The sequence below is a fragment of the Bacillus cereus group sp. MYBK108-1 genome (assembly GCF_051917185.1).
In the GTDB taxonomy this organism is placed as follows: Bacteria; Bacillota; Bacilli; order Bacillales; family Bacillaceae_G; genus Bacillus_A; species Bacillus_A cereus.
In genome coordinates this window covers 1-57,671 of the sequence record NZ_JBQAHZ010000003.1, presented here as the reverse complement: position 1 = coordinate 57,671, position 57,671 = coordinate 1, and the positions used below count along the sequence as shown (strand labels likewise).

Genomic DNA, 57,671 nt, shown 5'->3' with positions numbered 1-57,671 from the left:
CGGCTGGAGGCGTTGTTTCAGTAGAGTTAGCGGAAGATAAATATAATGCTTATATAAAAGTATCGGATACTGGAATTGGTATTAGTAAAGAGGAAATTCCGCGTATTTTTGAACGTTTCTACCGGGTGGATAAAGCAAGAAGTAGAAATACTGGTGGTACCGGCCTTGGATTGTCGATCGTAAAGCATTTAGTTGAGGCGCATCAAGGTACGATTACAGTAGATAGTGAAGTTGGAGAAGGGACAACGTTTACAGTTGTTTTACCGAAATCAGCAACTGAAAAATAGGATGAAGGATGTTTACAATATATTAACAATGGCTTAATTAAATATTAATAAAGCTCTGTTAATATAATACATGAAAACCCCTTCATCCAAGGAGTAATTTTGGACGAGAATAGTTAAGCTGTTCTCGTCACTTCCCTTTATGCCAATATAAGTCTGTTTTATATATGAAAGAAAATAGCCGTTATTTTTCTTCTCTCTATTAGTCATGTTAATATAGAGAGAGGAAAGGAACGGTTTTTTTCTGTGAAAAAAATCATTTCAAATTTGTATGGGGAGGTTTCAATTTTGGAAAAAAAGGTCGTATTAGTAGATGGTAATAATATCGCGTATCGTGCTTTCTTTGCACTACCGCTTTTAAATAACGACAAAGGTATACATACGAACGCAATTTACGGTTTTACAATGATGTTAATGAGAATATTAGAGGAAGAAAAGCCAACTCATATGTTAGTGGCGTTTGATGCAGGCAAAACAACGTTCCGTCATAAAACGTATAGTGAGTATAAAGGAGGACGTCAAAAGACTCCACCTGAATTATCAGAGCAGTTCCCGTTTATTCGTGAGATGCTGGATGCGTTCAATGTACCGCGTTATGAATTAGAAAATTATGAAGCGGATGACATCATGGGAACGTTAGCGAAAGAAGCGAGTGAGCAAGGGGCGAGTGTAAAAGTTATTTCAGGAGATAAAGATTTACTTCAACTTGTTTCTGATAACACGCTTGTATGTATTCCGCGAAAAGGGATTACAGAAGTGGATGAATATACGAAAGAAGCTTTATTTGAAAAATACAGCTTATCACCAAAGCAAATTATCGATATGAAAGGTTTAATGGGAGACCAGTCAGATAATATACCGGGTGTACCAGGAGTTGGTGAAAAAACGGCAATTAAATTGTTAACACAGTTTGGAACGGTTGAAGCGGTGTATGAAAATATAGATCAAGTAAGTGGGAAGAAATTAAAAGAAAAACTGGAAGAAAATAAAGAACAAGCTCTTATGAGTAAGGATCTTGCAACTATTATTACAGATGCGCCGATTACAGTTCATGTGGATGATATGGCGTATAAAGGATATGAAGCAAGTGATGTCATTCCAATGTTCGAGAGTTTAGGATTTACATCTCTTTTAAATAAATTAGGCGTTACGCCAGAAGAAACAGCTCCAGCTGAATTAGATGATATTACATTTGATATTGTGGAAGAAGTTACAGAAGAAATGCTTCAGCAAGATAGTGCGCTTATCGTTGAAGTACAAGAAGATAACTATCATAAAGCAGACATTCAAGGTTTCGGTATTCAAAATGAAAATGGATGTTACTTTATTCAGACAGACATTGCTCTTAAGTCAGATGCTTTTAAAGAGTGGCTTGCAGATGGAGAAATGAGAAAGCATACATTTGATGCGAAGCGTGCAATCGTTGCACTGAAATGGAATGGGATAGATATGCAAGGGATTGACTTTGATCTATTAATCGCTGCTTATTTACTTGACCCGGCTGATACAGATAAAGATTTCCGTACTGTAGCGAAAATGAAAGAAACGCATGCTGTGAAATCAGATGAAGAAGTTTACGGAAAAGGTGCGAAGCGTGCTGTTCCAGAGTTAAAGGTAGTCGCGGAGCATGTGGCTCGTAAAGTGCATGTATTATATGATGTAAAGCAAACATTCGTTGAAGAGTTAAAGAAGAATGAGCAATATGAACTGTTTACAGAGTTAGAATTGCCGCTTGCACGTGTATTAGCTGATATGGAAGTAAAGGGTGTAAAAGTTGATACAGAGCGTCTTCGTAATATGGGAGAAGAACTTGCGGGTAGATTAAAGGAAATGGAACAGGAAATCTATAAGCTTGCGGGAACAGAGTTTAATATTAATTCACCGAAGCAGCTTGGTGTTATTCTGTTTGAGAACTTAAACTTACCGGTTATTAAAAAGACGAAAACAGGTTATTCTACGTCAGCTGATGTACTAGATAAGCTTATGAATCACCATGAAATTATTCCAAATATTTTACATTATCGTCAATTAGGGAAACTAAATTCAACTTACATTGAAGGTTTACTGAAAGTTGTACATGAAGATTCATCTAAAATTCATACTCGCTTTAATCAAGTGTTAACGCAAACAGGTCGATTAAGTTCAACGGATCCGAACTTGCAAAATATCCCGATTCGATTAGAAGAAGGAAGAAAGATTCGTCAGGCATTTGTTCCATCAGAAGAAGCATGGATTATGTATGCGGCTGATTATTCACAAATCGAACTGCGTGTATTAGCTCATATTGCAAATGATAAAGGGCTAGTTGAAGCGTTCCAACATGACATGGATATTCATACGAAAACAGCTATGGATGTATTTGGCGTTGAAAAAGATGAAGTAACTTCAAATATGAGACGACAAGCGAAAGCTGTTAACTTCGGAATTGTGTATGGTATTAGTGATTATGGTCTTTCACAAAACTTAGGAATTACAAGAAAAGCAGCAGCGGAATTTATTGAAAAGTATTTAGAAAGTTTCCCTGGTGTACAAGAATACATGGAGGACATCGTAAAAGATGCGAAACAAAAAGGATATGTAGCTACATTATTAAATCGTCGCCGTTATATTCCAGAAATTACGAGTCGTAATTTTAACTTGCGTAGCTTCGCTGAGCGTACAGCGATGAATACACCAATTCAAGGTACTGCAGCAGATATTATTAAAAAAGCGATGATTATTATGGCAGATCGTTTAGAAGAAGAAGGATTACAAGCGCGTCTTCTTCTGCAAGTACACGATGAATTAATATTTGAAGCACCAAAAGAAGAAATCGAAAAATTAGAGCAGCTTGTACCTGAAGTAATGGAACATGCGATTGAACTTGCAGTTCCGCTGAAAGTTGATTATTCTTACGGTCCAACTTGGTACGACGCAAAATAAGGAAGTGATGAAATGCCTGAATTACCAGAGGTTGAAAACGTCAGACGGACACTTGAAAATCTTGTAACAGGAAAAACGATTGAAGATATTATTGTTACTTATCCAAAAATAGTGAAACGACCGGATGATGCAGAAATCTTTAAAGAAATGCTAAAAGGCGAGAAGATTGAAAATATAAAGCGAAGAGGAAAGTTTTTGCTTTTATATGTAACGAATTATGTCATTGTTTCACATTTGCGTATGGAAGGTAAGTTTTTATTACATCAAGAGGATGAGCCGATTGATAAACATACGCACGTCCGTTTCTTATTTACAGATGGAACGGAATTACATTATAAAGATGTGAGAAAGTTTGGTACGATGCATCTCTTTAAGAAAGGTGAAGAAATGAACCAAATGCCTCTTGCTGACTTAGGTCCGGAGCCATTTGATGCTGAAATGACACCGCAGTATTTACAAGAAAGATTACAAAAGACAAATCGTAAAATAAAAGTTGTGCTACTGGACCAGCGTCTTTTAGTAGGGCTTGGAAATATATATGTAGATGAAGTTTTATTCCGTTCTCAAATTCATCCAGAACGAGAAGCTTCGTCTTTAACAGTAGAAGAAATTGAGCGAATTTATGAGGCTACCGTTACAACGCTAGGCGAAGCAGTAAAGCGTGGCGGAAGTACAATTCGGACGTATATCAACTCACAAGGGCAAATTGGTTCGTTCCAAGAACTCCTAAATGTATATGGGAAAAAAGGAGAGCCGTGCGTAACTTGTGGCACGATATTAGAAAAAACAGTTGTTGGCGGGCGAGGAACGCATTACTGCCCAATTTGTCAGCCTAGAATATAGAAAAGAGATAACATCGGATAGGCATTTGTCATATACATACAGCAGAGCTATGTATAAGGGAGGAGCTTACCGATGTACCTTTATTTATCTCTTATTTTATTAGCTTTTACATTAAGCTTAGATAGCTGTAGTGTAGGGCTAACATATGGTTTAAGAAGCGTAAGAATTCCACTAAGATCAATTATAATTATCGGAATGTGTTCAGCGGCTGTTATGCTTGTTTCAATGGGAATTGGACATATGATCGCGAAAGTATTTTCACCTGTTATCGCAACGCGTATCGGTGGGCTTGTTCTTATTGGAATAGGGATTTGGGTATTATATCAATTTTTTCGAAGTGAGAAAAAAGAAGAACCGAAGCAAGAGGAGAAGGTCTGGAAATTAGAGATTGCCTCGCTAGGGCTAGTGATTCAAATTTTACGGAAACCGACTGTAGCAGATTTTGATAAATCAGGCACCATTTCTGCAGGAGAAGCATTACTTCTTGGTATAGCTCTTTCTGTAGATTCATTTGGTGCCGGAATTGGTGCATCTTTATTAGGGTATGCACCCGCTATGATGGCGATATTAGTTGCAGTTATGAGTTCTTTGTTTTTATTTATTGGAATGAAACTTGGAACGGTTTTATCAAATATGAAATGGTTACAAAAATTTACATTCCTGCCTGGAGTATTACTCATCATTATTGGAATTTGGAAAATGTAAGTATGGGCGTGGAACATTAGTTTCGCGCCTTTTATTATGAGGAGGATTATTATGACAGTAGTAATTGGATTAACGGGAGGCATTGCAAGCGGAAAAAGTACAGTGTCTCAAATGTTTCGTGAACTGAGCATACCAGTTATTGATGCAGATATTATCGCAAGAGAAGTTGTAGAGCGAGGAAAACCAGCATATAACAAAATAGTAGAAGTATTTGGAACGGAAGTGTTACAAGAGGATGGAGAACTAGATCGTGCAAAACTAGGAAGTGTCGTTTTCTATAATGAAGAAAAACGATTGCAGTTAAATAAAATTGTTCATCCTGCAGTGCGTGAGGAAATGAATAGGCAAAAGGAAATGTACATAAAAGAAGGTATGCAAGCGGTTGTGTTAGATATTCCTCTCTTATTTGAAAGCAAATTAACAAGTCTCGTTGACCGCATTTTAGTTGTAGCGGTTAAGCCGCATACGCAATTAGAACGTTTAATGAAACGAAATAACTTTTCAGAAGAGGAAGCAACAGCTCGTATTCAATCTCAAATGCCGTTAGAAGAAAAAATGAAAAATGCAGATGAAGTGATAAATAATGATGGCACAATTATGGGAACGAAAACACAATTGCAGGTAATTTTAAAAAAGTGGAACATTATTGACTAAAAAATTGTGAAATTAATGAAAATGCTTAGTGACATATCCCCTTTTTGTGTTATACTATTATTGGGATTGGAGATAAATAGTATAACGCATTCAAGGGGGATAACATATTATGACTCGTGTGGCAATTAATGGATTTGGACGTATTGGGAGAATGGTATTTCGTCAAGCAATAAAAGAAAGCGCATTCGAAATTGTAGCAATCAATGCAAGCTATCCATCTGAAACGTTAGCACACTTAATTAAATATGATACAGTTCATGGCAAGTTTGACGGAACAGTAGAAGCATTTGAAGATCACTTATTAGTTGATGGAAAAATGATTCGCCTTTTAAACAACCGCGATCCAAAGGAATTGCCTTGGACAGATTTAGGTGTTGAAGTTGTAATTGAAGCAACTGGTAAATTTAATTCGAAAGAAAAAGCAATTCTTCACGTTGAAGCTGGAGCGAAAAAAGTTATTTTAACAGCGCCTGGTAAAAATGAAGATGTAACAATTGTAGTTGGTGTGAACGAAGACCAATTAGATATTACAAAACATACTGTTATTTCAAATGCATCTTGTACAACAAATTGTTTAGCGCCTGTTGTGAAGGTGTTAGATGAGCAGTTTGGAATTGAAAACGGTTTAATGACGACAGTTCACGCTTATACAAATGACCAAAAAAATATTGATAACCCACATAAAGATTTAAGAAGAGCACGTGCTTGCGGACAATCAATCATTCCGACAACGACAGGTGCTGCGAAAGCGCTAGCAAAAGTTCTTCCACATTTAAACGGAAAACTTCATGGTATGGCACTTCGTGTACCAACACCAAACGTGTCTCTTGTTGATTTAGTAGTAGATGTAAAACGCGATGTGACAGTTGAAGCTATTAACGATGCATTCAAAACTGTTGCAAACGGTGCGTTAAAAGGTATTGTAGAATTCAGCGAAGAGCCTTTAGTATCTATCGACTTTAATACAAATACACACTCAGCTATTATCGATGGTTTATCTACAATGGTAATGGGTGATCGTAAAGTGAAAGTACTTGCTTGGTATGATAACGAGTGGGGCTACTCTCGTCGTGTTGTAGATCTTGTAACATTAGTTGTTCAAGAGTTAGCGAAACAAGAAAATGTGCAACACATTTAAGTGAATAAGGGAGGAGAGGGCAAGGCAATATTTGCCCTCTTTTTTTAATTTTTTCTGAAAAGGAAAAAAATTATATAAGTATATTTTAAAAAGTGGACATACCACGAAACGTTGTGATTACTGCATTTGTGAATCGTTTATTTTTTTTAGGGAAAAGTAAAGAGGAAAATATGACAGAAAATCGAAAAAACTGTTGTTGCAAAATGAAAATAAACAAAGTATACTAACACTCGTAAACTTAAGAGCTGAGGTACGTAGTCACTACTTAAAGGGTTAGGACCTCTCTGGACTAACTTTCCCCCGTGGTAGTGGAGCAAGCCAAATTGCAAATTAGTTTTCAATTCGAACAGTTAGAATAAATTTACAAGGGGGAACTGTAGAATGGATACTATGGATACGATGGGTCGTCACGTGATCGCTGAACTTTGGGATTGCGATTTCGACAAGCTTAATGACATGCCGTATATTGAACAATTATTTGTGGATGCAGCACTAAGAGCTGGTGCTGAAGTGCGTGAGGTTGCTTTCCATAAATTTGCACCACAAGGTGTAAGTGGAGTAGTAATTATCTCAGAATCACATTTAACAATTCATAGCTTTCCGGAGCACGGTTACGCAAGTATTGATGTTTATACTTGTGGGGATCGTATTGATCCAAATGTTGCTGCAGAATATATTGCAGAAGGTTTAAACGCGAAAACGCGTGAGAGCATCGAGCTTCCTCGAGGCACTGGTAGCTTCGAAATTAAGCAGAGAGAAACAAAAGCTCTTTAAAAAAGAACATAATTGATTTAAAATGTAAAGAGGTGTATAATGCACCTCTTTTTTAGTTTATAAAAAAGGGAAAATATAACGTACTCGTTAGTTGAATAAATTGGACTCTTGCAAATGAGGTAGTGCCCTATATACCATCTTATTTTTAAGGATGAGATGATAAAGTGATGCGCTGGAACTTAAAGTGGTAAGAGAGTTAGAATGAGTTATATAATATTGTATATATATTTTAGGTGAAGTGAGTAGAGAAAAATAAAGAGTATAGTGTAAAGGAGTGAATGAATTGCGTTGTCCATCCTGTTCTCATAATGGTACAAGAGTGTTAGATTCGCGTCCGGTAGACGAGGGGCGCTCTATTCGAAGAAGGAGAGAGTGTGAAAGCTGCTTAAGTCGCTTTACGACCTTTGAAAGGGTAGAAGAGTCACCTCTTATCGTTGTAAAAAAAGAAGGCACACGAGAAGAGTTTAATAAAGAAAAGATTTTACGCGGTTTAATTAAAGCGTGTGAAAAAAGACCAGTATCTTTAAGACAATTAGAAGAAGTAACACAAAGCGTGGAACGTGAACTGCGTAATTTAGGTATATCAGAAGTGAAAAGTGATATGATTGGTGAAATTGTTATGGAAGAACTTCGCGATATTGATGATGTTGCTTACGTACGTTTTGCTTCTGTATATCGTCAATTTAAAGATTTAAATGTATTTATTGAAGAATTAAAAGATATACTGCAAAAAGAAAGAGAGTAGAAGTTGTATTTTATTCTCTTTACATACCGTAAGTAATAGGATAAGAGAGCTAGAAGCGCAAGCTAATAGCTCTTTTTCACTAAGAATTTATATAATGAAGATAGAACGAATGAAGTAGAGGATAGATTGGATGAGAGAAAGGAAAAGCAAGAATGGAAAAACAGTCATGGATGGAGCTATTGCCGATTGATCGTTATAAAGTAAGTGCGAAAGGACTACTGCACAATTACGACCGAAAAGTGTTAACGATGTTATATCAGCCGTTAATAGGTAGTAGAGCTTTTAGCTTATACATGACACTATGGGGAGAGCTAGAGCAAGATCGTGTATTTGGAAAAGAGAATACGCATCATTCCCTTATGGTGACTATGCAAATGCAACTTCCTGAAGTATATGAGGAACGAGTAAAGTTAGAGGCAATTGGGCTTTTGAAGGTATATATTAAGAAAGAAAAAGATATTCGAATGTTCATATATGAGTTGCAACCACCTTTATCTCCGAAGCAGTTTTTTGATGATATTGTTTTAAGTATCTTTTTATACAATCGATTGAGCAGGACAAAATATAATCAAGTAAAGCAATATTTCTTAGAAGAAGAATTTGATTTTGCTTCTTATGAAAATGTTACGCGTTCTTTCAATGATGTGTTTGGTTCGTTTAATCCAGGACAGCTTGAGCATGCGCAAGAAGACCTTCGTATTCCCAAAACGACAACTATGCCAAGTAACGAGAAGGGAGACGCTCCGAAAGTTTGGAATGATTTCTTTGATTTCTCTTTATTTGTAGATGGATTGTCCGCTCTTGTTCCTAAAAAGGCGATTACAGATCAAGTGAGAGACTGCGTTATAACACTTGCTTACGTGTATGGTGTAGATGTGTTATCGATGCAAAATATCGTTCTTGGTGCAGTGACAGAGATGCAAACAATTGATATGGAAAGGCTTAGAAAAGGAGCGCGCGATTGGTATCAATTTGAAAATGGTCAAGCATTACCGGTATTAAGTGAAAGAGTACAGCCTCATGCTGCACGTACGATGAAAGAGAAAGAGCCTTCATCGCAAGAGGAGATGCTAATAAAGCAGCTAGAGGAAATCTCACCAAAACAACTATTGAAAGAGATTTCTGGTGGTGCAGAGGCAACGAAAGCGGACTTGCAGATCGTTGAAGATGTCATGATTAATCAAAAATTGACACCAGGAGTTGTGAATGTACTTATTTATTACGTTATGCTACGCTCAGATATGAAACTTGCGAAAACGTATGTCGAGAAGATTGCTGGGCATTGGGCACGTAAAAAGGTCGGTACAGTAGCGGACGCGATGGCGTTAGCGAAAGAAGAGAACCGTCAATATCAAGAGTGGGCTGAGACGAAGAAAAAAGGCCGTACGGCGAAGAAAACGGTGCGGAAAGAAATGGTGCCAGATTGGCTTAAGGAAGAAGAGCCGAAAGAACAAGAGAAAGAAACAGTGAAGAAAGATGTAAGTGTAGAAAAAGATGCAAGTACGCTAGAAGATGAACGAAAACGACTAGAAGAAGTGTTAAAAAAATATAAGCGTGATTAATAGAAGAGAATGAACGCTCTTTGAGGTGAGAAAATGGAGCATATTCAAAATTCATTTGCAAAATTAATGGAAAATGAAAACTTTAAAAATAGATATGAAGTATTAAAGGCAGAAGTAATGGCGCATCCGCGTGTGAAAGAATTTATAGATGAACATAAGGGTGAAGTAACGACTTCTATGATTGAGCGCAGTCTTGTGAAGTTATATGAATATATTGGACAAAGTGTAGGTTGCGTGGATTGTCCGGATTTAGGCTCATGTAAAAATATGCTACAAGGGTACGAGCCAAAGCTTGTTATTCAAGGGAAGATGATTGATATTCAATACGATCGCTGCGTTAGAAAAGTAGCGCATGACGAGAGAAAGAAATATGAAAAACTTGTTCAAAGTGTATATATGCCAACGGATATTTTACAGGCAACTATGGAAAACTTAGATCCTTCGGATTTAAATGCACGTATCGATGCGATTGGTGCAGCGAATGAATTTTTAAGTACATATGAACCAGGTAAAAAAGCACAAGGTTTATATTTGTACGGTAAATTTGGTGTAGGAAAAACGTATTTGTTAGGAGCAATAGCGAACGAGCTTGCTCGAAAGAAAATAAGTTCGATGCTCGTATACTTCCCGGAATTTTTACGTGAAATTAAAAGTTCAATTCAAGATAATTCGATTGGTGAAAAGATTGATGCGGTTAAACGCGTACAAGTTTTAATGTTAGACGATATCGGGGCAGAAGCGATGTCAAGCTTTGTCCGTGACGATGTACTCGGTGCAATCTTGCAATTCCGTATGTTAGAAAACTTACCGACGTTCTTTACGTCTAATTTTGATTTTAAACAACTGGAACACCATTTAACGTATACGCAGCGTGGTGAGGCTGAAGAAATGAAAGCAGCACGTATTATGGAACGAATTAAATATTTAGCGAAACCAATTCCGATTGGTGGGAAAAACCGTCGTCATAAGTAAAAGAGCAAGCTGAGAAGCTTGCTCTTTTGTATTATAGTGATATTTTCTTTTCAAATATGAGGTCGAAATATTCAGGTTGTCCAGAACTGCCAATCGTAGGGGCAACAATCTGTACGAACCTCCAGCCATTTCTAGCATGTTCTTGAATAATTTCTTGGTAGTCTTCAGCTGGTTTTGAGCGAGTGAACCCCCAATGTAATTCGATTTTTACGAATTTATATTCAAACATTCGGATACTCCTTTTTATTGATAAGTAAAGTATACAATAAAAATTCATAGTAGCTTGTATCATTTTTTTCTCCCTCCCTTAATATATATAAAATTAGCAAGCCATATTGAGTGGATTTTCTAACGATAGGAAATGTAATTCTACTAAGAGTGAACTTCACGCGGAACGGACTCTTATAGGATTTGTAACGTATAGATACAGTCCTTTAGAGCGGGGATAAAAGGGGGGACAAAAGTGATTGAAATTTGCTTCGAAGAAAAAAATGATGCTATGTACGTATATAGACAATTGCTGAAAAGAGCGGAAGTATTATATAAGGAAACGAGTGTGTATTTACAGGAACAAAAAGTGGTGATTCACATACCAGTACGTGAATCGAATTATATTGAAAAGATCTTATTGCCAGTAATGGTGTATTTCATTGTGAATGTGAAACAAAATGAGTGGATTTATACGATTTTAAAAGAAAAGTTTTTTTATGAAGAACAAGAAGAGTGTCATCAAATATTGCATATGGCACATGAGATTTTAAAGGGAAGAAGAAAAGGTGTAGCTCAGGATTTAACGCGTAACGCATTTGAGTCATATATTAAGTCTTCTTTAAATAATTGGCTTTGTGATCCGCTCTCATTCTCGTTTTCATCATATATCCGTTTTCGTCTTCGTACATATAGGGAAATGGTGGCTAAACTTGCGGAAGTGGCAATTGATGAATATAAGATGGAGCAAGAATACCAAATGTTCATTGAGACGCTTCGGCAACAAGTAAGTAGCCGTAAATCACGTTTGTCTTGCGTGCATCTTATTTTTGATGAAAGCTTTATCTTTTATGATGATAAAGGTAGACGTTTAAAACAGGAGAAGTTGGTCCAATATATAGATGAGGAATTATTAAAGCAAAATGATGTATATATTGATACGAAAGTAATTGCGCCGCTTCTTTCTATTTCGCCCAAAAAGATTTATTTATATACGAAAGAACAAGACCATAATATGATAATTACTTTGCGAAATGTGTTCCAAGAACGGGTCCAATTACATGGATTACATGATTTTGAGCGCAATGTGAAAAATTTAAAAAATAAAGGTAACGCCCTTGATTTTCTAAGTTTTTGAGCATATAATTACCTACATAAATGAAATATATTGAAATGTCATGATGAGGACATGAGTAGTTTTCTACGATTTTCAGAGAGGGAAGCCTTAGGGTGTGAGCTTCCTAGTACGGGATTATTACTTACCACCTCTAAACTTTAGCAGTGAACGGTTTTTCTAGTAATTGCTAACGGACAACACCGTTATGTTGAACTTGAGCAATTAACAATTATGTTAATTGGAACAAGGGTGGAACCACGAATTCAACACTCGTCCCTTTTTACGGGATGAGTGTTTTTTATTTTGAGAAAAAGAGGAGTGACCAGTGATGGCAGATGTAGTTAAAATTACTTTCCCTGATGGAGCTGTGAAGGAGTTTCCAAAAGGCGTAACAACTGAAGAAATCGCAGCTTCTATTAGCCCAGGCTTAAAGAAAAAAGCTGTAGCTGGAAAATTAAACGATGAGATGATCGATCTTGTTACACCAATCGAAGAAGATGGTGCAGTTTCTATCATTACATTAGATTCTGAAGATGGCCTATATATTTTACGCCATTCAACAGCCCACCTTTTAGCACAAGCGTTAAAACGTTTATATAAAGATGTTAAGGTTGAGCTCGGCATTGGTCCAGTAATTGAAAATGGCTTCTACTACGATATTGATATGGAAGAAGCAATTACAGTTGAAGACTTCAAGAAAATCGAAAAAGAAATGCAAAAAATCGTGAACGAGAACTTAGAAATCGTTCGTCATGAAGTACCACGTGCAGAAGCAATTCGTCGCTTTGAAGAAATCGGCGATGAGTTAAAATTAGATTTAATTAACGATCTTCCAGAAGATGCAGTTATTTCAATCTATGAGCAAGGCGAATTCTTCGACCTTTGTCGTGGTGTTCACCTTCCATCTACAGGGAAAATTAAAGTGTTTAAATTATTAAGCGTTGCAGGTGCTTACTGGCGCGGCGATAGCAATAATAAAATGCTACAACGTATTTACGGTACTGCATTCGTTAAAAAAGCGGAATTAGATGAGCACTTACGTATGCTTGAAGAAGCGAAAGAGCGCGATCACCGTAAATTAGGTAAAGAATTAAAACTATTTACTAATAGCCAAAAAGTAGGACAAGGTTTACCACTTTGGTTACCAAAGGGTGCAACAATTCGTCGTATTATCGAGCGTTATATCGTTGATAAAGAAGCAAGCTTAGGCTATGATCACGTATATACTCCAGTACTAGGAAGCAGAGAGCTTTATGAAACTTCTGGTCACTGGAACCACTACCGTGATGGCATGTTCCCATCAATGGAAATGGATAACGAAGAATTAGTTCTTCGTCCAATGAACTGTCCTCATCATATGATGGTTTATAAAAATGATATTCACAGCTACCGTGAATTACCAATCCGTATTGCGGAACTTGGAACAATGCACCGTTATGAAATGTCAGGTGCGTTATCTGGATTACAACGTGTACGCGGAATGACTTTAAACGATGCGCATATTTTCGTTCGTCCAGATCAAATTAAAGAAGAGTTAAAACGTGTTGTAAACTTAACTCTAGAAGTGTACAAAGATTTCGGTTTAGAGAACTACTCATTCCGTCTATCTTACCGCGACCCAGCAGATACTAAAAAGTATTATGCGGATGATGAGATGTGGGAAAAAGCACAAGGTATGTTAAAAGAAGCTATGGATGAAATGGGTCTTGATTACTATGAAGCTGAAGGTGAAGCGGCATTCTACGGTCCAAAACTTGACGTTCAAGTTCGTACTGCTCTTGGAAAAGACGAAACACTTTCAACTGTACAATTAGACTTCTTGCTTCCAGAACGCTTTGAATTATCATACGTTGGTGAAGACGGTAAACAACATCGTCCAGTTGTAATTCACCGTGGTGTTGTATCAACTATGGAACGTTTTGTAGCCTTCTTAATTGAAGAATACAAAGGTGCATTCCCAACATGGTTAGCTCCAGTTCAAGTACAAGTAATTCCAGTTTCTCCGCAAGTACATTTAGACTATGCGAAGAAAGTACAAGACGAATTGCGTCGTGCTGGTATCCGTGTTGAATTAGACACTCGTGAAGAGAAGATCGGTTACAAAATCCGTGAAGCACAAATGCAAAAAATTCCGTACATGCTTGTAGTAGGTGACAATGAAGTAACTGAAAACGGCGTAAACGTACGTAAATATGGTGAACAAAAATCAGAAACAATCGCATTAGATGCTTTTGTTGACATGATTAAAGTAGAAGGAAAACGATAAGAAAAAGCCGCGGTATACCACGGCTTTTTTATGTAATATACTTGAGGGAAATTAGAAAAAATAACCATGTAACACTTATCATAAAAAAGTATTGCAAGTATGTTAGTTGTTTGTTACAATATTTCTTGTTGTTAGTAAAACACATCGCGTCTTCTTGACAGACGTCATGTCCTATGATAAACTCATCAAGGATAATAGAATATTGTTTTGTGGAACAAGTAGAAGCACCCGCTTCTCACCTGATGGACGCATTCGCAGTTAACAGGTAAATGTATTTCTTACTTAAGATTTTACAAGTGTGGGTGTCGTATGCCCGCACTTTTTTTGTTCGGGTTCTATGACTACAAAATATGTTCTGAGAAAACCTTGGAGGTGGCTTACTATTAGCAAGGATATGATGATTAACGAGCAAATTCGTGCACGTGAAGTACGTTTAGTTGGCGCAAATGGCGATCAACTTGGAATCAAGTCTCGTAATGACGCTTTAGACTTAGCTGCAAATCTTAATCTTGATTTAGTATTAGTTGCTCCAAATGCGAAACCGCCAGTATGCCGCATTATGGACTACGGTAAATTCCGCTTTGAGCAACAGAAGAAAGAAAAAGAGCAGCGCAAAAATCAAAAAGTAATTAGCATGAAAGAAGTTCGTTTAAGTCCAACAATTGATGAACACGACTTTAACACAAAACTTCGTAATGCTATCAAGTTTTTAGAGAAAGGCGACAAGGTTAAAGCATCAATTCGCTTTAAAGGACGTGCCATTACTCATAAAGAAATCGGTCAACGTGTTTTAGATCGCTTCTCAGAAGCTTGTGCTGAAGTTAGCACAGTTGAATCTAAGCCTAAAATGGAAGGACGCAGTATGTTCTTAGTTTTAGCACCGAAAAACGATAAGTAATAGATAGAGGAGGAAATACCTATGCCTAAACAAAAAACTCATCGCGGCGCTGCAAAGCGTTTCAAAAAGACTGGATCAGGTAAACTGAAACGTTCTCACGCTTACACAAGCCATTTATTCGCTAACAAATCTACAAAAGCTAAACGTAAACTACGTAAAGCTGGTGTAGTAAGCGCTGGTGACTTCAAACGCATTCGTCAAATGCTTGACAACTTAAAATAAGTTCGGCTGATATATAGAACAATTAGGAGGTAATATTATGCCAAGAGTAAAAGGTGGTACAGTTACTCGTCAACGTCGTAAAAAAGTAATTAAATTAGCAAAAGGTTACTACGGTTCAAAAAATACATTATTCAAGGTTGCTAACCAACAGGTTATGAAATCTCTAATGTATGCATTCCGTGACCGCCGTCAAAAGAAACGTGACTTCCGTAAATTATGGATTACACGTATCAACGCAGCAGCTCGTATGAATGGTCTTTCTTACAGCCGCTTAATGCACGGTCTTAAAAATGCTGGCATCGAAGTTAACCGCAAGATGCTTGCTGACTTAGCTGTTCATGACGAAAAAGCTTTCGCTGAATTAGCAACAGTTGCAAAAAACAACATTAACTAATTAATTAGTTGAAACCTTAGAAGAATTTTCTTCTAAGGTTTTTTTATTTGTATTCAAATAGAAGTTAGAAGTGAAAGAAATTCTAAAGATTAACGGCTATGTTGTTATCAATATGACAAAATCAATATAAAAGTTATAGCAGTATAGAAGAATATACATATGAAGTCAGGAGAATACTCCTGGCTTTTTTCAATTCTGCTCGTTTGGAAAGAAGAGTATCTTTCCTAGCTGAAACGACACTGCTATAATGGAAAGATGATATGGAACTTTCATCAGATGAACAATTTAAGAGCGATGACTGAAACGTATTTGTAAATTAAGGACAAGCTATTTTATAAAGAGTTAGATAGCTGACTTATTCATAAGAACTGAAACATAATAATGAACTTTGAGATGAAACAACATTGTTGCGTAAAATGCGATGTTGGAGGAGGACAATAGAATGGACTTACTACAACTATTTAAATTACAAAAAGAATTAGATGACCGTATTGCAAAAGAACATGACTTACAACCGAAAAAATTGTTAAAAGAAAAAATGTTAGCTCTTCTTGTAGAAATTGGAGAACTTGCAAATGAAACACGTTGTTTTAAATATTGGAGCAACAAACCAGCATCAGAACGTGAAGTAATATTAGAAGAATACGTAGATGGTTTGCATTTTATTTTATCAATCGGAATTGATTTAGGTATTGATAAAAACTTCCTATTCTATAAATGTGCACAGACGAATAAAACACAAGTGGAAATTTTCTTAGACACATATGCGAAAGTAATTCGTTTTACAGATCAACCATCTATTACAAACTATATTGAATTATTTACGAGCTATCTTCGACTTGGACAAGCACTTGAATTTGAACAAGAAGAGATTGAAAAAGCATATTTAGATAAAAATGAAGTAAATCATCAGCGTCAAACACAAGGATACTAATTTAATTTTTGAATATTTCAATTTAATTATTGTATAATGAATTGACTGAAGAAAAAGGAGGGTGTTGGCAATGACAAAATTAGACGCGACATTGACAATGCTAAAAGAATTAACAGATGCACGTGGTATTGCTGGTAATGAGCGTGAACCACGTGAAGTAATGAAGAAATATATTGAGCCGTTTGCGGACGAACTTTCTACTGATAATTTAGGGAGTTTAGTTGCGAAAAAAGTAGGGGAAGAAAACGGCCCGAAAATTATGGTTGCAGGTCATTTAGATGAAGTTGGATTTATGATTACACAAATCGATGACAAAGGTTTCCTTCGCTTCCAAACGGTTGGTGGCTGGTGGTCACAAGTTATGCTTGCGCAACGCGTGACGATTGTAACGCGTAAAGGAGATATAACAGGTGTAATTGGTTCAAAACCACCGCACATTTTACCTCCAGAAGCTCGTAAAAAGCCAGTTGAAATTAAAGACATGTTCATCGATATCGGTGCTTCTAGCCAAGAAGAAGCGATGGAGTGGGGCGTACGACCAGGAGATCAAGTTGTACCTTACTTTGAATTCCAAGTGATGAAGAATGAAAAAATGTTACTTGCAAAAGCATGGGATAACCGAATCGGTTGTGCAATTGCAATTGACGTATTAAAACAATTAAAAGATGAAAAGCATCCAAACGTTGTATATGGCGTTGGAACTGTACAAGAAGAAGTTGGTCTTCGTGGCGCAAAAACATCTGCGAATTATATTAAACCAGATATCGCGTTCGCAGTAGATGTTGGTATCGCTGGAGATACACCGGGTGTAACGTCAAAAGAAGCACAAAGTAAAATGGGCGATGGACCACAAATCATTTTATATGATGCTTCTGTTATTGGACATACAGGTTTACGTGATTTCGTAGTTGATGTTGCTGATGAATTACAAATCCCGTATCAATATGATTCAGTAGCAGGCGGAGGAACGGATGCGGGTGCGATTCACATTGCTGTAAATGGTATTCCTTCTATGGCAATTACAATTGCAACGCGCTATATCCATTCTCATGCGGCAATGTTACATCGTGATGATTATGAAAATGCAGTGAAGTTAATTGTAGAAGTTATTAAACGTCTTGATAAAGAGGCTGTACATAACATTACATTTAATTAATAGAAAAAGCGAAGGAGCTTCTCCTTCGCTTTTTTATGTTTTAAAAAGGCCTTTCTAATCCTGCAGCAGTATGAGCCCCTAAAATAATTAAACGAGTTAATTGCATCGCCATAAAATGCGGGGTATATATCATCCCTCTTTTTAGCCATGACATAATCATTCCTAGGTGGGCACCAGTAACATAACTAATGAGAATATCGCGTGGAACCATTAGTTTTTCATCGTTAGGTTGTGAAATAGAGAGGCTTAATGTTAAATGCGTTTGAATTGCTTTCATCATCTTATACGTATAGTTTCCAGCAGCTTTATCACCAAGCATGACGTTATAGAAGTTAGTGTTTTCTGCAATATGTTCGAACAAGGCCAAAAAACTTGGATGTGGCGAATCAAATGTTAGTTGGAAATCTTCTTTATTTCTATTTCTCGGTTTAATTACTTCAGTTAGCTTTTCTAACATTTCTTCAATGCTTTTGTCTAGTAAGTCATATTTATCATGGTAATGGCTATAAAATGTAGCTCGGTTTACAGGAGCGCGTTCTGCGATATGTTGAACAGTAACATTTTCAAAACCTTTTTCGCCTACTAAAGCGACAAAAGCATCCTGTATGAGTTGTCTCGTCCGTTTTACACGTGGATCATTTGTATTTTTAATAGACATTTTTATTTCCCCTCGTTTAATTTTCTATACTTAAACAACATATTGGTATTATATTGTTGTTTAAACGACATTTCATACGTAAATTGTCGGTTGTAGATTCAAAATAATTATTTATAATTATAAACGATAGTCCTTCAGAAATCAGCACCGCTCGCAGGTAGAGAAGTTTCGATTTACGCTGCAGATGGTGTGATTTTTTTGTTAAAAGGTTAATATAATTAACAATTAAACAATCTAAACAATAAGGACATAAATAGTTTAGAAAAAAATTATATGCGATATAAGGAGAGGAATGCAATGAATCAGTTTCGAAGAATGGTAATTATCAACATTATCACATTAATTGTACTAGTTGGCGGCGGTATTGGCGGTTATTACTATTACAATCAAACGGAAAATTACTTAAAAACAGACAATGCAAAGATTGATGGAAAGGTAATTCCGGTTGCTTCACCAGTAGCGGGTAAACTAACTGACTGGAAAGCTGAAGTAGGAAAAAATTATAATGAGAACGATAAATTAGGTACTGTTACTGTAGCGGCAGCTAATGGAGAACAAACAGTAGATGTAACAATTCCACAAAATGCAACAGTTGTACAATCAAACGCGACAACAAATGCTTTCGTTGGAGCGGGTAGCCCAATTGCTTATGCATTTGATATGAACAATTTATGGGTAACAGCAAACATTGAAGAAACAGATGTTGATGATGTTCAAAAAGGTCAAGATGTAGATGTGTATGTAGATGCATACCCAGATACAACGTTAACAGGAAAAGTAGAACAAGTTGGCTTAACAACAGCGAATACATTCTCTATGTTGCCATCAAGCAACGCAACAGCGAACTATACGAAAGTAACACAAGTAGTACCAGTTAAAATTTCTTTAGATCATAGCAAATCAGTAAATATTGTTCCTGGCATGAATGTGACAGTTCGTATTCATAAGTAAGGGGGAGATGAGATGTCCTCAATTGTAATTGCAGGATATGCACTATTTTGTATAATTGTCTTCTTCCTTGTAAATCGTCTTTTACGAAAGAAAAAAACGAAAATGGGAGAAGAACAAGTCCCAGCCGTAAGTAAAATAGAAGTAAGTAAAGTTGAAACAGAAGAGAAAGAAATTGAACGAAAGCAAGAATCGGAAATTTCTAATGTAGTTGAGTTAGAAACAGGAAAGCAAGAAGAAGTAAAACAAGAAAAAGAAGTGCCGAAAAAACAAATGTCTATGCCTGTAGAGAATGTGAACGTAAAAGCAGTTGTAGCTGTATTAATTCTCGGCATGTTCGTTTCTATTTTAAACCAAACAATCATTAACGTTGCATTACCTCCGTTAATGAATGAATTTAATGTATCAACTTCAACAGCACAATGGTTAATTACAGGCTTCATGCTTGTAAATGGTATTTTAGTACCGATTAGTGCCTTTTTAGTTTCACGATTTACGTATCGTAAATTATTCGTAGCAGCAATGTTATTCTTCACGGTAGGATCTATCATTTGTGCTACTTCAGGAAACTTTACAATGATGATGACAGGTCGCGTAATTCAAGCAGTTGGTGCGGGTATTTTAATGCCGGTTGGTATGAATATCTTCATGACGTTATTCCCGCCTCATAAACGCGGAGCGGCGATGGGATTACTAGGTGTAGCGATGATTTTAGCGCCAGCTATCGGACCAACTGTAACAGGTTGGGTGATTGAAAACTATAGCTGGAACTTAATGTTCTATGCGATGTTTATTATCGGTTTAATTATTACGTTCCTATCTTTAAAATTCTTTACACTAGCTCAGCCAGTGTCTAAAACGAAATTAGATATATTCGGTGTGGTTAGTTCAAGTATTGGACTAGGAAGCTTATTGTACGGATTTAGTGAAGCTGGAAATAATAGTTGGACTAGTGCAGAAGTCATTATTTCACTTGTTATCGGTGTAATTGGTTTAGCGTTATTTATTTGGAGAGAGTTAACAACGGACAATAAAATGCTTGATTTACAAGTATTTAAATATCCAGTATTTACTTTTACTTTAGTAATTAACGCAATTGTTACGATGGCATTATTCGGAGGTATGTTATTGCTTCCAGTATATCTGCAAAACATTCGTGGCTTTACGCCAATTGAATCTGGTTTACTACTTCTTCCAGGATCATTAATTATGGGGATCATGGGACCAGTAGCGGGTAAATTATTCGATAAATATGGCATTCGTCCATTAGCGATAATTGGATTGGCAATTACGACGTATGCGACATATGAATTTACAAAATTATCGATGGATACGCCGTATAGCGTTATTATGACGGATTACATTATACGTTCAATTGGTATGTCATTCATTATGATGCCAATTATGACAGCTGGTATGAACGCGCTGCCGATGAAATTAATTTCTCACGGTACAGCAACGCAAAATACGTCAAGACAAGTAGCGGGTTCAATCGGAACAGCTATTTTAATTACACTTATGACGCAACAAACGACTGCTCACGTAGCAGATTACGGCAACATGTTAACAACATCAAACCCAATTTTAGTTGATAAAGTACACGGCATGGGTCAAAGCTTAGCGACCTTAGCTGGATCAGCTCAAGCAGGAGACGCGATGAGCACACAACTATTATATGGACAAATTTCAAAGCTATCTGCAATTAACGGTATTAACGATGCCTTCTTAATCGCAACGATACTAGCAGGTATCGCTTGGGTGTTATCGTTCTTCTTACAATCAGGCAATAAACCAAATAGAAAAGCAGGGAATTAATTTCCCTGCTTTTTTGTTTTCTTATACAAGGATTCAATTAGATATAGAATGAATCACCTGCAGACATGAGAACCCAGAAAATAACCCCCAGTAGTCCCGCAATAAAAATAATAAATCCTATGTTGTGTATACTTTTACATTGTGCTTGTAATCCATTTATCCTCGCTAATAAGACAATTAAAGAAATTAAAATTAGTATAAAGAAGTTGTTATAAAAAGAGTAAAGAGAGGTATCATCATGATACCTCTCTTTATCCTAAGAATGCTAACATATTATTCATAATATGAAATAACATAGCTGGAATAATGGATTTTGTTTTCAGGCGTAATATTTAAATATTACATATAAAGGTGTATTTTTCATAAAATAATAAAAGAGGTATCACCCTGTAGTGATGCCTCTTTCTCATTGATAACTATGTTCTGTCTTGTTATTCAATTTTGTTTGCTCTATTTGCAATTCACGCTCTACCAATCGATCTAATTGCTGAATTGCTTTAAGTGCTTTTTCATAAGAAATTGTTCGATAATGATGCGCTCCGCCCGGTTCTTCATCTGCTTCGTCTGCCCATTTAATAATATTTTGAAGAGATGTTCTTTCAATTTCTTGTTCCACTAAGAAAGAATCTGTATGAAGAAGAATTGCAATAGAAATTTCTTTTGCTAGTTTTGGATGTTCTCCTAATCTAATAAGTAATTTATGTGCTCTTTCAGCGCCTTTAATTGCATGGATATCATTCTTTTTATATAAGTCATAATCCCATTCGCCGCCTGTGTACCACGTATGATGTCCGATATCATGAAGGAAGCCAGCTTTTGTGGCAGCATCGACTGAGGCGTGATGCTTTTTGGCTAGGTGAAACGCATGGTAAGCGACAGCGATCGCGTGGACCATTCCAGAACGGTTTACGTATTTTTGTGTAATGTGGTGTTTAAAAATTTGTTCAAGCGTAATACGGTGCATAAAACATTCACTCCTTTTATCTTATGGTGTATATGAAGAAAAATCGATCGGTTTAAATGTATTTTGAACATTGTACTCCATCATAGTTCGTTAGTAAAGTAGAAATGTTTAGGAGAAGAAAAAATTTTTCTGCAAAAAAATCACCTTAGCTTATGCAAAGGTGATTTTCAAATTGCTTATTTTTTTAATCCTTGCTCTAGTGTTTCTAACATTTCGTGCTTTTCATTTTCATCAGCGTTTTTCCAAATGACTTCAAATAAAACGCCAAGACCTGGAAGCATTTTTTCTTCACCGCTTTGAATTGCATCGACGATTGTTTCTTGTAATTGATCTTGTGAATTTCCAGATACATTCGCTAATACGGCACCGCGTAAATTAAAACTCATTGCTTTCACCTCTTCTTCAGAATTGAAACTGACGTTAGTTTTTGTTCTTTTTTATGTAAATATGTATGAAAAATAGGCTATAATGATAAGACAAGAAGAGAGGGAAATACATATTATGAAAAACATTGATTCAGTACAAAATCCGCGTGTAAAGCAGTGGAAAAAGCTGCAAACGAAAAAAGAACGCGATAAAAAAGGTTTATTTTTTGTAGAAGGATTCCACTTAGTCGAGGAAGCTTTGAAGGCAGGAATTGTAACAGAACTTATCGTTTCAGATCAGACAGACCTTCCGAAAGATTGGACAGTTAATGATGTGGAAATGTACATCGTACCTGAGGCGATTGTAAAAATACTTCGTGAAACAGAAACGACGCAAGGTGTATTTGCTGTTTGTGAGAAGCATGAGAAAGAAGTAGCTCTTACTGATGGGAAATTCCTTTTATTAGATGGCCTGCAAGACCCAGGTAATTTAGGAACAATTATTCGTACAGCTGATGCAGCTGGTATTCACGCCGTTGTGCTTGGAGAAGGTTGTGTTGATGTTTACAATAGTAAAGTACTCCGCTCTACACAAGGCTCTATTTTCCACTTACCAATTGTAAAAGGGAACTTAGAAGAATGGGTAGACAAGTTAAAAGAAAATAACGTTCCTGTATATGGAACAGCTCTTGAAAATGGAGTTCCGTATGGTGAAGTAACGCCGGCTGGCAGTTTTGCATTAATTGTAGGAAATGAAGGAAATGGCGTACGCCAAGAAATTCTTGCAAAAACGGATCAAAACTTGTATATTCCGATTTACGGCGGGGCAGAATCATTAAATGTTGCGGTTGCAGCAGGGATTTTAACGTATTATTTGCAAAGCCCGGTTGCGAACAAATAAAAAACTTCTTATAATAAGTTGAAGTACATTATATTAAAAGTTAAATAACGAAAAACGTTGATAGAGAAGAGTAGCTTACAAAATCGCCATATAGGGAGAGAATGTCGTAGACTGAAAGCATTCTTATGGTAGACGAAAGTGAATTCACCTCTGGAGTTGACGCCAGGACCATGTATATGTAAAGGCGTTCCGGTCAGAATTGATCGTTATAACTAATGAGTGGGCAGACATGTTCTGTCAATTTAGGGTGGTACCGCGAATTTACCTCGTCCCTTTTTGGGAGCGAGGTTTTTTTATTTTTAAAATTAGGAGGGTTCCAAAATGGAAGCACGTTTAAAAGAGCTAAAGCAAAAAGCGTTAGAGCTTATTGAAGAAGCGAAAGAGCTAAAGGGCTTAAACGACGTACGCGTAGCGTATTTAGGAAAAAAAGGCCCAATTACAGAAGTATTACGCGGCATGGGAAAATTATCAGCAGAAGAGCGTCCACGTATGGGAGCATTAGTAAATGAAGTACGTGAAGCGATTCAAACGCGTCTAGACGACAAAATTAGTAACTTAGAAAAAGCAGTAATTGAAGCGAAATTAGCTACTGAAACAATTGATGTTACATTGCCAGGTCGTCCTGTTGAAACAGGTTGTCACCATCCGTTAACAGCTGTTGTTGAGCAAATTGAAGATGTATTCATCGGTATGGGTTATGAAGTAGCTGAAGGAACAGAAGTAGAAAAAGACTACTACAACTTCGAAGCACTAAACTTACCGAAAGATCACCCAGCGCGTGATATGCAAGATACATTCTACATCACAGAAGAAACGTTACTACGTACACATACATCTTCTGTGCAAGCACGTACGATGGAAAATAATAAAGAAAAAGGCCCAATTAAAATTATTTGTCCTGGTAAAGTGTATCGCCGTGATGACGACGATGCGACGCATTCACATCAGTTCATGCAAATTGAAGGTCTTGTAATTGATAAAAACATTCGTATGAGTGACTTAAAAGGTACACTGCAAGTATTCGTGAAAAAGATGTTCGGTGAAGATCGTGAAATCCGTCTTCGTCCAAGTTTCTTCCCATTCACAGAGCCATCTGTAGAGATGGATATTTCTTGTATGATGTGTCATGGCAAAGGTTGCGGCACTTGTAAAGGAACTGGCTGGATTGAAATTCTAGGCGCAGGTATGGTTCACCCGAACGTACTTGAAATGGCTGGTTATGATTCAAAAGAATATCAAGGCTTCGCATTCGGTATGGGCGCAGAGCGTATCGCAATGTTGAAATACGGAGTAGATGACATTCGTCATTTCTATACAAATGATGTACGTTTCTTACAACAATTCAAACGAGCGTAAGGGAAGGAGAGGATAAGTATGTTCGTATCATATCGTTGGTTACAAGAGTATGTAGATATTAAAGATGTAACAGTACAAGAACTAGCAGACAAAATCACGAAAAGTGGTATTGAAGTAGAAGGCGTTGAAGTATTAAATAAAGGTGTAAAAGGTGTTGTAGTTGGTCACGTATTAGAATGTGAAAAACACCCAGAAGCTGATAAATTAAGCAAATGCTTAATCGATATCGGTGAAGAAGAGCCAGTTCAAATTATTTGTGGAGCTGCTAACATTGCAAAAGGTTTAAAAGTACCAGTTGCAAAAGTTGGAGCTGTACTTCCTGGTAACTTCAAAATCAAAAAAGCAAAACTACGCGGTGAAGCTTCTCACGGTATGGTTTGTGCTCTTCAAGAGCTTGGGATTGATGGAAAGTTAGTTTCAAAAGAATACGCAGATGGTATCTTCATCTTCCCAAGTGACGCTGAAGTTGGTGCAGATGCACTTGAAATTTTAAACTTACACGATGAAGTACTTGAGCTTGGCTTAACACCAAACCGTGCAGATTGCTTAAACATGTTAGGTGTTGCTTACGAAGTAGCTGCTATTTATGGCCGCGAAGTAAAACTTCCAGCTATCGACTTACAAGAAACAACAGAAAAAACTTCTGATTATATTTCTGTAAGTGTAGAAGCGAAAGAAGAAAACCCATTATACATTGCAAAAATGGTTAAAAACGTAAAGATTGGTCCATCACCAATGTGGATGCAAACTCGTCTTATGGCAGCTGGCATTCGTCCAATTAGCAACGTAGTTGATATTACAAACTACATTTTAATGGAATACGGTCAACCGTTACATGCATTCGATTACGATAAATTAGGTTCAAAAGAAATCGTTGTTCGTCTTGCAAAAGAAGGCGAAAAAATTGAAACGTTAGATGATCAAGAGCGTACATTACAAAGCCACCACCTTGTAATTACAAACGGCACGAAAGCTTTAGCTGTTGCTGGTGTAATGGGCGGGGCGGATTCTGAAGTTACAAATGAGACAGTAAACGTTCTAATTGAGTCTGCATACTTTGCAGGTCAAACAGTACGTCGTACATCAAAAGACTTAGGTCTTCGTAGTGAATCAAGTGCACGTTTCGAAAAAGGAATCGACCCAACACGTACATTTGAAGCAATTCAACACGCAGCTGCTTTAATGGTGAAATATGCTGGCGGTGAAGCACTTGAAGGTGTAGTAGAAGCTGACAACTTACAAGTACAAGAGCGTACAGTATCTGTTACTGCTGAAAAAGTAAACCGTGTATTAGGTACAAATATTTCTGCGAGTGAAATGGGTACAATGTTCACAAATTTGAAATTCCCATTCACAGAAGTAGAAGGAACATTCCACGTGAATGTACCAGCACGTCGTCCTGATATTACAATTTCAGAAGACTTAGTAGAAGAAGTGGGCCGTCTATACGGTTATGACCACATTCTAGTTACATTACCTTCTGGAACGATGACTCGTGGTAAATTAACATCAGCACAAACGAAACGTCGTAAAGTACGCCGCTTCTTAGAGGGTGCTGGTTTATATGAAGCAATCACGTATTCATTAACAAGCGCTGACAAAGCGAAACAATATATGGTTGAGCCAAACGAAAAGGCGCCTGTAGGTCTTGCACTTCCAATGAGTGAAGAACGTAGCCAACTTCGTTTAAGCTTAGTACCGCAATTACTAGAAGCAGTTTCATACAATGTCGCTCGTAAAAACGACAGCGTTGCTTTATACGAAGTAGGTTCTATCTTCTTACCGACAGAAGAAGGAGAACTTCCGAAAGAAGAACAACATCTTGCAGGTGTTATGACAGGTCTTGCTCTTCACCATGCATGGCAAGGTGAGAAGAAAGTAGTAGATTTCTTCGTTGTGAAAGGTGTACTAGAAGGACTATTCGACGTACTTGGCGTTGCAAACCAAATCACATATGCACCAGCAAAACGTGAAGGTATGCACCCAGGACGTACAGCTGACATCGTATTAGATGGCGAAGTAATTGGTTTCATCGGTCAATTGCACCCAGAAGCAGAAAAACAATTAGATGTGAAAAATACATTCGTATTTGAATTATCTCTTGTAAAAGTATTCGGTGCAGACGCTGAAGAAACTTACTACGCAGCAATTCCACGTTTCCCATCTATGACACGTGACATGGCTGTTGTAGTAACAAAAGAAACAAAAGCTGGTGAAATGAAGCAAGTCATTGCTGAAGCTGGCGGAGAACTTCTGAAAGACGTAACACTATTCGACTTATACGAAGGTGAAAAAATGGAAGAAGGCAAGAAATCACTTGCATTCTCTATGACTTACTTCGATGCAGAACGTACATTAACAGACGAAGAAGTAACAGAAGCACATAACCGTGTACTAACAACGGTAGAAGAGAAATTCGGTGCGGAGTTACGTAAGTAATTAGAAAATTGCCGGATATATTCCGGCAATTTTTTTATTGGGTTAGTTGTCGGACACTATCGGTAAGTCGATATATTACAAAAATCGCTCATATATTTTCCGACACCTTGCATCTTTCTCTCGAATGTAGTACATTAATTTTAGTTTAACAAAATGAAAGACGATGATAAGGAAAAGTAGTATATACTATAATCCAAAGCGAGTCAGGGACGGTGAGAGCCTGATGAGGCGGTATATGTGAAGAACACCTTGGAGTTGCTAACCGAAATTGAATCTTGTATTCAAGAGTAGACTTAGACGGGAATCCGGCCTGTTACAAACCGGGAAGTATGTATTACATACGAGTTAAAGTTGGTCTTTATGACAAATTGGGTGGTACCGCGAAGTTTAACCTTTCGTCCCTTTATGGATGAAAGGTTTTTTTGTATTTAAATATATGAGCAAAGGAGAATTTCACTATGGAAAACACATTAGTAAAAAGTCTGTATAGAGATACAGATAAATACGTAGGTCAAACAGTACAAGTATCAGGGTGGATTCGTAACTTACGTGATTCAAAAGCATTTGGTTTCATCGAATTAAACGACGGTAGCTTCTTCAAAAGCGTTCAAATCGTTTTCGATACAGAATTAGAGAACTTCAAAGAAATTGCAAAACTTCCACTTAGCTCTTCAGTTAAAGTAGAAGGTAAAGTAATTGCAACGCCTGGAGCGAAGCAACCATTTGAAATTAAAGCAGAAAAAATTGATATCGAGGGCTTATCAGATTCTGATTACCCACTTCAAAAGAAACGTCATACATTTGAATACTTACGTACAATCGCTCACTTACGTCCAAGAACAAATGCATTCTCTGCAACGTTCCGCGTACGTTCTATCGCAGCATTTGCGATTCACCAATTCTTCCAAGAGCGTGGATTCGTACATGTTCATACACCTATCATCACTGGTAGTGATACAGAAGGTGCTGGCGAAATGTTCCGCGTAACAACGCAAGATTTAAATAACCTACCAAAAGGTGAAGACGGAAAAGTTGATGAGTCAAAAGACTTCTTCGGTAAAGAAACAAACTTAACAGTAAGTGGACAGCTGAACGCTGAAGCTTATGCATTAGCATTCCGTGATGTATACACATTCGGACCTACATTCCGTGCGGAAAACTCAAACACAACTCGCCACGCTGCTGAGTTCTGGATGGTTGAGCCTGAGATTGCATTCGCTGAACTAGGGGACGTAATGAACCTTACAGAAGATATGCTGAAATATGCAATGAAATACGTATTAGAGCATGCACCAGAAGAAATGGAATTCTTCAACAGCTTCGTTGATAAAACAGTTCTTGAGCGCATGAACAACGTAATTAACTCTGACTTCGGTCGCATCACTTATACAGAAGCAATTAAAGTGCTTCAAGAATCAGGTGCTGATTTCAAATACCCAGTAGAATGGGGAATTGACTTACAAACAGAGCACGAAAGATACTTATCAGAAGAAATCTTCAAACGCCCTGTATTCGTAACTGACTATCCGAAAGACATTAAAGCATTCTACATGCGTTTAAATGAAGACGGTAAAACAGTAGCTGCTACTGACCTTCTAGTTCCTGGCATCGGCGAATTAATCGGCGGAAGCCAACGTGAAGAAAGAATGGACGTTTTAGTAGACAGAATTAAAGAATTAGGTATGAACGAAGAGGACTACTGGTGGTACTTAGAACTTAGAAAATACGGCGGTACAAAACACGCTGGATTCGGTCTAGGTTTCGAGCGCTTCCTAATGTACATCACTGGTATGGCTAACATCCGTGACGTAATTCCATTCCCAAGAACTCCAGGTTCTTCTGAGTTTTAAGATATAAAAAAAGCGAGAGCAACTGCTCTCGCTTTTTTATAAAAATATATTATTGAATTTTTATAAAGTGATTTCGATATGATATACCTTTAATATTTAGTATATTCGCAGGCTCTGTTTTTATATTTTAAGAGTTTATTTTTTGCTTGAGTAGATCGTGTATATATAAGGTGTACATTGGATAAAAGGTGGGGAAAATATGAAAATTAAGAAAATAAAATTGGAAAATAACCCAATTCTGGGGGATATTGAACTGGAATTTACTGATGAATCAGGGAGAATAATTAATAATGTTATTATCGCTGGAGAAAATGGTACAGGGAAAACAACCTTGCTAGAAATTATTTATGATTTTTGCGCTTTAGAAATGGATCATAATAAGGAAATTCGTCAATTTACTATAGAGTTGACAGATGCAGAGGTTGCTTTTTTACAGAGTGTACCTCTATACGAATCATCATTGCAGAATGGTATAAAAAATAACGAAGTTAGGATTACTATAGATTATTATAATTTTAATAACAATGAATTCTGGTTCTATAAGGATGAAGAGGATGATGCTTCAGAACAATCGTTAAGGGGCAGTTATTACTATCGAAATAATGAGTTGGGACAGGTTCTTAAAGGTATATATTCAACAACTGAGGTGAATTATACCCCGGAGAGTATTAATGCAGTTACAGCAGGGGATATTGATTTGGAGGCTAAAGGGAGTATAAAATCGACTAGTAATATTGCTACTGAAATAACCCAGTTACTAGTTGATATCAAGACTTTAGATGATTCTGAACTGAGTGATTGGGTGGTTGAGCATCCCAATGCAGTACCGATAGACGAAGTAAAGCAAGTTAGAATGAAAAGATTTATGAATGCTTTTAATTATATTTTTCCTGCAAAGAGATATTCTGGTGTTAGGAACGAAAATGGGAATAAGAAAGTTTACTTTAAGGAATATGATAAAGAAATGCCGATTGAGAAACTAAGTTCTGGTGAGAAACAAATTGTCTTTAGAGGTAGTTTTTTATTAAAGGATCAAAAAAGTAGCCAAGGAATTATCGCTTTAATAGATGAACCAGAGCTTAGTTTACATCCTGATTGGCAAATGAAAATAGTTAACTATTTCAAGAGGCTTTTTATAAATGAAGATGGAGAACAGACTTCTCAACTCTTTTTTGTAACACATTCTCCTTTTATTATTCATAATAATGATAGAATAGACGATAAAATTGTCATTTTAAAAAAAGATGAAAATGGAGATGTATACATACCTGCTGAAGGGAAGTTCTTCTCTTGGACTTCAGAAAAAGTAGTAAAAGAGGCATTTAATATAAATAGTACTATCGATGAAGTTAGAGGTAAAAGGAAAAATTTAATTGTTACGGAGGGAAAGACTGATTGGAAGCATCTGAAAAGAGCTTTATTAAAACTACAAGAAAATGGATTGTTTGCGAATGGTAATTTTGAATTTTTAGATTATGAAGCAACGCAAATGGGGCATGGTGAATTATTAGCCCTGTGTAAACAAGTTAGCAAGATTCAAAATGAGTATAAAATCATTTGCATTTTTGATAGAGATGTATCTAATGTTAATAGAGAAGTATCTTCGCAGGGAGCGAATTATAAATCATGGGGGAATAATGTATACTCATTGCTATTACCGGTTCCTAAGCATAGGGAAGAAACGCCAGATATATGCATAGAACATTATTATTTTGATAGCGAGATAACACTTGCGGATGAAACGGGAAAAAGAATGTATCTGGGAAAGGAATTTAGTCGTAAATCTGGGCAACATATTGCAGAAAAAGATAAGTTTTGTCAGGCCAAAAATAAAGTTGGTGGCAGTTCAATTAGTATTATAGATAGAGATTGTGATGTATTTGTAAGTGAGAAAGAGGATGAGAATATAGCATTATCCAAGAATCAATTTGCGGAGAATATATTACGGGGGATTAAACCGTTCGATACAGTGAATTTTGATAATTTCCAACCTATATTTGAAATTATTGAAGAGATAATACAAGAAAGTGAGAAAAAATAAGGCGAGTCTAAATGTAGAAGTATGAAATAGGTAGAGAAGTGATTTTTTAGCTATTCTTTAAACGTTAGAATAACAATTTGTAGAGTTATATTTATTTCTAATTGTGGATGTCTTTTCAAGAGAATAAGGAATAGGATAGTTTTGGTGTATTAATTTACGTATCATTTTTGAAAGGGAAATAGAATTAATTTGTACTTATTTAAGGGTAAAACAAGGCGAAAAGAATCCAATTCTTTTCGCCTTGTTTAGTTCATGTAAATCATGTCGATACTAAAAAATAGTTATTTTTTCAATAAGCGAAATGCCTTCTCTGTATTAGCAAAATGCAGTTTCACAAACTCAGGTAATCGTTCTTTACCAAGCTTTTGAATTAATTTAGCAGCGGCGATATCAACTTGTTTACCGGCACCTTTTGGCAGCGGCATACCAGCTTTTTTACTTAGTTCATCAAATTGTTTTACGAATGAGTAACGAGCTAAAATGGAGGCAGCGGCTACAGCTAAATGGACGCTTTCGCCTTTCGTTGCGAAATAAACATTTTCACGCTGTACCTGTTTTTGTTTTGCTAAATATTTGTAGTATGTATCAGGTTGTGTGAATTGGTCGATTAAGACGCCTTCAGGTTTTGTAGGTGCCATTTTAGCTAATAAGTTTGTAATAGCTTTATTGTGTAGCAAGGCTTTTAACTTACCTTGGTTGTTTCCTTTATCAAATAGCTCGTTATATTTTTCGTTATGAAGGACAAGAGAGCTATAAGGAACAACGTGTAGAAGTTGTTTCGCAATGGCAGTAATTTGATCGTCATTTAAGTTTTTAGAGTCTTTTACACCAAGTTCTTTTAGTAGTGGAATTTGCTTTGCATCCACATATACAGCAACGACTGTCATCGGTCCAAAGAAATCTCCCGTACCAACTTCATCAGACCCTACAATAGACATTGTACCGATGGAAGCAGGCGGTGCATAACGGTGTGAATCAACAGATTTTTTTGCAGCTGTTTTCGGTGTTTGAGAGACAGTTTGCCAACGAGAAGCTTCTGCTTCAGCGCGGCCTCCTTGGAACATTACTTTTCCAGATTTATACGCTGTAATCGTGCAAGATGGTACCTTTGCCATGAAGATCCCGCCTTGCGGAGTTTTTGGGCTAAGCGAATGTTTATATTGTTGTTTCATGTCTTCAATTACTGTAGAATTTGTTTGAATTACGATAGAATTTGACATAATGGTCGCCCCTTTTTTTATATTGTTATTTTTATCATATCGGATTGTTCTTTCTGTTTCCATATTATGAAGGTTCATGGTATGATAAACTTTAGGATTCTGTACGTGATTGGAGGCCGGTGAGTTGTCACAACAAAAGGGAAAGAAAAGTCGAATTAATGTAGAAATCTATGGTCAGCAATATTCAGTTGTTGGCGATGAAAGTACAAGTCATATCCGCATGGTAGCAGCGATTGTGGATGATAAAATGCGCGAACTCAATGCCAAGAATCCTTCGCTTGACACGAGTAGACTAGCGGTATTGACGGCGGTAAACGTCATACACGATTACATAAAATTAAAAGAAGAACATGAGAAATTGAAAGAAAGTATGACAAAAAAAGGAATGGAATAACATGATTGATATTATTATCATTTTACTGCTTGTTATGGGATTTTTCCTCGGCTTACGCAGAGGGTTTATTCTGCAACTTGTAAAGTTAACAAGCTTTATTATCGCATACCTTGTTGCATACTGGTACTGTAAAGATTTAGCGCCAGCACTTGCGAAATTTATTCCGTATCCATTTGATAAAAACGTATCTGTTCCAGAATGGATTGATGCAAATAATATTGAGACAGTATTTTATCAAGCGCTTGCGTTTATCATATTGTTTATTATCACAAAAATTGCACTTTCATTACTTGGTAATTTGTTAAATATGTTTGCAGAAATACCGGTTTTAAAGCAAGTAAATGCGTTTGCGGGGGCAATCCTCGGATTTTTAGAAGTATATATTATTTTGTTTGTCTTAATTATCATTGGAAACATACTTCCGATTGAACAAGTACAAACACCATTACAAAAATCATCAATTAGCAAAATAATTGTAGACGATACACCGATTCTATCTGAAAAGGTGAAGGAACTATGGCAGACAGGTAGCAGAGTATAACTTCTCTTTTTTTGGAAAGAGAAGTTTTTTTCTATGAAAGAAAGGCGGGGCAATGATGAAAGTAAATAAAAAACAAGTGATCAAATTATTAGAGACAATCGGGCTTTTTATGGAACTAAAGGGTGCGAATCCATTTAAAATATCTGCATTTCGTAAAGCGGCAGCAGCATTAGAAAGTGATGATCGTAGTCTTTCTGAAATTGAAGATTTCACAAAGATTCCAGGCATCGGAAAAGGAACAGCAGCCGTTATTCAAGAATATATAGAATCAGGAACATCTGAAGTATTACAAGAACTTGAAAAAGAAGTACCAAGTAGCTTATTGCCGTTATTAAAACTACCAGGACTTGGTGGTAAGAAGGTAGCTAAGTTATACAAAGAACTTGGTGTTGTTGATATGGAATCGCTAAAAGCTGTTTGTGAGGAAAATAAAGTACAAGCTTTAGCAGGTTTCGGTAAGAAGACAGAAGAGAAAATATTAGAAGCAATCGATCAAGTAGGCTCTCGTCCAGAGCGTTTACCAATTGCGATGGTATTGCCTATTGCCGGGGAAATAGAGGAGAAATTGTCGAATATTGCTGAAGTAATTCGTTTCTCTCGCGCTGGTAGTTTGCGCCGTGTTCGTGAAACAGTGAAAGATTTAGATTTTATCATTGCAACGACAGAACCAGCAGCGGTACGTGAGCATTTACTACAATTTGATAATATGATTGAAGTAATAGCAAGTGGAGATACGAAAGTTTCTGTTCGTCTTCAATATGAATATGATATTTCAATTGATTTCCGTTTAGTAAAACCAGAAGAGTTTATTACAACTCTTCACCATTTCACAGGATCAAAAGACCATAATGTAAAAATGCGTCAAATCGCAAAAGATAAAGGCGAGAAAATTAGTGAGTACGGTGTAGAGAACTTAGAAACAGGTGAAGTGAAAACATTCGAGACGGAAGAAGAATTCTTTGCTCATTTCGGTCTGCCATTTATTCCGCCAGAAGTGCGTGAAGATGGAAAAGAAATTGAATTAATTAAAGAGTATCCGAACTTAATTCAGTTTTCCGATATACAAGGTGATTTACATATGCATACAACTTGGAGTGACGGTGCTTTTTCTATTGAAGAAATGGTACAAGCGTGCCGTGCTCGTGGATATAAGTTTATGGCGATTACTGATCACTCGCAATACTTGAAAGTGGCGAACGGTTTAACGAAAGAACGTCTTCGTGAGCAAGCGAAAGAAATTGAACGTATGAATGAAAAGTATCCAGACATTACAATTTTACGCGGAATTGAAATGGACATTTTACCAGATGCCTCGCTTGATTTTGATGATGAAGTATTAGCAGAATTAGATTATGTCATTGGAGCGATTCACTCTAGCTTCTCACAAGACCGTGAAACGATTATGAAGCGTCTGCGTACTGCACTTGAGAATAAACATGTCACAATGATTGCCCATCCTACAGGACGTCTTCTCGGGCGTCGTGAGGGTTATGATGTAGATACAGATTTATTAATTGAACTAGCAAAAGAGACAAATACAGTTTTAGAATTAAATGCGAATCCGAACCGTCTAGATTTAAGCGCGAAATTATTAAAACAAGCACAAGATGCTGGTGTGAAAGTAGCGATTAATACGGATGCTCATACGCTTGAAATGTTAGAAGATATGGAAACAGGTGTAGCAGCAGCACGTAAAGGTTGGATTCAAAAAGATAACGTGATTAACACGTGGGATATTGAACGTTTATTAGACTATATTAAACGTAATAAGTAATACAAGGGGGACCTGCAACATGTTAGAAAGAACGTTGCGTGTATTAGAATACAATAAAGTAAAAGAACAATTACTTGAACATACAGCATCTTCACTTGGTCGTGACAAAGTGAAGCATTTAGTGCCGAGCACTGATTTTGAAGAAATTGTAGAAATGCAAGATACAACGGATGAAGCAGCGAAAGTTATTCGTTTAAAAGGTAGTGCACCATTAGGTGGTATTACGGATATTCGCTCAAATGTGAAGCGTGCAAAAATTGGGAGTATGTTAAGTCCAAATGAATTACTTGATATTGCAAATACGATGTATGGTAGTCGTAATATGAAACGCTTCATTGAAGATATGGCTGATAACGGTGTCGAGCTTCCGATTTTAGAAACTCACGTCGCTCAAATTGTATCTTTATATGATTTAGAAAAGAAAATTACAAATTGCATCGGTGACGGTGGTGAAGTAGTCGATAGCGCAAGTGATAAACTGCGTGGTATTCGTACTCAAATTCGTACTGCGGAAAGTCGTATTCGTGAAAAGTTAGAAAATATGACGCGCTCTTCAAACGCGCAAAAGATGCTGTCTGATTCGATTGTAACGATTCGTAACGAACGTTACGTAATCCCAGTAAAACAAGAATATCGCGGCGTATATGGTGGTATTGTTCACGATCAATCGGCTTCTGGACAAACGTTATTTATTGAGCCACAAGTCATTGTAGAATTAAATAATGCACTGCAAGAAGCACGTGTGAAAGAAAAACAAGAAATCGAACGCATCTTATTAATGTTAACAGAAGAAGTGGCAGTAGAAGCCGATATCGTTTTATCAAACGTAGAAGTAGTTGCAAATCTTGATTTCATCTTTGCGAAAGCTTTTTATGCGAAGCGAATTAAAGCGACAAAGCCGATTGTAAATAACGAGCGTTACATGGACTTAAGACAAGCACGCCATCCGCTTATCGATCCAGAAATAATTGTGCCAAATAACATTATGTTAGGTAAAGATTTCACGACAATTGTTATTACAGGACCGAATACAGGTGGTAAAACAGTTACGCTGAAAACAGTTGGTATTTGTGTGTTAATGGCGCAATCTGGCCTTCACATTCCAGTAATGGATGAGTCAGAGATTTGTGTATTCAAAAATATCTTTGCTGATATCGGTGATGAGCAATCGATTGAACAGAGTTTAAGTACGTTCTCCTCACATATGGTGAACATCGTTGATATTTTAGAAAAAGCTGATTTTGAAAGCTTAGTTTTATTCGATGAATTAGGTGCTGGAACAGACCCACAGGAAGGGGCTGCACTTGCCATTTCAATTTTAGATGAAGTATGTAATCGCGGTGCTCGCGTTGTTGCAACGACGCATTATCCAGAATTAAAAGCATACGGATATAACCGTGAGCAAGTTATTAATGCGAGTGTTGAGTTTGATGTAAATACATTAAGTCCAACTTATAAATTATTAATCGGTGTACCAGGCCGTAGTAATGCCTTTGAAATTTCGAAACGTCTTGGATTATCTGATCGCGTTATTGAGCAAGCACGCAATCACATTAGTACAGATACGAATAAAATTGAAAATATGATTGCGAAGTTAGAAGAAAGCCAGAAGAACGCAGAGCGTGACTGGAACGAAGCAGAAGCGCTTCGCAAACAATCTGAAAAACTGCATCGTGAATTACAACGTCAAATCATTGAATTTAACGAAGATCGTGATGAACGATTATTAAAAGCGCAAAAAGAAGGAGAAGAAAAAGTCGAAGCTGCAAAGAAAGAAGCAGAAGGCATTATTCAAGAACTTCGTCAATTGCGTAAAGCACAGCTTGCAAATGTGAAAGACCACGAGCTAATTGAAGCGAAGAGTCGTCTAGAAGGCGCAGCGCCAGAGCTTGTTAAGAAACAAAAAGTAAATGTGAAAAATACTGCACCGAAACAACAGTTACGTGCAGGTGATGAAGTGAAAGTATTAACGTTCGGTCAAAAAGGTCAACTACTTGAAAAAGTAAGCGATACAGAGTGGAGCGTACAAATCGGTATTCTGAAGATGAAAGTGAAAGAATCTAATATGGAATACATTAACACACCGAAGCAAACAGAGAAAAAAGCAGTTGCAACGGTAAAAGGTAGAGACTATCACGTTTCATTAGAACTTGATCTTCGTGGTGAACGATTTGAAAATGCAATGGCGCGCGTTGAGAAATACTTAGACGATGCCCAGCTTGCAAGCTATCCTCGCGTATCAATCATTCACGGTAAAGGGACAGGAGCACTTCGCCAAGGTGTACAAGATTACTTGAAGAAGCATCGCGGTGTAAAAACCTTCCGTTACGGTGACATGGGCGAGGGAGGCCTAGGCGTAACAGTTGTCGAATTAAAATAGAAAACAACGAAACAAAGGGGAAACCATTATATGTTTATGGACAAACTTGCAAAAGTATTGTTAGCTTGTTGTGGAATATTTTTGGTGATTGGGGTTATTTATTTAGTTGTTTTTGCGAAGTGAAAAAGCGTCAATCGTGGCAGAATGATATTGCCATAGATTGACGCTTTTAATATATGTGAAAAGGAATAGAACATGAAAATCAACCAATACATAAGCGAAGCAAAATTATGCTCCAGACGTGAAACAGATCGTCTCATTAAAGCTGGACGCGTGGCTATTAACGGCGAAATATGTACGCACGGTGCACTCGTAAGCGATGGTGATAGGGTAACGATTGATGGGCAAGTTATTGTAAAAGAAGAGAAAGAAAAAGTGTATATCGCATTTCATAAACCAGTCGGAATTACTTGTACAGCAGCCGATCATATTGAAGATAATATTATTGATTATATCAATTACCCAGAGCGAATCTTTCCAGTTGGGCGATTAGATAAAGCATCAGAAGGACTTATTTTATTAACGAATGACGGCGGCATTGCGAATCAAATTTTACATGGTGATCATGAGCACGAGAAAGAATATGTTGTCACAGTCGATAAACCTTTTACGGACTGGTTTATTGATGAGATGTCCCGCGGTGTAAAGATTAAAGATGGAATGACGAAGCCGTGCAAAGTGACAAGAGTCGATCAATCAACATTTCGTATCGTTTTAACGCAAGGAATGAACAGGCAAATTCGTAGAATGAGTCGTGCTTTCGGATTTACTGTAATAAAGCTAAAGCGAGTACGCATTATGAATATAGAGCTAAATGAGCTTGAAGTTGGAAAGTGGCGGAGCGTTACAGCTGAAGAGTTAGAAATTTTAATAGGGCAGTTATAGGGAGGAAAAATTTTCTCCCTATATTTTTTTGTCAGAAAAAATAAAACTATTGATTTTTTAAAAAATAGCCCATATAATAAAAAACAACAAGTTTCGACAAGATATTTTATAAAAGTAATGATGAGGACATGAGTTGTATTTTACGATTCTCAGAGAGGGAAGCCTTAGGCTGTGAGCTTCCTAATACGAAAAGACAAGCTTACCACCTCTAAACTTCAAGAGTGAACTGCATACATGATGCATTGTAATTCTTGGCGGATAAAACCGTTATCAATTTACACGAGCTATAAAATGAGCTTATTTCGTTATAAATTCATTTTATTAGAATAAGGGTGGAACCACGATTTCAACACTCGTCCCTTTATTAGGGACGGGTGTTTTTTGCGTTCTTTTACGGGGAAGTATGCTTGAAAGAGGATATGTAACGGATTTTAATTCAGAATATTTTGTTAATTTATTATTTTAGGAGGTTAGTAGAAATGAAATCATCTTTAAAGTTTTCAGAGATGTTTGCAATAAGTTTAATGTTATTTGCACTGTTTTTTGGTGCGGGTAATATGATTTTTCCACCAGCGTTAGGACAAGGCGCTGGAACAGACGTATGGATTGCGTTGTTTGGTTTTATCGTAACAGGCGTTGGACTACCTTTATTAGGAGTAATTGTTATAGCTTTAAAGGGAGATATTAATGAGCTAGCAGGACGTGTACATCCTATATTCGCACTTGTTTTTATCACTGCAATTTATTTATGTTTAGGCGTATTCGTAAGTGTGCCGCGTACAGGAACAGTAGCTTATGAGATGAGTATTGCACCGTTTTTACCAAGTGAGATAGCTGGTCAGTCATATCCACTTGTTATCTTTACACTTATTTTCTTTGCAGTCACTTTCTATTTAGCTTTAAATCCTTCGAAATTAGTGGGTCGTATTGGTAAAGTGCTAACTCCAATACTATTAGCTGTTATTGCAATTATCGTAGGTAAAGCACTTATTACACCAATTGGAGAATTTGGTGCACCGACAGAAGTGTATAGTGCTCCTCTCTTTAAAGGATTTATTGATGGATATTTAACTTTAGATGGACTTGCGGCACTGGTATTCGGAAATGTTGTAATTCATGCGTTAAAAGAAAAAGGCATTACAAATAAAAATAGTATTGCAAAAGTAACAATCTTTGCAGGATTTATTGCAGCACTTGGTTTACTACTTGTATATTTAGCGCTTGCGTATCTTGGAGCTTCTAGTGTATCGCTTGGAATGGGCGCAAACGGAGGAATTATTTTAACAAATGTCGTGAATCATTTATTTGGTAGCTACGGAACTTTATTACTAGGGATCGCAATTACAGCAGCATGTTTAACAACTTCTGTAGGTATTGTTGCAGCTTGTGGTGATTACTTCTCTTCTTTATTACCAAAGCTTTCTTATCAAAAAGTCGTTTTCATTTTCTGTGTATTAGCATTTATGGTAGCAAACCTTGGGTTAACTCAGTTAAATGCATTAGCATTACCAATCTTAATCGCAATTTATCCAATTGGAATCGTACTTATCGTATTATCACTTGTTGAAAACTACGTTCGTCTTCCATTAGCGATGTATGTGGGCGGGATTGTAGGAGCATTTGCAATAAGTTTCTTTGATGGGTTACACAATGCAAACCTTCAAATTGCAGCGCTAGCACCTATTTTAGATAAGATTCCATTATATAGTGTAGGAATTGGTTGGTTAGTTCCAGGCATAATCGGTATAGGATTTGGTTATATAGTTTCTAAGTTTCAAAAGCAGGAAATTGCTGTAGAAAAATAGAGAAAAGAGGCTTTCTATAATAGAAAGTCTCTTTTTTTGTAAAAAAAGCCGTATATAGAGAAATTTAGATATTAAAAATTTTATACGTAATATAGTTGACAAAAAATTTATGAGTAGGCTAAGATTGACTTAGTTGTGGAAATATTGGAAGGGAAGTGAGGGAAACGGGGTTTCTATAACTATAGTGTTGTTATGGGAAGAGGTGAAAGAAGAGGAGAAGAGAAAGTTTATTTTTTTTGACTTGCATTGAGAATGATAATCAATAAATACGTTTTATAATTTTTTCTCAGTTTCTATGCCTTCGTATAAGGAATAGGGTGAGATATTATTTTTAATATCAAATGAGAATGATAATCAATAACGTTTATGTTACATAAAATAATGCTAATTAAATAATAGGTAGAAGAGATTATTTTTTTCTTATGAATTGAGAATAATTATCATTTTCAGAAAAAGTGAAATGAAAGATAGCCAAGGAGGAAACAAGAAAAATGAAAAAGGTTTCTGTATTACCCGCTTTTATTATAACGTTCGTATGTATGCTAGCTTTTCTTGTAATGCCATACGGGAATGCTTCAGCAAAACTAGCTGATGGTACTTACGATATTAATTACGTAATTCAAAAAGCGGAAAATGATTCAGCTTCAATGGCAAATGACTATTTTGAAAAGCCGGCAAAATTAATAGTGAAAAACGGTGAGATGAGAGTACAAGTTCCGATGAATCATAGTGCTTGGATTACAGAATTTAAAGCACCAGAGAACGGGAATTTTGTTGATGCGAAAGTTGTTAATAAAGATGAATCGGCAGATAAAAGAACAGTAGAGTTTAAAGTAGATGATTTATCCAAACCGGCAGCTGTAAAAATTCATGTTGTTGTACCAAGTGCAAACTATGACCACCACTACACAATTCGTTTTGCTTTTGATGCAAATGTAAAAGCTGTAGGTGGCGATAATGGCGTAGCTGCTACAACAAAAAATAATGATCAAGCGAAAACAGATACACAAGTAAAAGAAGAGAAAACAAAAGTAGAGAGTAAGGAAACAGCTAAAGAAGTGAATAAAGAAACAAAAAATGAAAATGGAAAAGCTGAAAAAACAGATAACCCAAAAACAGGCGATGAAGCACGTATTGGATTGTTTGCAGCGTTAATTCTTATTTCAGGTGCTTTCTTAATTCGTAAAGTGAAATTGAGTAAATAAATCTTTTGAAGGGTGATGAATATATGTTTAAACAATTTAAAATGATTATTGCCGTATTTGCTGTTTTATTTACATTTATCGCAACACTAGGTTTACAAGATGCAAAGGCTGCTACAAAACTAGCTGATGGAAAATATAATATTGCTTTTACTGTATGGAAAGGCGATAAAGATGAATCGTCTAGAATGAATAGTTATTTTGAAAGCCCAGCAACATTAACAGTTAAAAATGGAAAACAATATGTTTCATTTAAAGTGAAAGATAGTGCTTCTATTAAAAGTTTCCAAGTAGAAAAAGATGGTCAATTTGTAGAAACAACCGTGTTAAGTGAAAACAAAAAAGATAATACTAGAGTTGTAGAATTTGAAGTTGCTGACTTGTCAAAAAAACTAAATGGCAAGGTGAAAATTAATATTCCAATTATTAATTATAATGCTTCGTATGATATTCGCTTTGTATTTGATGGGAACAGTATTAAATAATTTTCAAAAGGGAGAGTCGTTCCATTGAACAGGTATACAAAAATTATTGTTGCTATGTTTTTAATGATATTTACATTCGTATCAACATTACAACCACTTGCAGTTCAAGCAGCTACCAAGTTGGCTGACGGTGAATATTCAATTGGCTTCAAAGTTTTAAAAGATACATCAGATGAAGAATCGATGATGAATCAATATTCAGTAAGTCCGGGAACTTTAAAAGTGAAGGATGGGAAAAAGAAAGTATCCTTTACATTAACAAATAGTTCATGGATTACGAAATTTGAAACAGAAAAGGCAGGTAAGCTAGTTGCGACAAATGTAATTAGTGAAGATAAAGAAAAAGATACAAGAGTAGTAGAATTTGATGTAGAAGATGTAGAGAAGGTATTAAATGCAAAAGTAAAAGTAGATATCGATTTTTTAAATTATCATCATGAGTACGACGTTCGTATTGCATTTGATCAAAATAGCATTACACCAATTCATGTAGAAAAACCAAATGAAAAAGAGGACCCAGCTAATAAGCCAGATCCAAATGAAACTACCGATTCAGGTCAGAAGCCCGACCAAAAGCCTGACCCAGATCAACAACCAAATTCTAACACAATTACAGATGGTGCGTACAGCATTCCATTTAAAGTGTTAAAAGATCAAACAGATGAAGAATCTAAGATGAATAGTTACATGGTAAATCCAGGGGTATTAAAAGTAGAAAACGGTAAGAAAAAAGCAATTGTAACACTAAAAAGTAGCTCATTAATTAAAAATTTCCAAACGGAAAAAGATGGCGCATTTGTTGATGCAAAAGTAGTGAGTGAAGATAAGGAAAAAGATACAAGAGTAGTAGAGTTTGAAGTAAACGATTTATCTAAAAAACTAAATACAAAAGTATTTATCGAAATGGCATCAAGAAATTATAAGCAAATGCATGATGTACAACTTTTATTTGAACAAGATAAACTTGAACAAATTAAAAATGAAGAGAAACAACCAGAAGTAGAAAAACCGGAAGCAGAAAAACCAGAAGTAGAAAAACCGGAAGCAGAAAAACCAGAAGTAGAAAAACCGGAAGCAGAAAAACCAGAAGTAGAAAAACCAGATGAAAATAAAAAACCAGATGCTGAAACAATTAAAGATGGTGAATACAGCATCAATTTTAAGGCATTAAAAGATCAAACAGACGAAATTTCAATGATGAACACATATACAAAAAGTCCAGGTGTGCTAAAAGTAAAAGATGGTAAGAAGTATGTATCATTTACGTTAACGAACAGTTCTTGGATTACAAAATTTGAATTTGAGAAAAATAGTTCGTTTGTTGATGCAAATGTAATAAGTGAAGATAAAAAAACTGATACACGCGTAGTGGAAGTAGAAGTACCAGATTTATCGAAAAAGTTAAATGCAAAAGTAAAAGTAGATATCGATTCAATGAATTATCACCATTTTTACGATATTCAATTTGCATTTGATAAAGGTAGCATTAAGTCGTTAGATAACCAAGGTGAAAACAACAACCAAGGTGGAAACAACAACCAAGGTGAAAACAACAACCAAGGTGGAAATGATAACCAAGATAATAACACAACAATTGATCCAAAAGCTCTTAAAGATGGTGAATACAGAATTGGCTTTAAAGTGTTAAAAGATCAAACAGATGAAATCTCAATGATGAACACATACACAAAAAGCCCAGGTGTATTAAAAGTAAAAGATGGTAAGAAATACGTATCGTTTACATTAACAAATAGTACATGGATTACGAAATTTGAATTTGAGAAAAATGGTTCTTTCGTTAATGCAAAAGTGTTAAGTGAAAATAAAGAACAAAATACAAGAGTAGTAGAAGTAGAAGTAAACGATTTGTCTAAAAAATTAAATGCAAAAGTAAAAGTAGATATTGATTCAATGAATTATCACCATTTTTATGATGTTCAATTTGTATTTGATCAAGACAGTATTAAAGCCTTAGGGAACCAAGACGGAAACAACAACCAAGGCGGAAACGACAACCAAGACGGAAACAACAACCAAGGCGGAAACGACAACCAAGACGGAAACAACAACCAAGGCGGAAACGACAACCAAGGTGGAAATAATAACCCGAAAGTAATAGTTGATCCGAAAAATTTAGTAGATGGCCAATATGATATTACATTTAAAGTATTAAAAGATAAAACAGATGAGATTTCAAAGATGAATGACTATGTTGTAAATCCAGCGAAATTAATTGTAAAAGATGGTAAAAAATATATTGAGATGACGCTGAAAAATAGTGCGTGGATTACGAAATTCCAAACGGAAAACAATGAACTATTCGCTGATGCGAAAGTAGTAAGCGAAGATAAAAATGTAAATACGCGAGTAGTACAGTTTGAAGTAGAAGATCTATTTAAAAAATTAAACGCAAAAGTAAAGGTAGACATCGATGAGATGAACTACCATCATTTCTACGATGTGCAAATTCAATTTGATACAAATAATATCGGCGCGTTAGGAACTCTTAAAGAGGAACCGAAAAATGAACCGAAAAATCCAGTGACTACACCGAAAGTAGATAATGTAAAAACAGTAGGTACTCCTGATTTTAACCGAAATGCAGATGGTCAGAAGAAAAAAGAAGATACAAAAAATGATTCGAAAAAAGAGAAAAACTCAAAAACTGCAGATACAGCACAACTTGGTTTATATATGGTGTTACTGCTAGGTTCACTTGCTTTACTAGTTCGTAAATATAGAGCAGGTAGATTGTAATTTTTGGAGTCTTGATGCATATTCGCGTGCATCAAGACTTGTTTCATATTGTATGGAAAGGAGTGGTGATTGAGAGTGAAGAAAATTGCAAGTGTACTAATGGCTATCATTTTGTTAATGAGTATAGCTGGGTGCTCATCACCCAAAAAAGAAACAGCAAAGCAGGTAAAGAGTGAGAGTAAAGAGCGCGTTGTTGCAACAACAGTGGCTGTTACTGAAATTATGGATGCGTTAGAAGTAGATTTAGTTGGCGTTCCAACAAGCTCTAAAACTTTACCGAAGCGATATAAAGGTTTACCTGAAGTTGGGAATCCAATGAGTCCAGATATGGAAAAGGTAAAGTCATTAAAGCCTTCAGAAGTGTTATCTGTGACAACACTTGAATATGAATTAAAGCCAGTTTTTGATGGTGTGGGTATGAAAGCAAACTTTTTAGATTTAACGAGTTTGAAAAATATGCAAAGTTCTATTAGCGATTTAGGTAAGAAATATGGGCGTGAAAAACAGGCCGAAGCAGTAGTAACTCAATTAGATAAAAAGGTTGCTAGCATTCAAAAAGAAGTAAAAGGAAAGAAAGAACCGACAGTACTTATTTTATTAGGTGTGCCGGGAAGTTATTTAGTAGCAACAGAGCATTCTTATATTGGAGATTTAGTGAAACAACTAGGTGGTAAAAATATTGTGCAAGGTGAACAAGTAGAATATTTAGCTTCTAATACAGAGTATTTAAAGAAAGCTGATCCAGATATTATTTTACGAGCAGCTCATGGTATGCCTGATGAAGTTGTAAAAATGTTTGATAAAGAATTTAAAACAAATGATATTTGGAAACACTTTGCTGCGGTTAAAAATAACCGTGTTTACGATTTAGAAGAGCGTTTATTTGGAACGACAGGCAATTTAGCAGCAATTGAAGCGTTAGATGAATTGAAAAAAATGATGTATCCGTGATGCATTTTAATATAAAGGAAGAGTAGAATGAATAAAAAAACTTGGAGTTTCCTCATTGTTACTGCATTGCTTATTGTTATGACATCATTGTCAGCGATGAAAGGGAGTTTAGAAGTAGGTATTGTTGAACTTGTACAAGGGATATTTACAGGTGGAAATGAAGATGTTGAAGTCATTAAAGATTTACGTTTCCCGCGTATTATTATTGCGTTGTTCACTGGAGCGGCTCTCGCTGTTTCAGGTGTGCTTTTTCAAGCTGTTATGAAAAATCCACTCGCCGATGCTGGGGTAATCGGTATATCTTCAGGAGCAAGTTTTATGACACTCGTTATTATTACGTTGTTTCCGCAATTCTTTTTCTGGACACCCGTATTCGCCTTTTTAGGTGGTGCGCTTGCATGTTATCTCGTTTATTCGTTTTCATGGAAATCAGGATTAAGCCCGCTTCGCATTATTTTAATTGGTATTGCCATTAATGCAATGTTTACTGGATTAAATGAATCATTCGTTACGATTTGTGGGTATTTTATTAAGAGTATTAAGCAAACGACGACTTCTAACATAACAATGAAGACGTGGGGCGATGTAGAAATAATGGTGACTTATGGAACGATTGGTCTTATTCTTGCTCTGTTCGTAGGAGCTTGGTGTAACTTATTATCGCTACAAGATAAGACTGCGAAAAACTTAGGCTTGCATGTGACGAGAGTTCGTCTTATTATTTCTGCCATTGCAGTACTCTTAGCGGCAGTATCAACAGCGATTGCAGGTGTTATTGCTTTTGTAGGATTACTAGTTCCGCATATTTCAAGACAATTAGTCGGTTCAGACCATAAAGTATTAATTCCATTTTCTGCGCTTGCAGGGGCGTTATTAATTTTGACGGCAGATACAATTGGAAGGTTAATTGTGCCACCTAATGAAATTCCAGCAGCAACAATTATGGCGGTTATTGGTGGTCCATTCTTAATATTTTTGCTTAGAAAGAGTGATAAAGTTCATGGAAATTAAAAATGTAACCTTTTCATACGATAACGTAACAAATCGTTTAAAGTCTGTTAGTAGTGAAATAGAAATTGGGAAAATTACAACAATCATTGGACCGAATGGATGTGGGAAATCAACATTACTTAGTGTCATGTCTAGAAACCACGCTCCTAGCAGTGGAGAAGTAATACTTGATGGGAAAGCGATTGGTGAATATAAACCGAAAGAGTTTGCTAGAAAGCTAGCAGTTGTCCATCAACAAAATGAGGCTCCAGCAGATATTACAGTGGAAAAGCTAATAAGCTTCGGGCGTATGCCATATAAAAATATATTTTCTCCGCAAACAGATGAAGATAGAGAAGCGATTGAGCGTGCACTAGTATGTACGAATTTACAAAGTAAGCGTGATAAGCCAATTTATGCTTTATCTGGTGGAGAGAGGCAGCGAGTTTGGATCGCGATGACATTAGCTCAAAATACACCAATGCTCTTCTTAGATGAGCCGACCACATATTTAGATATTTACTATCAGTTAGAAATATTAGAGTTAGTGAAAGAGTTAAATGAAGTGCATGGACTAACGATTGTAATGGTATTACATGATATTAATCAAGCCATTCGTTATAGCGACCATATTATCGTTATGAAAGATGGAGAAATCATTACGAAAGGTATTCCTAATGATGTAATAACAGAAGAAATGGTTAAAGCAATATATGGTGTAGATGTCATTGTAAAGCAGGATGAAGATACCGGATTGTACATGGTACCTATGGGAATCTAAAGGCTGAGCATAATCCGTTTTGAGGTGATAATTTGAATAGTAAGAAAGGACGGAAAAAGAATTCTTTTTTTCAACGCATACTTACAATTGTGTTTTTAGGAATCTTTTTCTATTCAATGTATGAGTTGGGCGGGATTTTCATGGATTATTATGAAAATCGTAAAGTAATGGCTGAGGCACAACATATTTATAAAAGAAGTCCAATGGAAGAAAAATCAGAAAATGGAGAGGTACGTAAACAGTTTCAGGATCTCCAGAAAATTAATCCAGAGATAGTCGGATGGATTACGATGGATGATACACAAATTAATTATCCAATCGTTCAAGCAAAAGATAATGATTACTATTTATTTCGTAATTATAAAGGTGAAGATATGAGAGCGGGAAGCATTTTTATGGACCATCGTAATGATGTGAAATCTCAAAATCGAAATACGATTTTATATGGCCATCGTATGAAAGATGGTTCTATGTTTGGTAGTTTAAAAAAAATGTTGGATGAAGACTTTTTTATGTCTCATCGTAAATTATATTACGATACATTATTTGAAGGATACGACGTTGAAGTTTTTTCAGTATACACGACAACAACGGACTTTTATTACATTGAAACGGATTTTGGAAATGATGCAGCATATGCATCGTTCTTAAAGGAAATTCAAGAAAAATCACTGTACAAAACGGATACGGAATTGACGGCTAATGATGAAATCGTAACACTTTCTACTTGTGATTATGCTCTTGATCCAGAGGCTGGAAGGCTAGTTGTACACGCAAAATTAGTAAAAAGAAATTAAAGAAAAAAGTATAGAATATGAGAAGTGATAGATAACGCTTCTCATATTCTATACTTTAAAAAAGGACTGTTCTTACTGTGCTGCAGCCATTGGCATACGTACAACTTTTACATCATAGTAAGCAATTTTATTATCAAGAATATATTCTGGCATTCCGCCTTGATGTGAGTGAGCATCTTTAAATGCAGCGCTCTTTGTCCAACCTTGGAAATCTTCTTTTGCATTCCAGCGAGTGCTAATTGTTACTTCATCATAATCAACTGTATTTTGTGTTAAAAGAACTTCTAGACCTAAAAAGCCTGGCATCGTTTCAACTTTACCTACTTTATTAAAACGCTCAATTAATTTATGCCCATTTCCCTTTGTAATTTTAGCTGTATTTGTAACAATAATCATGTTTATTCCTCCTATAAATGTAGCTATATTTTCAAGAACTCATATACATCAAATGATAATGAAAATCATTATCATTGTCAATGGTAAATGTGAAATATATAAGTTTTTTTCTATTATTTTGGACAGTGAGATTTTCATTTCAAAACGTAGTAAATATGTGGCGGTTAAGTGCGAGAATGAGCTAGTTGTACTAGCAAAGCAATAATATGGTATAGTGAAACGAGGCTGTTTTTTCAGTCTCGTTTTTCAAATGCTTCCTGTAGAGAAAGCATGCAAATGGAAAGGAAGTTATTATATGCGATTAGAAGTAACTGTAAAAATAAAACCGAAATTTATAAAAGAAATTAAAAGTGGATATCCGCTTATTTTAAAAGATGCGATTCAAAATTTAAATGATGTTCGTGAAGAAGGAACAATCATCAAAGTAGTAGATGAGAAGAACAACTTTGTCGGAAAAGGTTATTATGGAAAGCAAAATAAAGGATACGGCTGGATTTTAACGAGAAAAGAGAGTGAACAAATTAATCAATCTTTCTTTGAAAGTAAAATCAAATCTGCCCTACATAAACGAAAGCAATTTTATAAATCAAGTGATACGACAGCATTCCGTGTGGTGAATGGTGAAGGTGATGGTCTTGGAGGACTAATTATCGATTATTATGATGGCTACTACGTAGTAAGTTGGTATAGTGAAGGGATTTACACTTTCAGAGATGAGATTATAGCCGCTCTTCAAAAAGTAGCAAACTTTAAAGGTATTTATGAGAAAAAGCGTTTTGATACGAAAGGGAAATATATTGAGGGTGATGATTTCGTAGCAGGAGAGCGCGGCGAGTTCCCACTTATCGTAAAAGAGAACGGTGTGAACTTTGCGGTTTATTTAAATGATGGGGCAATGGTTGGTGTATTTTTAGATCAACGTAACGTTCGAAAACAAATTCGTGATAAATATGCAAAGGGAAGAACAGTGTTAAATATGTTCTCTTATACAGGTGCTTTCTCTGTATTTGCAGCGCTTGGCGGAGCAAGTAAAACGACGAGTGTTGACCTTGCAAATCGTAGTTTAAGTAAAACGATTGAGCAGTTTAGTGTAAATGAAGTTGATTATGAAGCACAAGATATTATTGTAGAAGATGTATTTCTTTACTTCAAATATGCAGCTAAGAAAAAGATGAAATTTGATATGGTCGTACTTGATCCTCCAAGCTTCGCCCGCTCAAAAAAATATACATTTAGTGCAGCAAAAGATTATAAAAATCTATTAAAAGAAACAATTGCTATTACAGAAAATAGCGGTATTATCGTTGCTTCTACAAATTGTAGCGCATTCGATATGAAAAAGTTTAAAGGCTTTATCGATACAGCCTTTAAAGAAATGAATGGCAAATATAAAATATTAGAAGAACATTCTTTACCAGAAGATTTCCGTACCATTGATCAATTTAAAGAAGGAGACTACTTAAAAGTAGTTTTCATCGAGAAAATTAAAGGTTAATAAAGAAAAGGAGCTCAAGTTTACTTGAGCTCCTTTTCTTATTGAACGATATTTTGTACTCTACCGACTTGTCCGTCCTGCAATCGCACTTTAATGCCATGCGGATGGGAAGGGGAGTTTGTTAAAATATCTTTTACAATTCCACGTGTTAATTTGCCTGTTCGTTGATCTTGTTTTAATACAATATCAACTTCAAGACCGGGCGCGATATTAGAACGTTTTTGTCCGTTCATTTACACACCTGTACGTCTACGTTGGTTGTTTGTTTTCTTTGTTTGTTGGTTTTGTAATTTTTTCGTTTCTTGGCTTTGATTTTTTGCATTTTGACCATTTCCATTTCCTTGCTTTTTCTTAGCAAGTTGTTCGCGCATTAAATCAGCTAAGCTTACTTTTTTGTTTTCTGACATGATAAGTCTCCTTTATATAAAGTTAATTATGAACAATCGTAGTGAATTTCATCATATCATTGTTAAGGAAGGAAGGGAAGTTGGTTTGAAAATTCATATAATTGTTTCCAGTCTGTAGTAGTTACGATACAATTGGATTGTTAACGTTTGTAAAAAGGGGATAGACATATGTCACATCATATTTTATTAGTTGAAGATGATATCTCAATTCAAGAGATGGTGGAAAAGTATTTAATAAAAGAGGGTTTTCAAGTAACAATTGCGTCTGATGGAGAGGAAGGCGTGAACACATATTTAAAAGGTTCATTTGATTTGATTATCCTTGACATTATGATGCCAAAGCTAGATGGCTTAGAAGTTGTACGAATCATTCGAGAAAAAAGTGCTGTTCCGATTTTAATGATGTCGGCAAAAGATACAGATGTTGATAAAGCTGTTGGATTAGGACTTGGAGCAGATGATTACATTTGTAAGCCGTTTTCTATGATTGAATTAGCTGCACGTGTAAAAGCGGGTATTCGGAGGTCTACGAAATATTCGGCTACAGAAACAACAGAAAAGATGATTCAAATTGGTGATTTAACAATTGATCCAATTAATTTTACAGTTGAAAAAAACGGGAAGTCTCTCAAACTTACTTTAAAAGAATTTGAGATTTTAAAGCTATTCGTAAAGAACCAAAATCGTGTATTTACGAAAGCGCAAATATATACATTAGTTTGGAATGAAGAGTATTACGGTGACGATAACGTTATTAATGTTCATATGAGAAGATTGCGTGAGAAAATCGAAAGTGATCCATCTAATCCAGAATATATTAAAACGTTATGGGGCATCGGCTATAAGTTGGAAGTGATGTAATATGGTCAATTTGTTAATAGGTATTATTTTTATATTGTTATGTGTTATTTATATGCAATATAGAATGAGAAAAAATAGTAGTGAAAATTTACGATACACATATGAAAAGTTAGAAAGTATTGTAAATGACAAAACAGGCGAGACGTTACTCGTTATGACAGATGATCTAGAATTGCAAAAATTATTAGTGGCAATTAATCAATTATTAGATGCAAAACAGAAAACGAATGCAGATCATGCAAAAGTAGAAATTTCGATGAGAAAAATGCTTTCAAATATTTCGCATGACTTGAAAACACCACTAACAGTTATTCTTGGATATACAGAAATGTTAAATAAGGATAAAACGATAAATAAAGAAGAACAACAAATATTACTTGAAAAAGTGCATACGAAAACACTAGAAGTGATGGAGTTAATTCATAAGTTTTTTGACTTGGCAAAATTAGAATCTGGTGACAAAGCAATTGAAATGACAAAAGTAAATATGAATGAAGTTTGCCGCGAGAAGATTTTATCATTTTATGATTTAGTGACGACGAAAGGTTTTCAGGTTCATATTGATATACCAGAAAGAAATATATACGCACTTGGAAATGTAGAAGTATTAGGTAGGGTATTGAATAATTTAATATCAAATGCAATTACATATGGAGACGATGGAAAGGCACTCGGTATGACGTTAAGAGATGATGACACGGGCGTGTATATAGATGTATGGGATAAAGGAAAAGGGATTGATGAATCTCATATTGATAAAGTGTTTGAGCGTATGTACACACTTGAAGATTCAAGAAATAGATTGTACCAAGGAAGTGGTCTCGGATTAACGATTACGAAACGGCTTGTGGAAGCGATGGACGGGAAAATCCATCTTTCTAGTAAACCGTATGAAAAAACAATTTTTACAATTGTATTAACAAAGATACAGTTTTAGCTTGTAGAGCAGTAGATTCTACAAGCTTTTTTTCAGCGTAAGGAATTTGTAAGAAACGGGTAAGAAAAAAGAGATTTCCGTTGTTTATTATAGAAATATAGAGTATTGCGAAAGGGGAAAGTAACATGACATATATATTAAAAACAAATCAGTTAACGAAAGTGTTTAAAGGGAAAGAAGTTATTTCCGGTGTTAACATGCATGTGAAAAAAGGAGAAATTTACGGTTTTTTAGGACCAAACGGTGCTGGTAAAACAACGATTATGAAAATGATTACAAATTTAATAAAACCGACGAGTGGTGATATTGAAATCTTCGGTGAGAAATTAACAGATACATCTTATGAAGTATTAAAAAGAATGGGGACAATTATTGAATACCCAATCTTTTATGATAAATTAACGGCGAAAGAAAACTTAGACCTACATTGTGAATATATGGGCTACTACGATAAAAATGCAATTGACCATGCTTTACATTTAGTGAAGCTGCAAGGGATAGATAATAAAAAAGTAAAAGATTTTTCATTAGGAATGAAACAACGACTCGGTATTGCAAGAGCAATCGTGACAAAGCCAGAATTGCTCATTTTAGATGAACCCATTAACGGTTTAGATCCAATTGGTATTAAAGAGTTACGAGACTTATTTAAAATGCTCTGCAAAGAATATGGCATTACATTATTAGTTTCTAGTCATATTTTAGGTGAGATGGAACTAATGGCGGATACAATTGGTGTCATTCAAAATGGAAAACTAATAAAAGAAGTTTCAATGAAGAGTATTAACGGAAAACAAACAGAGTATATTGAAATCACTGTTCCTGATGTGAAACGTGCAACTTATATTTTAGAAGATAAACTTGGTATAAAAAACTACAAAATAATGAGTGGAAACATGATTCGGGTTTATGAAGTGGCGGTGACACAGCAAGCCATTTCCAAAGCACTTATTATGAACGATGTGGAAATTGAAAGTATTAATAAGAAACATAGTTCCTTAGAAGAATATTTCTTAAATGTAATGGATGGAGAAGGTATTCATGCTTAATGGACTGTGGCTGAACCTGGTAAGTGGATTTATCGTAATGCTAATAAGTGGAATTTTATATTATAGAAAACCAGAGCGAAAATGGTTGTTAATCCTACTAGTGATAGGAATGTTAAGCTTCGTTACTGCTGGAATTAGAATGTTAGCAGCGTAGAGACAGGTATATAAAGAATGGAGGCGTAATTTATATGTTTAAATTAATGAAGCTCGAATGGAAGAAACATAAATTATCTAGTTACTTTAAAGGGGTAGCAATTTGTATTATAGCAATTTTCGCTGCAGTAAGCCTTATGGCGTGGGGAATTAAAGCCGAGGGAGACGTGCTCTTCTTTGACTTCACGCAACAAATGGTTTTAATAAACACTTTTATTAGGATAACATTCATTATTTTTAGTTCGGTCATTTTATCACGTTTAGTAATTGATGAGTATAAGAACAAAACAATACAACTACTATTTATGTACCCATTGCAACGAAAAATGCTAATGAGAGCGAAATTAACAATTGTTTTTTGTTTTTGTTTTGTGAGCACGATTATCGCTACTTTCAGTATCAGTTTGCTTGTATATTTTGTGAGTCCAATGATGGGACTGATTGAAACACCAGCTACGATAGGTGAAATAATATCTATCGTTCCAACTACTTTTATAAGTGCATTTATGATATCTGGTATAAGTTTAATTCCTTTATTTTTTGGGATGAGAAAGAAATCGACACCTACAACAATTACTTCTGCAGTAATAATCGGAATGATAATTAGTAGTAACTTTGGTCCTGGAAACGGTCAAGTAAGTCTGTTTAATTTTATAGCTATCCCAATCGTGCTCTGTTTATTAGGAATTTTCATTAGTTATCTATCGTTTCGTAAAATCGACAAGATCGATGTGGCGTGAAGCAAGCTTAAAACAAAAACGAACTGGGGTATGAATAGTGAAAAAAATGATAGTAATTGCAATATTATTCATTACAATTGCTAGTGTAGTTTTTGGTATTAAGGTATTTCAGGGGAAAGATTTTAAGAAAGAAAAGTCTTTTGAGATAAATAATATAAAAGAAATACAAGTAGACAATGAAAACTGGAATCTTGAATTTAAAAGTACAGACGCTAATAAAATAGTAATTTCCGCTCAAGGTGAACAAGCAGATAAAGAGATAGATCCCGTCAAAATAGAAAATGATGAAAATAAAATTATGGTTAAGCAAAAACAAGAGGCGAACAAATTTTTTAATGGTTTTACGTTTAGGAAGAAGAATAGTATATGTATAGCTATTCCGAAGAAAGAAATAGATAAAATTGTATTAAATAATAAATCAGGTGATGTGAAAATAAGAGATATAGTAGTAAAAAGTATCGTGACGAAAGGCAAATCTGGGGATGGAATGATTGTAGGACTATCAGCCGAGAAAGGTGAATTCATATCGCAAAGTGGAGAGTTAGTTGTAAAAGATAGTTCAGTACAAGAATTAAATATAAAGTCTACGACTGGTGATAACTATATCACAAATGTAAGTAACTCAAATATGAACATCACTTCAACATCTGGGGAAGTATTGCTGAAAGATATGATAGAAGGAAAATCATTATTTATAGAAACAAAATCAGGGGATATTGGCGTACGGTATAAAGGTGTCCCGGCATCATTGAAGCTTATGGCTAAAAGTAATTCGGCTGACGTAATAGTAGATTTAAAAGGACTTAAGAAAGATAAAAGTACAGAAAAAATAAAAGTAGGAACGATTGGTGATGCAAAAAACAAAGTGGAGATTTTAAGTAAGACAGGGGTCATTTATATTGATTAAGTCTTAGGAGGAGGGAGGACTATCATGCTACGTCTTATGAAGCTAGAACTGAAGAAAATTAAACTTGGCTGGTACGTGAAGAGAGCAGTAATTGCAAATCTTGCTATACTGGCATTATTGATTTTTGTTAGCATCGTTTCTCAAATAGAGGGAGATCCAGAAATAAGAGATCCGCAGGCCATTTTGTTAATGGCTAGTTCAATAGTGAGAGCAACATTTATTATTTTTGGTGCTGTACTAATAGCTAAGTTAATAATTGATGAATATAAAAACAAAACAATATTATTGATGTTTTCTTATCCAATTAATCGAAAGAAAATAATGATTAGTAAGTTGGCTATTACAGCAATATTAACATTCATAACAGTTATTTTATCTAATATTTTTGTAGTGGGAATTTTCATTGGAATAGATAGTTATTTTTCGATTCTTCCTAATTCATTCGCAGTAGATCAATTGATTCAAGAAGGGATAAATCTCGTTCCTTTAGCCATTGCCACTGCGGGAATAAGCTTAATTCCTCTATACTTCGGAATGCGTAAACGTTCAGTGCCAACTACTATTGTTTCGTCTATTATCGTTGTGCTAATCGCAATTAATAACCCACCAATATTTCCTATAGCGACCTTTCTTCCTCTTCAATTCGCATTTGCAGTGATTGGTGTGGCGATTGCTTATTATGGAATTAAAAATATTGAGAGGGAAGATGCAATATAAAGTTTCACATGAAACAAGTTACAGAAAAAGACAAGATGTGTAAACACCTTGTCTTTTTCTGTTGTTACATTTTAGGAACTTCCATTCCAGCCGTAGCCCATTCTTCTTTTGCGGGACCATATACGCCAGGAACTGTTAAGCCGGCTTGTCGCATTAAAACCGTCATTTGCCCGCGGTGATGATTTTGATGATTAATAAGTGTCATTAAAAACATAGAATTCGGCATAGGGCGACCAAAGAAGTCATTAATAGTTGCTAAATCTTTATCAGTCCATTCGCTTTGAAGTGCTTCAACAAAAGCCGCGTTCACTTTACGGTACTCATCTGCAATTGTTTTTGCAGAAGTAGGAACAGGATAATCTTTCGTTTCGCCTTCAAACTTTAGCCCTGTGCCAGATAGTATAACAGGAATTGCCGTCACGATATGCCAAGCAACTCTGCCTAACGTCCAATGTCCAGGTGCAATTTCCTGTGATAAAGATGCATCGGTTAATGAATCAAGTATTTTCTGAGTAGACTCTGCTTCGTATGTCCATGATTGCAAGAAGCCTTCAATTGTTTGGTACATTATTGTTATCCCCCTCTACTTATGTTCATAGATTAAGTTCGAGAAGAAATGACAAGTTCCCTTTATGTTTTAATGATGGTATTTAAAATTTTATATATAAATTTTATGATACTATTGAGTGTATATAGAATTATATTAATTTAGGGGGATATTATGAAAAGATTGATTTTAGGAATCATAATTTTATTTTTAATGGTAGGATGTAGCAATGAAACCTATAAAAAAGCAATGGATCAAGGGAAATTGGCGTTAGCGAGTAAAGAATATGACACGGCAGTAGCATCATTTGAGCTAGCATTAGAAGAGAAAAAGGATGATAAAGAAGCAAAGGTATTAAAAGACCAAACTACTAAGATGATAAGTTCGATAAAAGAGAAATCGAGTGGAAATATAGAACAAGCAATAGGTTTGTTTCAAGAAGTAGAAAAGATGAAAGATGGTTCCGCAATCCTTCAAAGTCAAGCGAAAGAACAAAAAGATTCGCTCATAGAGCATAAAGAGTTAAAAGGTCAATATATAGGTCAATTGGAAAAGGCAGAGAAGTTAAAGAATGATAAAAAGTATGAAGAGGCTAAAGGGATAGTAAATAAAATTGTTAACGATACTGGCCAAAATCAACAATTTATTTCGGAAAATCAACGGGCCGAAGAGCTGAATAAGCAAATCGATGGCTTACTAACTCAACAAGCAGAAGTTAAGGAAAAAGAGGAAGAGTTAAAAAATGAAAAGAAAAAAGAGGCTGATATTGGAAAGTTAAAGGGGTCTTGGATGTCATCAGAAAGTACAGATAGGCCAGTTGGGTTGGAAATAGAATCTATTAATAGTGAGAAAACAGGCGGAGAATTTATGGAACATAATATTTTTGGGAAAGGGACTACTATAGGAGACTTTCGAATATTAAGTGTGGACCAAGGGATTATTTCTGTAGAGCTTGTATTTTTAGTGGGGGAAATAAAGCATAAGGCTGATTTGAAAATTGAGGAGAACACATTAACTGTATATCATGAGTTTATGGGGAGTACTGAATCTGTGAAATTAGTGAGATCAGAGTAATTTATCCGGCTATTCACCTGCAGTAAAATTTCCACCTCAAGATTCGGCTGGAGCAAAGAAGTTAGGTAGGAGATTCACTGCTCATAAAAGCCAAATTGGTTTGGGTTAATAATCAGTGGGGATGAAGACCCCCCCACTAATTAAAGTTTCACTTTATTTAGTATATAAAAAGGAGGCTTCTAAAATACAATGTACCCTATAGAATAGACACTTAAAAAAAGTCTATTCTATAGGGTATTTCTTGTATAATGAGAGAAAAATGAGAATCGGAGAAATTTTAAAATGACGAAAAAATT

The 57,671-nt window shown here is 35.7% G+C and carries 55 protein-coding genes, 2 pseudogenes and 5 other annotated features (1 of these 62 running past the window's edge); of the genes and pseudogenes, 46 read left to right on the top strand and 11 right to left on the bottom strand.

Annotation, left to right across the window (positions count from 1 at the left end; all coding sequences use genetic code 11):
- From phoR to dnaI, 10 genes are all read left to right on the top strand, one after another.
- On the top strand, positions 1 to 287 hold the 3' portion of the coding sequence (gene phoR, locus ACTFSL_RS06635; protein ID WP_001032106.1) for a sensory box histidine kinase PhoR. The gene continues 1,477 nt to the left of window position 1, outside the view; the window shows 287 of its 1,764 coding nt (coding positions 1,478-1,764); its start codon lies off the left edge, out of view; its stop codon occupies positions 285 to 287.
- Positions 288 to 572: 285 nt separating this feature from the next.
- Entirely contained in the window at positions 573 to 3,206 is a 2,634-nt protein-coding gene (polA, locus tag ACTFSL_RS06630; RefSeq protein WP_440041406.1) for a DNA polymerase I, read from the top strand.
- Between the two features lie 12 nt (positions 3,207 to 3,218).
- On the top strand, positions 3,219 to 4,049 hold the full coding sequence (gene mutM / locus ACTFSL_RS06625) for a DNA-formamidopyrimidine glycosylase (protein WP_440041404.1): 831 nt from the start codon (positions 3,219 to 3,221) through the stop codon (positions 4,047 to 4,049).
- Positions 4,050 to 4,121: 72 nt separating this feature from the next.
- Complete coding sequence (gene ytaF, locus ACTFSL_RS06620) at positions 4,122 to 4,754, top strand: sporulation membrane protein YtaF (RefSeq protein WP_000281744.1); 633 nt, start codon at positions 4,122 to 4,124, stop codon at positions 4,752 to 4,754.
- Positions 4,755 to 4,805: 51 nt separating this feature from the next.
- A complete protein-coding gene (coaE, locus tag ACTFSL_RS06615; protein ID WP_440041402.1) occupies positions 4,806 to 5,408 on the top strand; it encodes a dephospho-CoA kinase in 603 nt (200 codons plus the stop codon).
- A 109-nt stretch (positions 5,409 to 5,517) separates the two neighbouring features.
- A complete protein-coding gene (locus ACTFSL_RS06610; RefSeq protein WP_000198975.1) occupies positions 5,518 to 6,546 on the top strand; it encodes a glyceraldehyde-3-phosphate dehydrogenase in 1,029 nt (342 codons plus the stop codon).
- A 390-nt stretch (positions 6,547 to 6,936) separates the two neighbouring features.
- Positions 6,937 to 7,320, top strand: a complete 384-nt coding sequence (gene speD, locus ACTFSL_RS06605; protein WP_002003660.1) for an adenosylmethionine decarboxylase — start codon at positions 6,937 to 6,939, stop codon at positions 7,318 to 7,320.
- A 283-nt stretch (positions 7,321 to 7,603) separates the two neighbouring features.
- Positions 7,604 to 8,065 (top strand): transcriptional regulator NrdR, encoded by a 462-nt coding sequence (nrdR, locus tag ACTFSL_RS06600; protein WP_001203687.1) that lies wholly within the window; start codon positions 7,604 to 7,606, stop codon positions 8,063 to 8,065.
- Positions 8,066 to 8,217: 152 nt separating this feature from the next.
- The gene (locus ACTFSL_RS06595; protein ID WP_000415049.1) at positions 8,218 to 9,627 is read left to right on the top strand and encodes a replication initiation and membrane attachment family protein; all 1,410 of its coding nucleotides are present in this window, start codon (positions 8,218 to 8,220) and stop codon (positions 9,625 to 9,627) included.
- Between the two features lie 33 nt (positions 9,628 to 9,660).
- The gene (gene dnaI / locus ACTFSL_RS06590) at positions 9,661 to 10,599 is read left to right on the top strand and encodes a primosomal protein DnaI (protein ID WP_000400104.1); all 939 of its coding nucleotides are present in this window, start codon (positions 9,661 to 9,663) and stop codon (positions 10,597 to 10,599) included.
- A 31-nt stretch (positions 10,600 to 10,630) separates the two neighbouring features.
- On the opposite strand, the gene ACTFSL_RS06585 is transcribed toward dnaI, so the two are convergent.
- Entirely contained in the window at positions 10,631 to 10,828 is a 198-nt protein-coding gene (locus tag ACTFSL_RS06585; protein WP_017674348.1) for a DUF4177 domain-containing protein, read from the bottom strand.
- 234 nt (positions 10,829 to 11,062) lie between these two features.
- On the opposite strand from ACTFSL_RS06585, the gene ytxC reads away from it, so the two are divergent.
- From ytxC to ACTFSL_RS06550, 7 genes are all read left to right on the top strand, one after another.
- Positions 11,063 to 11,944, top strand: a complete 882-nt coding sequence (gene ytxC / locus ACTFSL_RS06580; protein WP_103622276.1) for a putative sporulation protein YtxC — start codon at positions 11,063 to 11,065, stop codon at positions 11,942 to 11,944.
- A 31-nt stretch (positions 11,945 to 11,975) separates the two neighbouring features.
- Positions 11,976 to 12,204 (top strand) — a binding site (T-box leader).
- Positions 12,205 to 12,251: 47 nt separating this feature from the next.
- Complete coding sequence (gene thrS / locus ACTFSL_RS06575; protein WP_000786083.1) at positions 12,252 to 14,189, top strand: threonine--tRNA ligase; 1,938 nt, start codon at positions 12,252 to 12,254, stop codon at positions 14,187 to 14,189.
- 210 nt (positions 14,190 to 14,399) lie between these two features.
- Positions 14,400 to 14,520 (top strand) — a sequence feature (ribosomal protein L20 leader region).
- 63 nt (positions 14,521 to 14,583) lie between these two features.
- The gene (gene infC / locus ACTFSL_RS06570) at positions 14,584 to 15,087 is read left to right on the top strand and encodes a translation initiation factor IF-3 (RefSeq protein WP_000973215.1); all 504 of its coding nucleotides are present in this window, start codon (positions 14,584 to 14,586) and stop codon (positions 15,085 to 15,087) included.
- Positions 15,088 to 15,108: 21 nt separating this feature from the next.
- Positions 15,109 to 15,309 carry a 50S ribosomal protein L35 gene (gene rpmI, locus ACTFSL_RS06565; RefSeq protein ID WP_001125945.1) on the top strand — a complete coding sequence of 67 codons (201 nt, stop codon included), beginning with the start codon at positions 15,109 to 15,111 and terminating at the stop codon, positions 15,307 to 15,309.
- Positions 15,310 to 15,346: 37 nt separating this feature from the next.
- Positions 15,347 to 15,703: a 50S ribosomal protein L20 gene (rplT, locus tag ACTFSL_RS06560; RefSeq protein WP_001138362.1), complete on the top strand. Its 357-nt coding sequence runs from the start codon at positions 15,347 to 15,349 to the stop codon at positions 15,701 to 15,703.
- A 442-nt stretch (positions 15,704 to 16,145) separates the two neighbouring features.
- Positions 16,146 to 16,637: a dUTP diphosphatase gene (locus tag ACTFSL_RS06555; protein WP_000365050.1), complete on the top strand. Its 492-nt coding sequence runs from the start codon at positions 16,146 to 16,148 to the stop codon at positions 16,635 to 16,637.
- Between the two features lie 70 nt (positions 16,638 to 16,707).
- Positions 16,708 to 17,793, top strand: coding sequence for a M42 family metallopeptidase (locus tag ACTFSL_RS06550; protein ID WP_153581603.1), 1,086 nt, complete (start codon positions 16,708 to 16,710; stop codon positions 17,791 to 17,793).
- Positions 17,794 to 17,833: 40 nt separating this feature from the next.
- On the opposite strand, the gene ACTFSL_RS06545 is transcribed toward ACTFSL_RS06550, so the two are convergent.
- Positions 17,834 to 18,451: a TetR/AcrR family transcriptional regulator gene (locus ACTFSL_RS06545; protein ID WP_000023672.1), complete on the bottom strand. Its 618-nt coding sequence runs from the start codon at positions 18,449 to 18,451 to the stop codon at positions 17,834 to 17,836.
- Between the two features lie 297 nt (positions 18,452 to 18,748).
- On the opposite strand from ACTFSL_RS06545, the gene ACTFSL_RS06540 reads away from it, so the two are divergent.
- Together ACTFSL_RS06540 and ACTFSL_RS06535 are read left to right on the top strand one after the other, a co-directional pair.
- Entirely contained in the window at positions 18,749 to 19,402 is a 654-nt protein-coding gene (locus tag ACTFSL_RS06540) for an HlyD family secretion protein (protein WP_001071419.1), read from the top strand.
- 12 nt (positions 19,403 to 19,414) lie between these two features.
- Positions 19,415 to 21,214 carry a DHA2 family efflux MFS transporter permease subunit gene (locus ACTFSL_RS06535; RefSeq protein WP_440041399.1) on the top strand — a complete coding sequence of 600 codons (1,800 nt, stop codon included), beginning with the start codon at positions 19,415 to 19,417 and terminating at the stop codon, positions 21,212 to 21,214.
- 37 nt (positions 21,215 to 21,251) lie between these two features.
- On the opposite strand, the pseudogene ACTFSL_RS06530 reads toward ACTFSL_RS06535, so the two are convergent.
- From ACTFSL_RS06530 to sspI, 4 genes and pseudogenes are all read right to left on the bottom strand, one after another.
- Positions 21,252 to 21,407: pseudogene (locus tag ACTFSL_RS06530) on the bottom strand (DNA-binding protein); the annotation flags it as partial.
- 58 nt (positions 21,408 to 21,465) lie between these two features.
- Positions 21,466 to 21,546, bottom strand: a pseudogene (locus tag ACTFSL_RS06525) (CPBP family intramembrane glutamic endopeptidase); the annotation flags it as partial.
- A gap of 74 nt (positions 21,547 to 21,620) precedes the next feature.
- Positions 21,621 to 22,178, bottom strand: coding sequence for an HD domain-containing protein (locus ACTFSL_RS06520; RefSeq protein ID WP_322369171.1), 558 nt, complete (start codon positions 22,176 to 22,178; stop codon positions 21,621 to 21,623).
- Positions 22,179 to 22,354: 176 nt separating this feature from the next.
- Positions 22,355 to 22,564, bottom strand: coding sequence for a small acid-soluble spore protein SspI (gene sspI, locus ACTFSL_RS06515; RefSeq protein ID WP_000009509.1), 210 nt, complete (start codon positions 22,562 to 22,564; stop codon positions 22,355 to 22,357).
- A gap of 82 nt (positions 22,565 to 22,646) precedes the next feature.
- On the opposite strand from sspI, the gene ACTFSL_RS06510 reads away from it, so the two are divergent.
- The 5 genes from ACTFSL_RS06510 (at position 22,647) to ACTFSL_RS06490 (ending at position 31,130) form a co-directional block, all read left to right on the top strand.
- Positions 22,647 to 23,444 (top strand): TrmH family RNA methyltransferase, encoded by a 798-nt coding sequence (locus ACTFSL_RS06510; RefSeq protein ID WP_001986644.1) that lies wholly within the window; start codon positions 22,647 to 22,649, stop codon positions 23,442 to 23,444.
- 48 nt (positions 23,445 to 23,492) lie between these two features.
- Positions 23,493 to 23,721 (top strand) — a binding site (T-box leader).
- A gap of 44 nt (positions 23,722 to 23,765) precedes the next feature.
- The gene (gene pheS / locus ACTFSL_RS06505) at positions 23,766 to 24,800 is read left to right on the top strand and encodes a phenylalanine--tRNA ligase subunit alpha (protein WP_000388219.1); all 1,035 of its coding nucleotides are present in this window, start codon (positions 23,766 to 23,768) and stop codon (positions 24,798 to 24,800) included.
- 18 nt (positions 24,801 to 24,818) lie between these two features.
- Positions 24,819 to 27,239, top strand: a complete 2,421-nt coding sequence (gene pheT, locus ACTFSL_RS06500) for a phenylalanine--tRNA ligase subunit beta (protein ID WP_440041398.1) — start codon at positions 24,819 to 24,821, stop codon at positions 27,237 to 27,239.
- A gap of 154 nt (positions 27,240 to 27,393) precedes the next feature.
- Positions 27,394 to 27,645, top strand: a binding site (T-box leader).
- Positions 27,646 to 27,697: 52 nt separating this feature from the next.
- A complete protein-coding gene (gene asnS / locus ACTFSL_RS06495; protein ID WP_440041397.1) occupies positions 27,698 to 29,089 on the top strand; it encodes an asparagine--tRNA ligase in 1,392 nt (463 codons plus the stop codon).
- A 199-nt stretch (positions 29,090 to 29,288) separates the two neighbouring features.
- Positions 29,289 to 31,130 carry an AAA family ATPase gene (locus ACTFSL_RS06490; protein ID WP_440041396.1) on the top strand — a complete coding sequence of 614 codons (1,842 nt, stop codon included), beginning with the start codon at positions 29,289 to 29,291 and terminating at the stop codon, positions 31,128 to 31,130.
- Between the two features lie 281 nt (positions 31,131 to 31,411).
- Here the strand turns inward: ACTFSL_RS06490 and rnhC are convergent, their stop codons facing one another.
- Complete coding sequence (gene rnhC / locus ACTFSL_RS06485; protein WP_440041395.1) at positions 31,412 to 32,350, bottom strand: ribonuclease HIII; 939 nt, start codon at positions 32,348 to 32,350, stop codon at positions 31,412 to 31,414.
- A gap of 124 nt (positions 32,351 to 32,474) precedes the next feature.
- On the opposite strand from rnhC, the gene zapA reads away from it, so the two are divergent.
- The 13 genes from zapA to srtB all read left to right on the top strand — a co-directional run bounded on the left by zapA (position 32,475) and on the right by srtB (position 48,092).
- On the top strand, positions 32,475 to 32,744 hold the full coding sequence (gene zapA / locus ACTFSL_RS06480; protein ID WP_000082701.1) for a cell division protein ZapA: 270 nt from the start codon (positions 32,475 to 32,477) through the stop codon (positions 32,742 to 32,744).
- A 1-nt stretch (position 32,745) separates the two neighbouring features.
- Complete coding sequence (locus tag ACTFSL_RS06475; RefSeq protein WP_000565409.1) at positions 32,746 to 33,285, top strand: CvpA family protein; 540 nt, start codon at positions 32,746 to 32,748, stop codon at positions 33,283 to 33,285.
- Positions 33,286 to 33,340: 55 nt separating this feature from the next.
- Entirely contained in the window at positions 33,341 to 35,059 is a 1,719-nt protein-coding gene (gene polX / locus ACTFSL_RS06470; protein WP_100061485.1) for a DNA polymerase/3'-5' exonuclease PolX, read from the top strand.
- A 19-nt stretch (positions 35,060 to 35,078) separates the two neighbouring features.
- The gene (locus ACTFSL_RS06465; protein ID WP_000893715.1) at positions 35,079 to 37,439 is read left to right on the top strand and encodes an endonuclease MutS2; all 2,361 of its coding nucleotides are present in this window, start codon (positions 35,079 to 35,081) and stop codon (positions 37,437 to 37,439) included.
- Positions 37,440 to 37,634: 195 nt separating this feature from the next.
- The gene (locus ACTFSL_RS06460; protein ID WP_000700716.1) at positions 37,635 to 38,324 is read left to right on the top strand and encodes a 23S rRNA pseudouridine(2604) synthase RluF; all 690 of its coding nucleotides are present in this window, start codon (positions 37,635 to 37,637) and stop codon (positions 38,322 to 38,324) included.
- A 108-nt stretch (positions 38,325 to 38,432) separates the two neighbouring features.
- Positions 38,433 to 38,688, top strand: a binding site (T-box leader).
- Positions 38,689 to 38,803: 115 nt separating this feature from the next.
- Positions 38,804 to 40,129 (top strand): branched-chain amino acid transport system II carrier protein BrnQ6, encoded by a 1,326-nt coding sequence (brnQ6, locus tag ACTFSL_RS06455; RefSeq protein WP_440041393.1) that lies wholly within the window; start codon positions 38,804 to 38,806, stop codon positions 40,127 to 40,129.
- A gap of 491 nt (positions 40,130 to 40,620) precedes the next feature.
- Positions 40,621 to 41,334 (top strand): heme uptake protein IsdC, encoded by a 714-nt coding sequence (gene isdC, locus ACTFSL_RS06450; protein ID WP_048656156.1) that lies wholly within the window; start codon positions 40,621 to 40,623, stop codon positions 41,332 to 41,334.
- Between the two features lie 23 nt (positions 41,335 to 41,357).
- Positions 41,358 to 41,816: an NEAT domain-containing protein gene (locus tag ACTFSL_RS06445; protein WP_000476164.1), complete on the top strand. Its 459-nt coding sequence runs from the start codon at positions 41,358 to 41,360 to the stop codon at positions 41,814 to 41,816.
- A 24-nt stretch (positions 41,817 to 41,840) separates the two neighbouring features.
- A complete protein-coding gene (locus tag ACTFSL_RS06440) occupies positions 41,841 to 44,573 on the top strand; it encodes an NEAT domain-containing protein (protein WP_440041391.1) in 2,733 nt (910 codons plus the stop codon).
- A gap of 69 nt (positions 44,574 to 44,642) precedes the next feature.
- The gene (gene isdE / locus ACTFSL_RS06435; RefSeq protein ID WP_440041390.1) at positions 44,643 to 45,524 is read left to right on the top strand and encodes a heme ABC transporter substrate-binding protein IsdE; all 882 of its coding nucleotides are present in this window, start codon (positions 44,643 to 44,645) and stop codon (positions 45,522 to 45,524) included.
- Positions 45,525 to 45,551: 27 nt separating this feature from the next.
- Positions 45,552 to 46,535: a FecCD family ABC transporter permease gene (locus ACTFSL_RS06430; protein WP_001036848.1), complete on the top strand. Its 984-nt coding sequence runs from the start codon at positions 45,552 to 45,554 to the stop codon at positions 46,533 to 46,535.
- A complete protein-coding gene (locus ACTFSL_RS06425; RefSeq protein WP_000403758.1) occupies positions 46,525 to 47,295 on the top strand; it encodes an ABC transporter ATP-binding protein in 771 nt (256 codons plus the stop codon). The genes ACTFSL_RS06430 and ACTFSL_RS06425 overlap by 11 nt, the downstream gene beginning before the upstream one ends.
- Before the next feature lie 32 nt (positions 47,296 to 47,327).
- On the top strand, positions 47,328 to 48,092 hold the full coding sequence (gene srtB, locus ACTFSL_RS06420) for a class B sortase (protein ID WP_001086126.1): 765 nt from the start codon (positions 47,328 to 47,330) through the stop codon (positions 48,090 to 48,092).
- A 72-nt stretch (positions 48,093 to 48,164) separates the two neighbouring features.
- On the opposite strand, the gene isdG is transcribed toward srtB, so the two are convergent.
- Entirely contained in the window at positions 48,165 to 48,488 is a 324-nt protein-coding gene (isdG, locus tag ACTFSL_RS06415) for a heme oxygenase (protein WP_000587818.1), read from the bottom strand.
- A gap of 295 nt (positions 48,489 to 48,783) precedes the next feature.
- Between isdG and ACTFSL_RS06410 the strand changes: the two genes are divergently transcribed.
- A complete protein-coding gene (locus tag ACTFSL_RS06410) occupies positions 48,784 to 49,983 on the top strand; it encodes a class I SAM-dependent rRNA methyltransferase (RefSeq protein ID WP_440041388.1) in 1,200 nt (399 codons plus the stop codon).
- Between the two features lie 38 nt (positions 49,984 to 50,021).
- Here the strand turns inward: ACTFSL_RS06410 and ACTFSL_RS06405 are convergent, their stop codons facing one another.
- Together ACTFSL_RS06405 and ACTFSL_RS06400 are read right to left on the bottom strand one after the other, a co-directional pair.
- Positions 50,022 to 50,216: a YwbE family protein gene (locus ACTFSL_RS06405; RefSeq protein WP_001014310.1), complete on the bottom strand. Its 195-nt coding sequence runs from the start codon at positions 50,214 to 50,216 to the stop codon at positions 50,022 to 50,024.
- Positions 50,217 to 50,390, bottom strand: a complete 174-nt coding sequence (locus tag ACTFSL_RS06400) for a hypothetical protein (protein ID WP_001293578.1) — start codon at positions 50,388 to 50,390, stop codon at positions 50,217 to 50,219.
- 168 nt (positions 50,391 to 50,558) lie between these two features.
- Between ACTFSL_RS06400 and ACTFSL_RS06395 the strand changes: the two genes are divergently transcribed.
- The 7 genes from ACTFSL_RS06395 (at position 50,559) to ACTFSL_RS06365 (ending at position 55,754) form a co-directional block, all read left to right on the top strand.
- Positions 50,559 to 51,251 carry a response regulator transcription factor gene (locus tag ACTFSL_RS06395; RefSeq protein ID WP_000018035.1) on the top strand — a complete coding sequence of 231 codons (693 nt, stop codon included), beginning with the start codon at positions 50,559 to 50,561 and terminating at the stop codon, positions 51,249 to 51,251.
- Position 51,252: 1 nt separating this feature from the next.
- Complete coding sequence (locus ACTFSL_RS06390) at positions 51,253 to 52,188, top strand: HAMP domain-containing histidine kinase (RefSeq protein WP_000247675.1); 936 nt, start codon at positions 51,253 to 51,255, stop codon at positions 52,186 to 52,188.
- A gap of 125 nt (positions 52,189 to 52,313) precedes the next feature.
- Positions 52,314 to 53,237: an ABC transporter ATP-binding protein gene (locus ACTFSL_RS06385; protein WP_000221063.1), complete on the top strand. Its 924-nt coding sequence runs from the start codon at positions 52,314 to 52,316 to the stop codon at positions 53,235 to 53,237.
- Positions 53,230 to 53,391, top strand: a complete 162-nt coding sequence (locus ACTFSL_RS06380) for a hypothetical protein (protein WP_000931814.1) — start codon at positions 53,230 to 53,232, stop codon at positions 53,389 to 53,391. Before ACTFSL_RS06385 ends, ACTFSL_RS06380 begins: the two co-directional genes overlap by 8 nt.
- Positions 53,392 to 53,425: 34 nt before the next feature.
- On the top strand, positions 53,426 to 54,130 hold the full coding sequence (locus ACTFSL_RS06375; protein WP_440041385.1) for an ABC transporter permease: 705 nt from the start codon (positions 53,426 to 53,428) through the stop codon (positions 54,128 to 54,130).
- A gap of 37 nt (positions 54,131 to 54,167) precedes the next feature.
- Positions 54,168 to 55,037, top strand: coding sequence for a DUF4097 family beta strand repeat-containing protein (locus ACTFSL_RS06370; RefSeq protein ID WP_440041383.1), 870 nt, complete (start codon positions 54,168 to 54,170; stop codon positions 55,035 to 55,037).
- 24 nt (positions 55,038 to 55,061) lie between these two features.
- Complete coding sequence (locus ACTFSL_RS06365; protein WP_000945198.1) at positions 55,062 to 55,754, top strand: ABC transporter permease; 693 nt, start codon at positions 55,062 to 55,064, stop codon at positions 55,752 to 55,754.
- Between the two features lie 64 nt (positions 55,755 to 55,818).
- On the opposite strand, the gene ACTFSL_RS06360 is transcribed toward ACTFSL_RS06365, so the two are convergent.
- A complete protein-coding gene (locus ACTFSL_RS06360; RefSeq protein ID WP_440041381.1) occupies positions 55,819 to 56,322 on the bottom strand; it encodes a DinB family protein in 504 nt (167 codons plus the stop codon).
- A 153-nt stretch (positions 56,323 to 56,475) separates the two neighbouring features.
- Between ACTFSL_RS06360 and ACTFSL_RS06355 the strand changes: the two genes are divergently transcribed.
- The gene (locus ACTFSL_RS06355) at positions 56,476 to 57,375 is read left to right on the top strand and encodes a hypothetical protein (protein ID WP_000825577.1); all 900 of its coding nucleotides are present in this window, start codon (positions 56,476 to 56,478) and stop codon (positions 57,373 to 57,375) included.
- Positions 57,376 to 57,671: the final 296 nt, after the last annotated feature.

Excerpts from the sequence above, each read along its gene's own strand:
- ACTFSL_RS06390 (WP_000247675.1), top strand. The coding sequence starts at position 51,253 with ATGGTCAATTTGTTAATAGGTATTATTTTTATATTGTTATGTGTTATT.
- rplT (WP_001138362.1), top strand. The coding sequence starts at position 15,347 with ATGCCAAGAGTAAAAGGTGGTACAGTTACTCGTCAACGTCGTAAAAAA.
- infC (WP_000973215.1), top strand. The coding sequence starts at position 14,584 with ATGATGATTAACGAGCAAATTCGTGCACGTGAAGTACGTTTAGTTGGC.
- ACTFSL_RS06545 (WP_000023672.1), bottom strand. The coding sequence starts at position 18,451 with ATGTCTATTAAAAATACAAATGATCCACGTGTAAAACGGACGAGACAA.
- rnhC (WP_440041395.1), bottom strand. The coding sequence starts at position 32,350 with ATGTCAAATTCTATCGTAATTCAAACAAATTCTACAGTAATTGAAGAC.
- dnaI (WP_000400104.1), top strand. The coding sequence starts at position 9,661 with ATGGAGCATATTCAAAATTCATTTGCAAAATTAATGGAAAATGAAAAC.
- pheS (WP_000388219.1), top strand. The coding sequence starts at position 23,766 with ATGGAAGCACGTTTAAAAGAGCTAAAGCAAAAAGCGTTAGAGCTTATT.
- coaE (WP_440041402.1), top strand. The coding sequence starts at position 4,806 with ATGACAGTAGTAATTGGATTAACGGGAGGCATTGCAAGCGGAAAAAGT.
- thrS (WP_000786083.1), top strand. The coding sequence starts at position 12,252 with ATGGCAGATGTAGTTAAAATTACTTTCCCTGATGGAGCTGTGAAGGAG.
- brnQ6 (WP_440041393.1), top strand. The coding sequence starts at position 38,804 with ATGAAATCATCTTTAAAGTTTTCAGAGATGTTTGCAATAAGTTTAATG.
- isdG (WP_000587818.1), bottom strand. The coding sequence starts at position 48,488 with ATGATTATTGTTACAAATACAGCTAAAATTACAAAGGGAAATGGGCAT.
- ACTFSL_RS06490 (WP_440041396.1), top strand. The coding sequence starts at position 29,289 with ATGAAAATTAAGAAAATAAAATTGGAAAATAACCCAATTCTGGGGGAT.
- ACTFSL_RS06475 (WP_000565409.1), top strand. The coding sequence starts at position 32,746 with ATGATTGATATTATTATCATTTTACTGCTTGTTATGGGATTTTTCCTC.
- ytaF (WP_000281744.1), top strand. The coding sequence starts at position 4,122 with ATGTACCTTTATTTATCTCTTATTTTATTAGCTTTTACATTAAGCTTA.
- ACTFSL_RS06445 (WP_000476164.1), top strand. The coding sequence starts at position 41,358 with ATGTTTAAACAATTTAAAATGATTATTGCCGTATTTGCTGTTTTATTT.
- sspI (WP_000009509.1), bottom strand. The coding sequence starts at position 22,564 with ATGAGTTTTAATTTACGCGGTGCCGTATTAGCGAATGTATCTGGAAAT.
- speD (WP_002003660.1), top strand. The coding sequence starts at position 6,937 with ATGGATACGATGGGTCGTCACGTGATCGCTGAACTTTGGGATTGCGAT.
- ACTFSL_RS06375 (WP_440041385.1), top strand. The coding sequence starts at position 53,426 with ATGTTTAAATTAATGAAGCTCGAATGGAAGAAACATAAATTATCTAGT.
- ACTFSL_RS06395 (WP_000018035.1), top strand. The coding sequence starts at position 50,559 with ATGTCACATCATATTTTATTAGTTGAAGATGATATCTCAATTCAAGAG.
- ACTFSL_RS06520 (WP_322369171.1), bottom strand. The coding sequence starts at position 22,178 with ATGCACCGTATTACGCTTGAACAAATTTTTAAACACCACATTACACAA.
- ACTFSL_RS06355 (WP_000825577.1), top strand. The coding sequence starts at position 56,476 with ATGAAAAGATTGATTTTAGGAATCATAATTTTATTTTTAATGGTAGGA.
- ACTFSL_RS06535 (WP_440041399.1), top strand. The coding sequence starts at position 19,415 with ATGTCCTCAATTGTAATTGCAGGATATGCACTATTTTGTATAATTGTC.
- ACTFSL_RS06365 (WP_000945198.1), top strand. The coding sequence starts at position 55,062 with ATGCTACGTCTTATGAAGCTAGAACTGAAGAAAATTAAACTTGGCTGG.
- ACTFSL_RS06555 (WP_000365050.1), top strand. The coding sequence starts at position 16,146 with ATGGACTTACTACAACTATTTAAATTACAAAAAGAATTAGATGACCGT.
- ACTFSL_RS06425 (WP_000403758.1), top strand. The coding sequence starts at position 46,525 with ATGGAAATTAAAAATGTAACCTTTTCATACGATAACGTAACAAATCGT.
- ACTFSL_RS06465 (WP_000893715.1), top strand. The coding sequence starts at position 35,079 with ATGTTAGAAAGAACGTTGCGTGTATTAGAATACAATAAAGTAAAAGAA.
- ACTFSL_RS06595 (WP_000415049.1), top strand. The coding sequence starts at position 8,218 with ATGGAAAAACAGTCATGGATGGAGCTATTGCCGATTGATCGTTATAAA.
- ACTFSL_RS06400 (WP_001293578.1), bottom strand. The coding sequence starts at position 50,390 with ATGTCAGAAAACAAAAAAGTAAGCTTAGCTGATTTAATGCGCGAACAA.
- ACTFSL_RS06610 (WP_000198975.1), top strand. The coding sequence starts at position 5,518 with ATGACTCGTGTGGCAATTAATGGATTTGGACGTATTGGGAGAATGGTA.
- ACTFSL_RS06385 (WP_000221063.1), top strand. The coding sequence starts at position 52,314 with ATGACATATATATTAAAAACAAATCAGTTAACGAAAGTGTTTAAAGGG.
- ACTFSL_RS06410 (WP_440041388.1), top strand. The coding sequence starts at position 48,784 with ATGCGATTAGAAGTAACTGTAAAAATAAAACCGAAATTTATAAAAGAA.
- ACTFSL_RS06430 (WP_001036848.1), top strand. The coding sequence starts at position 45,552 with ATGAATAAAAAAACTTGGAGTTTCCTCATTGTTACTGCATTGCTTATT.
- ACTFSL_RS06585 (WP_017674348.1), bottom strand. The coding sequence starts at position 10,828 with ATGTTTGAATATAAATTCGTAAAAATCGAATTACATTGGGGGTTCACT.
- mutM (WP_440041404.1), top strand. The coding sequence starts at position 3,219 with ATGCCTGAATTACCAGAGGTTGAAAACGTCAGACGGACACTTGAAAAT.
- pheT (WP_440041398.1), top strand. The coding sequence starts at position 24,819 with ATGTTCGTATCATATCGTTGGTTACAAGAGTATGTAGATATTAAAGAT.
- ACTFSL_RS06380 (WP_000931814.1), top strand. The coding sequence starts at position 53,230 with ATGCTTAATGGACTGTGGCTGAACCTGGTAAGTGGATTTATCGTAATG.
- ACTFSL_RS06405 (WP_001014310.1), bottom strand. The coding sequence starts at position 50,216 with ATGAACGGACAAAAACGTTCTAATATCGCGCCCGGTCTTGAAGTTGAT.
- ACTFSL_RS06360 (WP_440041381.1), bottom strand. The coding sequence starts at position 56,322 with ATGTACCAAACAATTGAAGGCTTCTTGCAATCATGGACATACGAAGCA.
- polX (WP_100061485.1), top strand. The coding sequence starts at position 33,341 with ATGAAAGTAAATAAAAAACAAGTGATCAAATTATTAGAGACAATCGGG.
- asnS (WP_440041397.1), top strand. The coding sequence starts at position 27,698 with ATGGAAAACACATTAGTAAAAAGTCTGTATAGAGATACAGATAAATAC.
- ACTFSL_RS06550 (WP_153581603.1), top strand. The coding sequence starts at position 16,708 with ATGACAAAATTAGACGCGACATTGACAATGCTAAAAGAATTAACAGAT.
- ACTFSL_RS06460 (WP_000700716.1), top strand. The coding sequence starts at position 37,635 with ATGAAAATCAACCAATACATAAGCGAAGCAAAATTATGCTCCAGACGT.
- rpmI (WP_001125945.1), top strand. The coding sequence starts at position 15,109 with ATGCCTAAACAAAAAACTCATCGCGGCGCTGCAAAGCGTTTCAAAAAG.
- isdC (WP_048656156.1), top strand. The coding sequence starts at position 40,621 with ATGAAAAAGGTTTCTGTATTACCCGCTTTTATTATAACGTTCGTATGT.
- ACTFSL_RS06540 (WP_001071419.1), top strand. The coding sequence starts at position 18,749 with ATGAATCAGTTTCGAAGAATGGTAATTATCAACATTATCACATTAATT.
- ACTFSL_RS06510 (WP_001986644.1), top strand. The coding sequence starts at position 22,647 with ATGATAAGACAAGAAGAGAGGGAAATACATATTATGAAAAACATTGAT.